Raw genomic sequence first — 57,671 nt, forward strand, 5'->3', positions numbered from 1 at the left:
ATGTGAGAGTAGGTCATCGTCAAGATTAAATTCCGAAACCCCTGATTGCTAACGCAATCAGGGGTTTTGTTTATGTAGAAGTCCATGAATTTCACCGGCACGTTGCTAGCGCAACGGACTGGTACACAGAATTTCTTGACGACCATAGAGCATTGGAACCACCTGATCCCATCCCGAACTCAGCAGTGAAACGATGCATCGCCGATGGTAGTGTGGGGTTTCCCCATGTGAGAGTAGGTCATCGTCAAGATTAAATTCCGAAACCCCTGATTGCTAACGCAATCAGGGGTTTTGTTTTAGGCGGTCGAAAAGAATCGCGCACACCATCATGCGAAAACTTTATCGCGCAGTAAGCATGGCTCATGCTCGGTCGTGTGTGTTGTTAGTTACTTGCCCAGGTTTTGATTCATCAAATTATCCAGAACAGATAATTTATTGGCAGCCTGCCATTCTTGTAAATGCTTGCACCCTGTTTGATTAACTTCTGCGAGGTTGCTGCGTAAGTCGCATGTTATGAACCATTTTTGTCGAAGCAACGGATACTTTGCAAAGTCCTCCCGGGTGAGAGGTTCTAGAGTGGGTAGGTAGAACACTGACAGCACTACCAGAGCGGCCGCGCCAGCACCAATAAAGTGGTTTTTATAACTCATACTAACTTTCCGCACGTGAGAGTGTTCGACGTTCAAGCAGAATTAACAATCACTGTTAAATGCTTAGGGCTTGGCTGACTGTAGATGAAAAATGGATCGGTAAAAGATCCAGTTTTGACGTATTTCATAGTGCCATTCAGTGCGGTTATCCTCGCGGACGTGCCAACCGTGCTTTCAGGATGAACTAGACCGCGGTGCAGGACCCCTAGCAACAGGTGCTTCGTCTTAGTCTTCGCGGGGACTTACTGCGCGCTGGCAGCGGGGAGTCATGGTAGCCACGGCGCCTTGCGTTGAACACGCCGGACAGGAGGCAGTTAAGTGAACACTTCGAAGACGATCGCAGGTGGCTCGCACAGCTCGATGCTGTCGATGATCTTGGTATTCAATGGCCGGGACATCAACCATCGGGTTATCGGCCTGCAGCGGCTGTCTGCGTCTGTTTGGCTGGACTCCGCCGAAGATGCCTTTGCAGGCCATAGCCGCCACACCGCACCGACCTGCGCTTTTGGATGTAGTGGATGAGGCGGCACCACAGCCTTGAATCTGGCTGCGGCAGGTCGATGTACCGGGTACCCATGGCCTTGCCATCCTTGATCAACTGCGCCGCAAGTCTGGCATGTCGAGTCATTATTGATGGATCACCAGGCTCTGGATGCCTACAAGGCACTGTGGAATCAGGAAAGCCGGCAGGTGGTTCACGATTTACCTTGTCTGACGCCAGAGGAGCGTAGGTTGTTCGATGAGCTGCGCGACAACCGACTGGGCATTGGGTCAGGTTGGAGCAGGAGCATGTGGGGTTGGGTCGGTTGGCGAACGCGCTGTCATTGATAAGTCGTTTATCGAGTACGCGCTTTTGTTGAAGATCATGTGCGGCGAGCGATAAACCAGCTGGCTATTCACTTTTCTACAGACGAAAAAAAGACCTTGAAATTCAAGGTCTTTCTTTAAGATGGTGCCCGAAGGAGACATAGTTTATGTCATATATTCCGTGCCCTGCAGCCCTTTTTTGCAGCAAGGGATACAGACAGGGGTACAAGTTTTGGATGGGTACCTGGTACCTATATCCGCGAAGGAATGATGTCCATACAGCATGATTGGCCGGCTTTCTTCAGTGAGTCGATCACGGCAGCGTAAATTCTTACTAATTCTGCACACATTCGGGCGCTATCACTGTGATCAAGCTTGTAGGAGGGCAGTCCAGAAGGCAGCGTGATATGGAAGTCTTCGCCTTTGAGCTCATGGTCGATCGGTGCTTTGCTCACGCCCATGTTATGCACGGTATTACGCAAAGCTGCATAGCTCCTGATGAACTGTCGATCGCGTTCCATCGACGGCCGCGTGTAAGATTTTATCTTCGAGAAAACAAAATCTATTTCCCCTGCACCTGATTGCCCCCCGCCGACCTTCCCCATTTTTTCTAGAAGCTGCTCTCGCAGCGCTTCATCCATGGCGCCGTTGTACTCTTTGATAAACTCCTTGAGCTTGGCCTTCCTCTTGCTTGGGTGTTCGGTTTCATTCTCGCGTAGAGCGACGTAAATTTTCGACATCCAGAACTCAAAGGTCGAATAGGTACTGATGGTGAAATCGAGATAACAGCGGCCCACATATCGATCTCGATAGCTGTAAGTCGCGCTTTGGTAGTCATCGTTGGCCCTCCAAAGGGTAGGAAAGTCTTCGCGTTTACGATTGCGTTCGAGGATTACGTCAAAAATTCTCTCCGTTGGCCCCCGTTCGACAAAACATGACGTGGCTTCGTCATTGACGAAGTTGTAGATCAAGGCATCAGCTTCATCTGATATGCCGAGAAAGAACGATGTGTATTGCATGTCGTTTTCGAGCGAGTAGTTTTTTTGCAGCTGTGTTTGTTGTTCCAGGCAGAAGCCTTTCAAGAGCAAAAGATGAGCAATGCGATCCAATTGATGTTCGTCGAACTCGAAGTGTTGTCGGTGTGCCAAGCTTTTCATCCCAGTCAGCGCACAATGCGCTGTCTCCTTCAGTGTGTGATGTATTCACAGGTCAGCTTCGGAAGACTCTCCGATAGAGTCGACCATGGGTTGTGTCGACCACTTTACGGGGTGAGATGCTCGAACGCTCTACCTTGGCTTTTATTCTGCGCACGATGGTGCAAGCCCGCTCCCACAGGGGGCAGTGATGAACCGTGAACAGCGTGCTATTCACTTTTCTACAGACGAAAAAAAAGACCTTGAAATTCAAGGTCTTTCTTTAAGATGGTGCCCCGAGGGAGACTCGAACTCCCACTCCTTTCGAAAACGGATTTTGAATCCGCCGCGTCTACCAATTCCGCCATCAGGGCTCAATGGCGGCGAAGTATAGAGATGAGATTACCGTTGGTCAATCACGTTTCATGGTCTATTTTCACTATTTCCGCTAGACTCCCCGGCCCTGCTAGACGAACCCTATCATGCGCGTTGCTGACTTTACTTTTGAGCTCCCTGATTCGCTGATCGCTCGCCACCCTTTGGCCGAGCGTCGCGCCAGTCGACTGCTAACCCTGGACGGGGTGAGCGGTGCCCTCGCACACCGTCAATTCACTGATTTGCTTGAGCATTTGCGCCCAGGCGATTTGATGGTGTTTAACAATACCCGGGTGATTCCGGCACGGCTGTTTGGCCAGAAAGCGTCCGGCGGCAAGCTGGAAATTCTGGTGGAGCGGGTGCTGGACAGCCATCGCGTGCTGGCCCATGTGCGCTCCAGCAAGTCGCCGAAACCGGGTTCGAGCATCCTCATCGATGGCGGTGGCGAAGCCGAGATGGTTGCGCGCCATGATGCGTTGTTCGAGCTCAAGTTTGCCGAAGAAGTGTTGCCGCTCTTGGAGCGTGTCGGCCATATGCCGCTGCCTCCCTATATCGACCGCCCCGACGAAGACTCGGACCGCGAGCGCTACCAGACGGTTTACTCCCAGCGCCTGGGTGCTGTGGCCGCGCCAACGGCCGGCCTGCACTTCGACCAGCCGCTGCTGGATGCGATTGCCGCCAAGGGCGTCGAAAGCGCTTATGTGACCCTGCACGTGGGGGCCGGCACGTTTCAGCCGGTGCGTGTGGATAACATCGAAGACCACCATATGCACAGCGAATGGCTGGAAGTCAGCCAGGAAGTCGTGGATGCGGTGGCAGCGTGCAAGGCGCGCGGCGGTCGCGTGGTGGCGGTGGGTACCACCAGCGTGCGCTCGCTGGAGAGTGCGGCGCGTGATGGTGTGCTCAAGCCGTTCAGTGGCGACACCGATATCTTTATTTTTCCGGGCCGACCATTCCATGTGGTCGATTGCCTGGTTACCAATTTCCATTTGCCGGAATCCACGCTGTTGATGCTGGTGTCGGCCTTCGCGGGTTATCCCGAAACAATGGCGGCGTATAAAGCCGCCATCGATAATGGATACCGTTTTTTCAGCTACGGTGATGCGATGTTTATCACCCGTAACCCTGCGCCGACTGCTCCTAAAGAAGCGGGCCTTGAGGAACAACTATGAGTCGTATGTCGTTTGAACTGTTGGCCACGGATGGCAAGGCTCGTCGTGGTCGCCTCACGTTTCCGCGTGGCACCGTAGAAACCCCGGCCTTCATGCCGGTTGGCACCTACGGCACCGTCAAAGGCATGCTGCCGCGTGACATCGTCGCCACTGGCGCCGAGATCATCCTGGGCAACACCTTCCACCTGTGGCTGCGCCCGGGCACGGAAGTGATCAAGAAGCATGGCGACCTGCATGACTTCATGAAGTGGCAAGGCCCGATCCTCACCGACTCCGGTGGTTTCCAGGTGTTCAGCCTGGGCGCTATGCGCAAGATCAAGGAAGAGGGCGTGACTTTCGCCTCACCGGTGGACGGTTCCAAAGTGTTCATGGGCCCTGAAGAGTCGATGCAGGTGCAGCGCGACCTGGGCTCCGACATCGTGATGATTTTTGACGAGTGCACGCCATACCCTGCCGATGAAGACGTGGCACGTATTTCCATGGAGCTGTCGTTGCGTTGGGCTCAGCGCTCGAAAAACGCCCATGGCGACAACACCGCTGCGCTGTTCGGTATCGTCCAGGGTGGCATGCACGAAAGCCTGCGCAAGCGCTCGCTGGAAGGTCTCGACAAAATCGGCTTTGACGGCCTGGCCATCGGCGGTCTGTCGGTGGGTGAGCCCAAGCACGAGATGATCAAGGTGCTGGATTACCTGCCGGGCCTGATGCCCGCTGACAAACCTCGTTACCTTATGGGCGTTGGCAAACCGGAAGATCTCGTAGAGGGTGTGCGCCGCGGTGTGGACATGTTCGATTGCGTGATGCCAACCCGTAATGCCCGCAATGGGCATCTGTTCATCGATACAGGCGTGCTGAAGATCCGTAACGCGTTCCATCGCCATGATGATTCGCCGCTGGATCCCACCTGTGACTGCTACACCTGCCAGAACTTCTCGCGGGCTTATCTGCACCATCTGGACAAGTGCGGGGAAATGCTGGGTAGCATGTTGAATACCATCCACAATTTGCGTCACTACCAAGTCCTGATGGCTGGTTTGCGCGAGGCTATTCAACAGGGTACATTGGCCGCCTTCGTCGATGCCTTCTATGCCAAGCGCGGGCTTCCTGTGCCGCCCTTGGACTGAGTTTTCCGACCCTAAGATTCACTATTTGCAACTGGAGTGCTAAATGAGCTTTTTTATCTCTAATGCCATGGCTGACGCCGCTGCGCCTGCCGCTGCCGGCCCAATGGGCGGTGGTTTCGAGTGGATTTTCCTGGTCGGCTTCCTGGTCATCTTCTACCTGATGATCTGGCGTCCACAGGCCAAGCGTGCCAAAGAGCAGAAAAACCTGCTGGGCAGCCTGCAGAAAGGCGACGAAGTTGTGACCACTGGCGGTATCGCCGGCAAGATCACCAAGGTTTCCGATGCTTTCGTGGTTCTGGAAGTTTCCGACACTGTAGAAATGAAGTTCCAGAAGGGCGCCATCGCTGCCACGCTGCCAAAAGGCACGCTCAAAGCGATCTGAGTAACAACTTTTACCAATCGACGGGGCGCGCAAGGCGCCCCGCGTTATAAGCGGGCGGCGTGATGCTGAACAAATACCCTCTGTGGAAATACGTACTGATCCTGGCGGTGCTGGCGATCGGTTTTATTTATTCCGCTCCCAATCTTTATCCTGATGACCCTGCGATCCAGATCACTGGCGCCAGCACTACGCTGCAGGTCAATCAGGCTGACCTCGACCGTGCGAGCAAAGCGCTCACCGACGCCGGTATCCAGGTAAAAGCGGCAACCTTGGCGTCCGATGCGAAAGGCGGTTTGTTGCGCCTGACCAAGGCAGAAGACCAGTTGCCGGCCAAAGACGTCGTGCGCAAGGCCATGGGTGATGACTACGTTGTCGCGCTCAACCTGGCACAGACCACGCCAAAATGGCTGCGCAACATTGGCGCGCACCCGATGAAGCTGGGTCTGGACTTGTCCGGTGGTGTGCACTTCCTGCTGGAAGTCGACATGGACAAAGCCCTCGACGCACGCCTGAAAGTCTATGAAGGCGACGTGAAGAGCCTGCTGCGCAAAGAGAAGGTGCGTTATCGCAGCCTGCCGCAGCTCAACGGTGCCATCCAGCTGGGCTTCTCTGATGAAGCGACCCGCGAACAGGCCCGTGCCCTGGTGCGCAAGAATTTCAATGATTTCGACATCGTACCGGCTGACCTGAATGGTCAGGCTGTACTGCGTCTGGCGATGACCCCGGCCAAGATCGCGGAAATCCGCGAATACTCCATCAAGCAGAACTTGACCACGGTACGTAACCGCGTCAACGAGCTGGGTGTGGCTGAGCCGATCGTGCAGCGTCAAGGCGCCAACCGCATTGTGGTTGAGCTGCCGGGCGTACAAGATACTGCTGAAGCCAAGCGTATCCTGGGTAAAACCGCCAACCTGGAATTCCGTCTGGCGGCTGAGCCGGGTGCGACTCGCGCGACTGCTGAAGAATTCGAATTCCGTGAGGGCAACCGTCCTCCAGCGCTGATCGAACGTGGTTTGATCATCACCGGTGATCAGGTAACTGACGCCAAGGCCGGTTTCGATTCGCAGCACGGTACGCCGGAAGTGAACATCCGTCTGGATGGCCATGGCGGTGACCTGATGAGCCGCGCCACGCGCAGCAACGTCGGTCGCAGCATGGCGGTGATCTTCATCGAGCAACGCCCGGTCACCACCTACACCAAGCAAATGGTCGACGGTGTCGAGAAAGACGTGCCGGTGCAGACCTTCAAGGAAGAGAAGAAGATCATCAGCCTGGCGACGATCCAGTCGCCGCTGGGTGCTCAATTCCGCATTACCGGCCTGAACGGCCAGGGCGAATCGTCCGAGCTGGCACTGCTGCTGCGTGCTGGTGGCCTGGCGGCGCCGATGTACTTTGCTGAAGAACGCACCATTGGCCCGAGCCTGGGTGCCGACAACATCACCAAGGGTGTCGACGCGGCCTTGTGGGGCATGCTGTTCGTATCCTTGTTCATCATCGCCATCTACCGCTTCTTCGGCGTCATCGCTACCGTGGCCCTGGCGGGCAACATGGTGATGCTGCTGGCACTGATGTCGCTGCTGGGCGCAACGCTGACCCTGCCAGGTATCGCCGGTATCGTACTCACCATGGGTATGGCGGTAGACGCCAACGTACTGATCTTCTCGCGTATTCGTGAAGAGATTGCCGCGGGCATGACCGTACAGCGTGCAATCAACGAAGGCTTCGGCCGGGCATTTACCGCGATTCTCGACTCCAACCTGACCACTCTGCTGGTCGGCGGGATTCTCTTTGCCATGGGCACCGGCCCCGTCAAAGGTTTTGCGGTGACCATGTCCCTCGGTATCTTTACCTCGATGTTCACGGCCATCATGGTGACCCGCGCAATGGTCAACCTGATCTTTGGCGGGCGTGACTTCAAGAAGTTGTGGATTTAAGGGGCTGCCATGTTACGTACAATCAACTTCATGGGCGTTCGCAACATTGCGTTCGGCGCCACAGTGCTCCTTACCGTTCTGGCGTTGTTCAGCTGGTTCCATAAGGGCCTGAACTACGGTCTGGACTTCACCGGCGGTACGCTCATCGAGCTGACCTACGAGAAGCCGGCCGACGTTACCCTGGTGCGCAGCGAGCTGGTCAAGGCCGGCTATCACGAAGCCATCGTGCAGAGCTTTGGTGCTACCACTGACCTGCTGGTGCGTATGCCGGGTGAAGACCCGCAGTTGGGTCATCAGGTAGCCGAAGCCTTGCAGAAGGTCGGCGGTGACAACCCGGCGTCGGTCAAGCGCGTCGAGTTCGTAGGCCCGCAGGTGGGTGAAGAGCTGCGCGACCAGGGCGGCCTCGGCATGCTGATGGCGTTGGCCGGCATCATGGTCTACCTGGCGTTCCGCTTTCAGTGGAAGTTCGGCGTCGGCGCCATTGTGTCGCTGATCCACGACGTTATCGTTACCGTGGGTATCCTGGCGTACTTCCAGATTACCTTCGACCTGACGGTGTTGGCGGCGGTGCTGGCGATCATTGGTTACTCGCTCAACGACACCATCGTGGTATTCGACCGGGTTCGTGAGAACTTCCGTGTACTGCGCAAAGCCACGTTGATCGAGAACATCAACATCTCCACCACCCAGACCCTGCTGCGGACCATGGCGACGTCGATCTCCACCTTGCTGGCGATTGCTGCGCTGATGATCTTCGGTGGCGACAACCTGTGGGGCTTCTCCCTGGCGCTGTTCATCGGCGTTCTGGCGGGTACCTACTCGTCGATCTACATCGCCAACGTGGTGCTGATCTGGCTGAACCTCAACAGCGAAGACTTGATCCCGCCTGCCGCTACCGGCAAGGAGGTCGACGACCGTCCTTGATGGGTGTTCGTTGATACGCTGTTACAAAGAAGGCGCGAGTATTGAACTCGTGCCTTTTTTTTTGCTCCAAGGCTGGGTATAGCGCGGACGTTTCGGTCCGCTTGTGATGGTCAGGAGGTTCACGTGAACAAGTCGTTACTGGTTGGTGCGGTATTGGGTGCTGTCGGTGTGACTGCCGGGGGTGCTGTTGCCACCTACAGCCTGGTAAAAAGCGGCCCTGAGTATGCGCAAGTGCTGGCAGTGCAGCCGGTGAAAACCCAGATCAAAACCCCTCGTGAGGTCTGCAAGGACGTCACAGTGACTCGGCAGAAGCCGGTGCAGGATCAGCATCAAATCGTCGGCACCGTGGTCGGTGCGCTGGCCGGTGGCCTGTTGGGCAACCAGGTCGGTGGCGGTAATGGCAAGAAGCTGGCAACCGTAGCCGGTGCGGTCGGTGGTGGTTACGCCGGTAACAAGGTGCAGGAAGGTATGCAGAACCGCGATACCTATACCACCACGCAGCAGCGTTGCAGCACCGTCAACGACATCAGTGACAAGGTGGTTGGTTATGACGTGCGCTACAACCTGGACGGTAAGGAAGGCTCCGTGCGTATGGATCGTGATCCGGGCGGCCAGATTCCAGTGGATAAGGAAGGACGTCTGATCCTGGGTCAGAACCAGCAATAAGGCTGATATCATCCAAGTGTGGGAGCTGGCTTGCCTGCGATAGCGGTGGGTCAGCAACCCATTAGTTAGCTGGCAGACCGCTATCGCAGGCAAGCCAGCGCCCACATTGGATTGTGTTGGCTGCTGGGATACCAAATCCCAGGCACAAAAAAAGCACCCCTGGGGGTGCTTTTTTGTGCTCGCTCGCTTAACGCTTCAGCGAAGCCGGCAGGTGCGGCTGGATCGCCGTCAGTACCGCCTTGAAGCATTTGGTGTTGCCCGCCACTACGTGGCCTTTCTCCAGGAAGTCGTGACCACCGGTGAAGTCGCTCACCAAGCCGCCAGCTTCCTGGATCAGCAGGGCGCCTGCAGCCATGTCCCACTCGGACAGGCCCGACTCCCAGAACGCATCAAAACGACCGGCGGCAACATACGCCAGGTCCAGGCTGGCAGCGCCGGCGCGGCGGATGCCGGCGGTCTGGCCAACCAGGGCGCGGAACATGCCCAGGTAGTTTTCCAGGTTGTCCATCTGGTCGTCACGGAACGGGAAGCCCGTGCCCAGCAGGGCACCGTCCAGGCTGGTACGGCCACTGACACGCAGGCGACGACCGTTCAACTGGGCGCCACGGCCACGGCTGGCGGTGAATTCTTCCTGGCGAACCGGGTCGAGTACGACGGCGTGTTCCAGGCGGCCACGGTATTTGCAGGCAATGCTCACTGCAAAATGTGGGATGCCGCGCAGGAAGTTAGTGGTGCCATCCAGTGGGTCGATGATCCACAGGTAGTCTTCGCCTTCGCCGCTGCCTTTGTGCAAGCCGGTTTCTTCACCGAGGATGCCGTGGGTAGGATAGGCCTTGCGCAGCGCGTCGATGATTTTTTGCTCGGCGGCGCGGTCCACCTCGGATACATAATCCTTGGCGTCTTTTTCGTCGACCTTGATGGTATCCAGGCGCTCGATGGAGCGGAAGATCAATTCACTGGCGCTGCGGGCGGCGCGCAGCGCGATATTCAGCATGGGCTGCATGGATGTGTCACCTAAGGTTGTTAAAGAAAGCCGGGCATTCTAGCAGAAACTTTCTTCAGGTGAAGGACGACGTTAGCTTTCATGGCATAACCTTAGGCTGTTCTGTAAGATTTGCTCCCCTTTCCCGTGTCCGAGAGCGCCTCCCTTGCTGCATAACATCCGTGTCGTCCTCGTCAATACCAGTCATCCCGGCAACATCGGCGGGGTGGCGCGAGCCATGAAAAACATGGGGCTGACGCGCCTGGTGCTGGTCGAGCCGCGCGTGTTCCCGCACCACGAAGCCGATGCCCGTGCGTCCGGCGCCAATGACATCCTTGAAAAAGCCCAGGTCGTCGCAACCTTGGAAGACGCCTTGGTTGGCTGCAACCTGGTGCTGGGCACCAGTGCGCGCGACCGGCGAATTCCCTGGCCGCTGCTGGATCCGCGTGAGTGCGGCACCAAAGTAGTGGAAGAGGCCGCTGGTGGTGCCGAAATCGCATTGGTATTTGGTCGTGAAGACTCCGGCCTGACCAATGAAGAACTGCAGCGATGTCATTACCACGTGCACATTCCATCAGATCCTGAGTTCAGCTCGCTGAACCTCGGGGCAGCGGTGCAGGTGTTGAGTTACGAGGTGCGCATGGCCTGGCTGGCAGCAGAAGGCCAGCCGAGCAAGGTCGAGAAGGATGAAGTCGCATCGACCAAGAGTGGCGAGTTAGCCACCATGGACGAGTTGGAGCGATTCTATGAGCACCTGGAGCAAACCCTGGTGGCCATCGAGTTCCTCGACCCGGAAAAACCGCGGCACTTGATGGCACGCCTGCGTCGCTTGTACGGCCGTAGCTCGGTCAGCCGGGCAGAAATGAACATATTGCGTGGCATCCTCACGGAAACCCAGAAAGCGGCCCGTGGTGAGCTTCTTAAGCGGAAGGATTAAAAATGTTCGAGCGTTTGCGAGAAGATATCCAGAGTGTTTTCCACCGCGACCCGGCGGCGCGCAATGCCTTCGAAGTGCTGACCTGCTACCCGGGCATGCACGCAATCTGGATTCACCGCCTGTCCGGGATGTTGTGGGGCATGGGCTGGAAATGGCTGGCACGGCTGGTGTCGAACTTCGGGCGTTGGTTGACCGGAATCGAGATTCATCCGGGCGCCAAGGTGGGTCGTCGGTTCTTTATTGACCACGGCATGGGCATCGTGATCGGCGAAACCGCTGAAATCGGTGATGACGTGACGCTGTATCAGGGCGTGACCCTGGGTGGCACAACGTGGAATAAAGGCAAGCGTCACCCTACGTTGGGCGATGGCGTAGTAGTGGGGGCGGGCGCCAAGGTGCTTGGCCCGTTCACTGTCGGTGCGGGTGCCAAGGTGGGCTCCAATGCCGTGGTGACCAAAGCCGTACCGCCTGGCGCGACGGTGGTGGGTATTCCCGGCCGGATCATCATCAAGCCGGAGGTCGGCGACGAGCAGGAAGCCAAGCGCAAAGCCATGGCCGAGAAGATCGGTTTTGATGCCTACGGCGTCAGCGAAGACATGCCCGACCCGGTGGCGCGCGCCATTGGCCAGTTGCTAGATCACTTGCAAGCCGTGGATGGCAAGCTGGACGGTATGTGCGGCGCGCTCAAAGAGCTGGGCAGCAACTACTGTGCAAAAGATCTGCCTGAGCTGCGCGAAGAAGACTTCGCCGAGATCAAGAGCGAAGCCGCCACCACCAAGGCTGGCTGAAAACTCCCAGTCACTGCAAATCCCCTGTTGGAGCGGGCTTGCTCGCGAAAGCGGTACATCAGTCAGCATTTTCGGCGACTGATACGCCGCTTTCGCGAACAAGCCCGCTCCCACATTTGATCCTCATTGTGGCTGAGAGTGCAGGTTGTCCGTTCCCGCTGTTCGTCCTAACCCCACCCTGCTATGATTCGCGCGCCCTTTTTACGGGTAATCCTGACTAAAGTACTAGGTCTTATAGTTGACTTAAATACTCGGGAATCGCATACTTGCTCCCATTCTGAAACACCTTGGTACTTGTCCATGAGACTGACTACAAAAGGCCGATACGCGGTGACCGCCATGCTTGACCTGGCCTTGCACGCGCAAACTGGGCCGGTGTCCCTGGCCGATATCTCCGAGCGCCAAGGCATTTCCCTGTCCTACCTCGAACAACTGTTCGCCAAATTGCGCCGTAGCAACTTGGTCTCCAGCGTGCGTGGGCCGGGTGGTGGGTATCAATTGTCCCGCGATATGCAGGGCATTCAGGTAGCCCAGGTGATCGACGCGGTGAACGAATCCGTCGATGCCACCAAATGCCAGGGTTTGGGTGACTGCCACGCCGGCGACACCTGCCTGACTCACCACTTGTGGTGTGACTTGAGCCTGCAGATCCATGAGTTTTTGAGTGGTATCAGCTTGGCTGATCTTGTGACTCGCCGTGAGGTACAAGAAGTAGCCCAGCGTCAGGACCAGCGCCGTTGCAACACCAAGGCGCCGCGTCTGGACAAGATTGAAGCGTCCGCCGTCGAGTGACAGCCGAAGAGCTAACGGCACGCCAGCCAGCCTGATTTAGGAGAAAGTCCATGAAATTGCCGATTTACCTTGATTACTCAGCGACCACCCCGGTTGATCCGCGTGTCGCGCAAAAAATGAGCGAATGCCTGCTGGTTGACGGAAACTTCGGCAACCCAGCCTCCCGTTCCCACGTATTCGGCTGGAAAGCCGAGGAAGCGGTCGAGAACGCTCGTCGCCAGGTCGCGGACCTGGTGGGCGCCGACCCACGGGAAATCGTCTGGACCTCCGGTGCTACCGAATCCGACAACCTGGCAATCAAGGGCGCGGCGCATTTCTACGCGACCAAAGGCAAGCACCTGATCACCACCAAGATTGAGCACAAGGCTGTCCTCGACACCATGCGCCAACTGGAGCGTGAGGGTTTCGAGGTCACCTACCTTGAGCCAACCACCGACGGTATCGTCACCCCGGCCATGATCGAAGCGGCCCTGCGTGAAGACACCATCCTGGTTTCCGTGATCCACGTGAACAACGAAATCGGCACCATCAACGACATCGCAGCCATTGGCGAGCTGACTCGCTCCAAAGGCATCCTGCTGCACGTCGACGCTGCTCAGTCCACCGGCAAGGTCGACATCGACCTGTCCAAGCTGAAAGTCGACCTGATGTCGTTCTCTGCCCACAAGACCTACGGCCCTAAAGGCATCGGCGCGCTGTACGTGAGCCGCAAACCTCGCGTGCGCATCGAAGCCACCATGCACGGCGGCGGTCACGAGCGCGGCATGCGTTCCGGCACCCTGGCCACTCACCAGATCGTCGGCATGGGCGAAGCCTTTCGTGTCGCCAAAGAAGACATGGCTGCTGAAAACATCCGTATCAAGGCCTTGAGCGATCGCTTCTACAAGCAGGTCGAGAACCTTGAAGAGCTGTACATCAATGGCAGCATGACCGCCCGTGTACCGCACAACCTGAATTTGAGCTTCAACTACGTCGAAGGCGAGTCGCTGATCATGGCGCTCAAGGACCTGGCGGTTTCGTCCGGTTCGGCCTGCACCTCGGCGTCCCTTGAGCCTTCGTACGTTCTGCGCGCCCTGGGCCGCAACGACGAACTGGCACACAGCTCGATCCGCTTTACCTTCGGCCGCTTCACCACTGAAGAGCAAGTCGACTACGCCGCGCAGAAAGTCTGCGAAGCCGTCAACAAGCTGCGCGTTCTGTCGCCGCTGTGGGACATGTACAAAGACGGTGTCGATATCTCCAAGATCGAGTGGGCGGCACACTAAATATAGAAGCCGCCACCCAAGCTCTGTAAGAACGTGGCGGAAAACGCAGGCGTTTTTACAGGGTTCCAGAGCGGCCCTGATGAGTGAGGATTCAGTACCATGGCTTACAGCGAAAAGGTCATCGACCACTACGAAAACCCGCGCAACGTCGGCAAGATGAACGCGGAAGACCCTGATGTCGGCACCGGCATGGTCGGCGCTCCGGCGTGCGGCGATGTGATGCGCCTGCAGATCAAGGTCAACGACGCTGGCGTTATCGAAGACGCCAAGTTCAAGACCTACGGCTGCGGTTCCGCCATTGCCTCCAGCTCCCTCGCGACCGAGTGGATGAAAGGCAAGACCCTGGATGAGGCTGTCACCATCAGCAACACCCAGCTGGCCGAAGAACTGGCACTGCCGCCAGTGAAAATTCACTGCTCCGTGCTCGCAGAAGACGCCATCAAGGCGGCCGTTCGCGACTACAAGCAGAAGAAAGGCTTGATCTAAGCATTTGGCGACGAGTAAGGAGTCAACGATGGCTATCAGCATGACAGAAGCGGCTGCGCAGCACATTCGCCGCTCCCTGAATGGGCGCGGTAAAGGTGAGGGGATTCGTCTGGGTGTTCGCACCACGGGCTGTTCCGGCCTTGCCTACGTGCTGGAGTTTGTCGACGAGGTGGTCGAGGAAGACCAGGTGTTCGAAAGTCACGGCGAGAAAGTGATCATCGACCCTAAAAGCCTGACCTACCTGGACGGCACCGAACTCGATTTCGTCAAGGAAGGGTTGAACGAAGGCTTCAAGTTCAACAACCCCAACGTGCGCGGTGAATGTGGCTGCGGCGAAAGCTTCAACATCTGAGGCTATTCGTGGGTACTCCTTGTCATTTCGCTTTATTCGAGCTGCAGCCGAGCTTTCGGCTGGACCTTGAGCAGCTTGCCACGCGCTATCGAGAGTTGGCGCGTGGGGTGCATCCGGACCGCTTTGCTGACGCATCCGAGCGTGAGCAACGCCTGGCGCTGGAGCAATCGGCCAGCCTCAACGAAGCCTATCAGACGCTGAAAAACCCGCCCAAACGCGCGCGCTACCTGCTCGCGTTGAACGGTGGCGAGTTGCCGATCGAAGTCACGGTGCACGACCCGGACTTCCTGATGCAGCAGATGCAGTGGCGCGAAGAACTCGAAGACTTGCAGGACGAGGCTGATATAGCCGGTGTCGCGGTCTTCAAGCGTCGTCTGAAAGTGGCCCAGGATGAGCTCAATGAAAGCTTCGCAGCCTGCTGGGATGATGCAGCGCAACGTGAACAGGCCGAACGCCTGATGCGGCGCATGCAGTTCCTCGACAAGCTCACCTACGAAGTGCGCCAGCTAGAAGAGCGCCTCGACGATTAACCCAGTGCTGCCCGTGATGCACGCCTGATAGACAGATAAGACCTGATTACCATGGCCCTACTGCAAATCGCCGAACCCGGCCAAAGCCCTCAACCGCACCAGCGTCGCCTGGCGGTCGGGATTGACCTGGGCACCACCAATTCCCTGGTTGCTGCCTTGCGCAGCGGCCTGTCCGAGCCGTTGCCCGACGCTAATGGGCAGGTGATCCTGCCCTCCGCTGTGCGTTATCACGCGGATCGCACCGAAGTCGGTGAGTCCGCCAAGTTGGCAGCGTCCAGTGACCCGTTGAATACCGTGCTGTCGGTTAAACGCTTGATGGGTCGCGGTCTGTCCGACGTCAAACAATTGGGCGACCAGCTGCCGTACCGCTTTGTTGGCGGCGAATCCCATATGCCGTTCATCGACACCGTCCAAGGCCCGAAAAGCCCGGTGGAAGTGTCGGCCGATATCCTCAAGGTGCTGCGCCAGCGCGCAGAAAATACCTTGGGCGGCGAACTGGTCGGCGCAGTGATCACCGTTCCTGCCTATTTCGACGACGCACAGCGTCAAGCCACCAAGGACGCCGCGAAGCTTGCGGGCCTGAACGTGTTGCGCTTGCTCAACGAGCCGACCGCAGCGGCGGTGGCCTATGGTCTGGACCAGCACGCTGAAGGCCTGGTGGCTATTTATGACCTGGGCGGCGGCACCTTTGATATTTCGATCCTGCGCCTGACCGGCGGCGTGTTTGAAGTGCTGGCCACCGGTGGCGACAGCGCCCTGGGCGGCGATGACTTTGACCATGCCATCGCAGGCTGGATCATCACCAGTGCCGGTTTGTCGGCTGACCTGGACCCGGGCGCGCAGCGTAATCTGCTGCAAACCGCCTGCGCGGCCAAGGAAGCACTGACCGATGCCGCTGCTGTTGAAGTTTCCTACGGCAACTGGTCGGCTCAACTGACTCGCGAAGCCTTTGATGCGCTGATCGAGCCGATGGTCGCCCGCAGCCTTAAAGCCTGCCGTCGTGCGGTGCGTGATTCCGGTATCGAGTTGGAAGACGTGGCTGCAGTGGTCATGGTCGGTGGTTCGACTCGCGTTCCACGCGTTCGTGACGCTGTGGCTGAAGCCTTTGGTCGCCAGCCGTTGACTGAAATCGACCCGGACCAAGTAGTCGCCATCGGCGCCGCTATCCAGGCCGATACCCTGGCCGGCAACAAGCGCGAGGGTGGCGAACTGCTGCTGCTTGACGTGATCCCGCTGTCCTTGGGCCTGGAAACCATGGGCGGCCTGATGGAGAAGGTGATTCCACGCAACACCACCATCCCCGTCGCGCGCGCCCAAGACTTCACGACTTACAAAGATGGCCAGACGGCCATGATGATTCATGTGCTGCAAGGCGAGCGCGAGCTGATCAGCGACTGCCGCTCCCTGGCGCGCTTTGAATTGCGCGGCATTCCGGCGATGGTAGCCGGTGCGGCGAAAATTCGCGTGACCTTCCAGGTCGACGCCGATGGTCTGCTCAGCGTTGCTGCGCGTGAACTGGCCTCGGGCGTTGAAGCCAGCATCCAGGTCAAGCCGTCCTACGGCCTCACTGACGGTGAAATCGCCAAGATGCTCAAGGATTCGTTCCAGTATGCCGGTGACGACAAGGTCGCCCGCGTGCTGCGCGAGCAGCAAGTCGATGCCCAGCGCCTGCTCGAAGCCGTGCAGGGCGCGCTGGAAGTCGACGGCGAGCGTTTGCTGGATGCTGAAGAGCGCATGGTTATCGACCTGCAAATGCAGGAACTGGCCGAACTGATGAAAGGCAACGATGGCTACGCCATCGAGCAACAGACCAAGCGCCTGTCGCAAGTGACTGATGCCTTTGCCGCCCGCCGCATGGATCAGACGGTGAAAGCCGCACTGGCCGGGCGCAACCTGAATGAAATCGAGGAATAATTAATGCCGCAGGTCATTTTTCTGCCACACGCCGAGCATTGCCCGGACGGTATGGTCGTGGAGGCTGAGACCGGCAAGTCCATCCTCGAAGTTGCCCATGACAACCACATAGAGATCGAAAGTGCCTGCGGCGGTGTCTGCGCCTGCACAACCTGTCACTGCGTGATTCGTGAGGGTTTCAACTCTCTCGAAGAAGCGGACGAGCTGGAAGAGGACTTTCTGGATCGCGCCTGGGGCCTTGAAGCGACTTCTCGCCTAAGCTGTCAGGCAAAGGTCGGCACGGAAGACATTACCGTCGAAATTCCGAAATATTCCCTCAACCATGCAGCCGAAGCGCCGCATTGATTCAAGGAAATGTCATGAGCCTGAAATGGGTTGATGTACAAGAAATCGCTATACAACTTGCGGAAGCTCATCCTGAGGTCAATCCTCTTACCGTGAACTTCGTCAAGTTGCGCGACCTCGTAATGGCACTGCCAGAATTTGACGACATTCCTGACCGGGGTGGCGAAAAGGTCCTGGAGGCGATTCAGGGTCTGTGGATCGAAGAAGCAGACTGAGCCGCCTTTTTACGCAGTTAGGCAATACCCAATAACCCGCGTATAATTCGCGGGTTTAATTTTTCGTAAATTACCGTTTCTGGAGTTACACCATGGCTGTTCAACGTACTTTCTCCATCATCAAGCCTGACGCTGTTGCAAAAAACGTCATCGGCGAGATCACCACTCGTTTCGAAAAAGCCGGCCTGAAGGTTGTAGCTTCGAAACTCAAGCAATTGTCCAAAGCTGAAGCTGAAGGCTTCTACGCTGAGCACAGCGCGCGTGGCTTCTTCGGCGACCTGGTTGCCTTCATGATCTCCGGTCCTGTTGTTGTTCAGGTTCTGGAAGGCGAAAACGCTATCGCTCTGAACCGTGAGCTGATGGGCGCTACCAACCCTAAAGAAGCGGCTGCCGGCACCATCCGTGCTGACTTCGCTGAATCCATCGACGCCAACGCTGTACACGGTTCGGATTCCGAAGCCGCTGCTGCTCGCGAAATCTCGTACTTTTTCGCTGCTACTGAAGTAACCGCTCGCTAAGCATCGGCTTAAAGAGTGAGGGTGAATCCATGACTACATCGACTGTTAAAACCAACCTGCTGGGTCTGACTCAGCCGGAAATGGAGAAATTCTTCGACTCAATCGGGGAGAAGCGTTTCCGTGCCGGTCAGGTAATGAAGTGGATTCACCACTTTGGTGTCGACGATTTCGACGCCATGACGAACGTCAGCAAGGCCCTGCGCGACAAGCTCAAGGCCATTGCTGAGGTCCGTGGTCCCGAGGTTGTCAGCGAGGACATCTCCACCGACGGCACCCGTAAGTGGGTGGTGCGCGTGGCGTCCGGCAGCTGCGTCGAGACCGTCTACATTCCCCAGGGCAAGCGCGGCACTTTGTGCGTTTCGTCCCAGGCAGGCTGTGCCCTGGACTGCAGTTTCTGCTCCACCGGCAAGCAAGGCTTCAATAGCAACCTCACCGCCGCCGAAGTCATCGGCCAGGTGTGGATTGCCAACAAATCCTTTGGCAGCGTCCCGGCGACCGTCGACCGTGCCATCACCAACGTGGTGATGATGGGCATGGGTGAGCCGCTGCTGAACTTCGACAACGTCATCGCTGCCATGCATTTGATGATGGACGACCTGGGCTACGGCATCTCCAAGCGCCGTGTAACCCTGTCGACCTCCGGCGTGGTGCCGATGATTGATGAACTGGCCAAGCACATCGACGTCTCCCTGGCGTTGTCGTTGCACGCACCTAATGACGCATTGCGTAACCAATTGGTGCCAATCAACAAGAAGTATCCGCTTAAGATGCTGCTCGAATCTTGCCAGCGTTACATGGCGACTTTGGGCGAAAAGCGTGTGTTGACCATTGAGTACACCATGCTCAAGGACATCAACGACAAAGTTGAACACGCGGTCGAGATGATCGAACTGCTCAAGAACACCCCGTGCAAGATCAACCTGATTCCGTTTAACCCGTTTCCCCATTCTGGCTACGAGCGGCCGAGCAACAACGCCATCCGTCGTTTCCAGGATCAACTGCACCAGGCCGGCTACAACGTTACTGTGCGCACCACCCGTGGTGAAGACATCGACGCCGCCTGTGGCCAACTGGTCGGGCAAGTGATGGATCGCACCCGCCGCAGTGAGCGTTATATCGCCGTGCGCGAACTTAACGCCGCCGAAGATTTGCCGCAAATTGCTGTGAATCGAATCTGAGAGAGGATCTCTATGCCCTTGCGCCTTGCGCTGCTGCTGCTTTTTACCGGTCTTGCGGCCGGTTGTGTTTCATCGGGCCATGACAGCCCCATGCAAACCGGCAAAGGCCGTGACGAGGCGCGAATTGCCTATGTGCAATTGGGCTTGGGTTACTTGCGCCAAGGCATGAGCGAACAGGCCAAGGTGCCGTTGAAAAAAGCCCTTGAACTGGACGGCGACGATGCCGACGCCAATGCCGCACTGGCCCTGGTGTTCCAGGCCCAGGCCGAGCCTGAACTGGCCGACGCGTATTTTCACAAGGCCCTGGCCGCACGTCCTGCCGACCCAAGGCTGCTGAACAACTACGGCAGTTTTCTGTTTTCGCAGCAACGTTATGACCAGGCGTCCCGCTATTTCCAGCAAGCCAGTACCGATACCCTTTATCCTGAGCGTTCGCGAGTGTTCGAGAACCTTGGGGTGACCTCGATACGCCTTGGCCTACGCGACAGCGGCCGTCAGCAACTGGAAAAAGCCCTGCACCTGAACAGTCGCCAGCCTCGGGCGTTGCTCGAAATGGCTGAGTTGTCTTACGAAGACAGGCATTATGTGCCGGCACGTGACTTTTACGAGCGTTTTAGCCTGCTCAGCGGGCAAAATGCACGTAGTCTATTGCTCGGTGTGCGCCTGGCGACGGTTCATGAAGAACGCGACACGGCCGCACAGTTTGGCCAGCAACTCGAACGACTCTATCCCGGTACGCCGGAATATCAGCAATACCTGTCGGAGCAATGATGAAAGCGGCGCACCCCGAAGTTGTAGCAGCTAATCGCGTAAACCCAGGCGAGACCTTGCGTCAGGCCCGCGAAAGCAATGGTTGGTCGCTGGCAGAAGTGGCCCTCAAGCTCAATTTGACCGCCACGTCCCTGGGCAACCTGGAAGCCGGCGCGTTCGACAAGCTGCCTGGGCATACCTTCGCCCGCGGCTATATCCGCGCCTACGCCAAATTGCTGGGCATTGACCAGACTGTATTGGTCCAGGAATTCGACCAGTTCACCGGCACCGATTCCCAAGGCAGCAATGTGCATGGCCTGGGCCGCATCGAAGAGCCGGTACGGGTTTCCCACACGATTTTGCGGATTGTCAGCCTGTTGCTGCTGATTGCCGTGGTGGGTGGCGGTTTCGTCTGGTGGCAAGACCAGGCTTCCCAACGCACCAAGGACCTGACCAGCAACGCGATGGAGCACGTCGAAGTCGAAAGCGCCGACGGCACCACCCAGATCCATCCGCTGGATGAGCCGGAAGACCAGGCCGTTGCCCAAGGCCAAGCTACCTCGGAGGCGCCGGCCGCCACCGAGCAACCGGCACCGGAAGCGGGCAATGCACCTGCCGCCACCGCTGCTGTACCAGCCCCAGCCGTACCGGCTGCCCCGGTTGCCCAGGCGCATACACCGGCTGCTCCGGCTGCTCCGGCGCAGGCCCCAGCGACTAACGCACCAGTGGCCCCGGCCCCGGCTGCGATTTCGCCTCCCACCACCCCGGCATTGATCGCCGGCGACGGGCATCTCCAGATTACCTTCATCGCTGACTGCTGGACGCAAGTCACCGATGGCAATGGCAAAGTGCTGTTTAGCGGTCTGAAGCGTAAGGGAGATACACTTGACCAAGGCGGCAAGCCTCCTTTGACGCTGCGTCTGGGCTTTGCCCGTGGCGCGCAAGTGGCCTACAACGGCCAGCCTGTGGACGTGGCGCCGTTCACCAGTGGCGAGACCGCTCGCCTCAAGTTGGGACAATAGTCATGCACGGCGAATCTCCAATCAAACGTCGCGTATCGCGCAAGATCTGGGTCGGCTCGGTGCCGGTAGGCGGCGATGCCCCTATCGCGGTGCAGAGCATGACCAACAGCGACACCAATGATGTGGCCGCCACGGTCGCTCAGATCAACCGTCTGGAAGCGGCTGGCGTAGACATCGTGCGGGTTTCCGTGCCGGACATGGACGCTGCCGAAGCCTTTGGCCGCATCAAGCAACTGGTCAAGGTACCGCTGGTCGCCGACATTCACTTCGACTACAAAATCGCTCTGCGTGTGGCCGAGCTGGGTGTGGACTGCCTGCGCATCAACCCGGGCAACATCGGTCGTGAAGACCGTGTGCGTGCTGTGGTCGACGCTGCCCGTGACCGTGGCATTCCCATCCGAATCGGCGTCAACGCCGGTTCGCTGGAAAAAGACCTGCAGAAAAAGTACGGCGAACCGACCCCAGCCGCGCTGGTTGAGTCGGCATTGCGCCACGTTGAGCACCTTGAACGCCTGAATTTCCAGGACTTCAAGGTCAGCGTAAAGGCCTCCGACGTGTTCATGGCGGTAGAAGCCTACCGCCTGCTGGCCAAGGAAATCGTGCAGCCGCTGCACCTGGGCATCACTGAAGCGGGCGGTTTACGCTCAGGCACAGTGAAATCTGCGGTGGGTCTCGGTATGCTGCTCGCCGAAGGGATTGGCGATACTATCCGCATCTCCCTGGCGGCAGACCCCGTAGAGGAAGTGAAAGTCGGCTACGACATTCTCAAATCCCTGCGTTTGCGTTCCCGTGGCATCAACTTCATTGCCTGCCCGAGCTGCTCGCGGCAGAACTTCGATGTGGTGAAAACCATGAACGACTTGGAGTTGCGCCTCGAAGACCTGCTGGTGCCGCTGGATGTGGCGGTGATCGGCTGTGTGGTCAATGGGCCGGGTGAAGCCAAGGAAGCCCATGTGGGCCTGACTGGCGGTACACCAAACCTGATTTACATCGACGGCAAGCCGTCGCAGAAACTGACGAATGAGAATCTCGTGGATCATCTGGAAAAGCTGATCCGCGAGAAAGCAGCTGAAAAGGTTGCGGCTGACGCAGCGCTGATCGCGCGCGGCTAAGAACGAATTTAAGGATTAGATGTGAGCAAGTCTCTGCAAGCCATTCGTGGCATGAACGACATCCTGCCGGAGCAGACGCCACTGTGGCGCTACTTCGAGAGCACGGTCGCGCGCCTGTTGGATAACTACGGTTACAAACAGATCCGCATGCCGATCGTCGAGTTCACCGAGCTGTTCAAGCGCTCCATTGGTGAAGTGACCGACATCGTCGAAAAAGAGATGTACACCTTTGAAGACCGCAACGGCGACTCCCTGACCTTGCGTCCGGAAGGCACTGCTGCGTGCGTGCGCGCTGTACTGGAGCATGGCATCACCGGTGGTGGCCAAACCCAGAAGCTCTGGTACATCGGCCCGATGTTCCGCCACGAGCGCCCACAGAAAGGCCGCTATCGTCAGTTCCACCAGATCGGTTGCGAAGTCTTCAACCTGGATGGTCCGGACATCGACGCCGAGCTGATCGTGCTCACCTGGCGCCTGTGGGGCCAACTGGGTATCCGCGACGCCGTCAAACTCGAACTCAACAGCCTGGGCACCAGCGAATCGCGGGGCCGCTATCGCGAAGCCCTGGTCGAGTACCTGTCCGCCCACTTGGACAAGCTGGACGAAGACAGCCAGCGCCGTCTGAAAACCAACCCGCTGCGTGTTCTGGATACCAAGAACGCCGACACTCAGGCCGTACTGGTCGATGCGCCGAAGATGGCCGACTACCTGGACGACGAGTCGCGCACGCACTTTGAGGGCCTCAAGGCTCGCCTGGATGCGGCCGGTATCCCATACGTGCTCAACCCCAAGCTGGTGCGTGGTCTCGACTACTACAGCAAGACCGTGTTCGAGTGGGTCACCGACAAACTCGGCGCCCAGGGCACCGTGTGTGCCGGTGGTCGCTATGACGGCCTGGTTGAGCAAATGGGCGGCAAGCCGACCACGGGCGTAGGTTTCGCCATGGGCATCGAGCGGCTGATCCTGCTGCTGGAAACCCTGGAGCAAATCCCGGAAGAAATCTCCCGTCAGGTGGACGTGTACCTTTGCGCCTTTGGCGAGGCTGCTGAACTGGCAGCTTTGGCCCTGAGCGAAAAAGTACGCGACCAACTGCCGAACCTGCGCCTGCAGATCAATGCCGGTGCCGGCAGCTTCAAGAGCCAGTTCAAGAAGGCCGACAAGAGCGGCGCGCTGTATGCGCTGATCCTCGGCGATGACGAGCTGGCCCAGCAAGTGATAGGTTTCAAACCCCTGCGTGGCCAGGGCGAGCAACAGAACATTGCCTTTGATGCGCTCGCCGCGCACTTGGCCACCTGCGCCGTGCAGGGTTGAAGCTGTCGAACAGCCGAATTTAGCGATTAAGGAGTATTGGGGTGTCGAGTACTGATGATGAGCAACTGGCCGAGTTCAAGGACTGGTGGCAGCGTAACGGCAAGCCCTTGGTTACTGGCGGTCTGCTGGCTTTAGTGGTGGTGTTCGGCTGGCAAGCCTGGCACAAGTATCAGGCCAACCAGTCCCAAGGCGCCTCGATCCTCTATCAGCAATTGCTGGAAACCACACTGACGCCGGACGGCAAGCCTGATCCAGCCCAAGTGGCGGACCTGGCCGGCAAGTTGAAAAACGAATTTGGCGGTAGCACCTACGCCCAGTACGGTAGCCTGTTCGTCGCGAAAGTTGCGGTCGACACCGGCAAGCTGGATGACGCAGCCACCGAGCTGAAGGCCATCGCCGACAAGCCGACCAACCCGACCCTGGGTGAAATCGCACGTCAGCGCCTGGCTCAGGTGTTGGCGGCACAGAACAAGGCTGACGAAGCACTCAAACTGCTCGACGGCGATGCTGACAAGGCATTTGTGGCCACTCGTGAAGAGCTCAAGGGCGACCTGTTGGTCCAATTGGGTCGTACCGACGAAGCCCATGCTGCGTACCAAAAAGCCAAGGCGGCGCTGTCTGATGAAGCGGCGGTCGGTGGCTTACAAATCAAGCTGGACGACTTGGCCAAAGGGGATGCGTGACGTGATCCGTTGGAAACATGCAGCATTGCTGGCTCTGGCCGTTCTGGCCGCGGGTTGCAGCAGCAACAGTAAAAAAGAACTGCCTCCTGCCGAGCTGACCAGCTTCAAGGAAGAAGTGGTCCTGCAAAAGCAGTGGAGCCGCTCCGTCGGTGATGGCCAGGGCGACCTGTACAACCTGCTGCAGCCGGCGATCGACGGCGACAACATTGTGGCGACTGATTCCACCGGCGTTGTCATGGCCATGGATCGCATGAATGGCGACGTGAAGTGGAAAAAAGACCTCGAGCTGCCGGTTTCCGGTGGTGTAGGCGTCGGCTACGGTATGGTGCTGGTCGGTACGCTCAAAGGCGACGTGGTGGCTCTGGACTCGGCAACGGGTGAAGAGAAATGGCGCGCTCGCGTGACCAGCGAAGTGCTCGCAGCGCCGGCTACCAACGGCGATGTGGTCGTGGTGCAGACCCAGGATGACCGTGTAATCGGTCTGGATGCCGCCACCGGCAACCAGCGCTGGTTGTACGACAGCACCCCGGCGGTGTTGACCCTGCGCGGTACCAGTGGTCCGATTGTGACCAACAACCTGGCCGTTGCTGGCCTGTCGACCGGTAAAGTGGTCGCCCTGGATACCCAGAACGGCGTGCCGGCCTGGGAAACCCGTGTGGCCATCCCGCAAGGTCGCTCCGAACTGGACCGCGTAGTGGACATCGACGGCGGCCTGCTGCTGTCGGGTGAAACCATTTACGTGGCCACCTACCAGGGCCGTGTTGCGGCACTGGACCTGCAAAGCGGCCGCATCAACTGGCAGCGTGATGCTTCCAGCTATGCCGGTGTCGCCCAAGGGTTTGGCAGCGTCTACGTAAGCCTCGCTTCCGGCACCGTTGAAAGTGTCGACGAGCGTTCCACCACTGCACTGTGGAGCAACGACTCCCTGGCTCGCCGTCAATTGTCGGCACCGGAAGTGTTCTCCAGCTACGTAGCGGTAGGTGACTTCGAAGGTTACCTGCACCTGCTGAGCCAGGTAGACGGTCGTTTTGTCGGCCGCGAGCGTATCGACAGCGACGGTCTGCGTGCGCGTCCGCTGGTTGTGGGTAACATGCTTTACGTGTTTGGCAACAGCGGCAAGCTGGACGCCCTGACCATCAAGTAAGCAACTATGCTTGGGGTAAAACCCAGGCGGCCCCGCTTCGGCGGGGCATGCGGCATTTGACTATGCTGCCCCGAGCACCAGCCGCTGCCTTGCAGCGGCTTTTGTATTTTCTGAAATAACGAAGTGGAGAGCCGCATGGTTCCCGTAATCGCCCTGGTGGGCCGACCTAACGTCGGCAAGTCCACCTTGTTCAACCGCCTGACCAGGACTCGTGACGCCATCGTTGGCGACTTGTCCGGTCTGACCCGTGATCGCCAATACGGTGAGGCAAAGTGGCAAGGGCGCTCCTACATTATTGTCGACACCGGTGGTATCTCCGGTGACGAGCATGGCATGGACGAAAAGATGGCCGAGCAATCGCTGCTCGCTATCGAAGAAGCCGATGTCGTGTTGTTCCTGGTGGATGCCCGCGCGGGCTACACCGCTGCCGACCAGATGATTGGCGAGCACTTGCGCAAGCGCAACAAGCGTTCCTATCTGGTCGCCAACAAGATCGACAACATCGATCCTGAAGCGGCCCGTGCCGAATTCAGCCCGATGGGCCTGGGCGATGCGATCCCGGTCGCCGGTGCCCACGGTCGCGGCATCACCCAGATGCTGGAAATCGCCCTGCGCGACTTCCCCAAGGATGATGAAGAGGAAGAAGAGGGCGAGGAAGAGATCGTTGCCGAAGGTGAGGAAGCCAAGCGCATTCCTGGCCCGAGCGAAAAAGACGGTATCAAGATCGCCATCATCGGCCGCCCCAACGTCGGCAAGTCGACGCTGGTTAACCGCATGCTCGGTGAAGACCGCGTCATCGTGTATGACCAGCCGGGTACTACCCGCGACAGTATCTACATCCCGTTCGAGCGTAACGACGAGAAGTACACGCTGATCGACACCGCCGGTGTGCGCAAGCGCGGCAAGATCCACGAGGAAGTTGAAAAGTTCTCGGTGGTCAAAACCCTGCAAGCGATCAAAGACGCCAACGTAGTGATCTTCGTGATGGACGCCCGCGAAGGTGTGGTGGACCACGACCTCAACTTGCTGGGCTTTGCCTTGGAAGCCGGTCGTGCCCTGGTCATCGCGATCAACAAGTGGGACGGCATGACGCCGAGCGAGCGCGATTTCGTCAAGATCGAGCTGCAGCGTCGCCTGTTCTTCGTCGAGTTCGCCGATATTCACTTTATCTCGGCACTGCACGGCACCGGCGTGGGCAACCTCTACGCGTCCGTGCAGAACTCGTTCAAGTCTGCGGTTACTCGCTGGCCGACCAACCGCCTGACCCAGATCCTCGAAGATGCAGTCGGTGAGCATGCGCCGCCGATGGTCAACAACCGTCGGATCAAACTGCGTTACGCCCACTTGGGTGGTGCCAACCCGCCGATTATCGTGATCCACGGTAACCAGATCGAGAAGGTGCCCAAGTCCTATGTGCGTTACCTGGAAAACACCTACCGCCGTGTCTTGAAACTGGTCGGTACGCCGATCCGTATCGAGTTCAAGGGGGGCGAGAACCCATACGAAGGCAACAAGAACACACTGACTGACCGTCAGGTGAACAAGAAGCGTCGTTTGATGACTCACCACAAGAAAGCCGACAAGAAGCGCCGCGACAAGAAATAATGCCGCTTTGAGTTGTAAGCGACACGCTGCAAGAGAGGGCTCCTTTGGAGCCCTTTTTTGTGCGTGGCGGTTTGTGCCTTGACCCGATGCTTTCGGCAGCTTAAAACTTGGGGCTCACCTGCAGGGGCCTCCGATGATCACCAGCAAGCTGCCGAATGTCGGCACCACTATTTTCACCACCATGTCGCAACTCGCTGCCGAAACCGGGGCGCTCAACCTGTCCCAGGGCTTTCCCGATTTCAACGGCCCCCAAGGCTTGCTGGATGCGGTGGGCAAGCACATCGCCCTCGGCCATAACCAATACGCACCGATGACCGGCCTGCCCGTGTTGCGCCAACAAGTGGCGGCCAAGATCGCCCGCAGTTATGGCGCCACGGTGGATGTCGACAGCGAAGTGACCATCACTCCAGGTGCAACCGAGGCGATCTTCTGCGCGATTCAAGCCGTGGTTCGCAACGGCGATGAAGTCATCGTGTTCGATCCCAGCTACGACAGCTACGAGCCGTCGGTCGAGCTGGCCGGTGGCCGCTGCGTGCATGTGCAACTAAGCCTGCAAGGCTTCGCGCTCGACTTCGACAAGATCAAGGCCGCGCTCTCACCGCGTACGCGCATGATCATCCTCAACTCGCCGCACAACCCCACCGGCGCGTTGATCAGCCGTGCCGAGCTAAACCAGTTGGCTGAACTGATCCGCGACCGTGATATCTACCTGGTCAGCGATGAGGTCTACGAACACTTGGTGTTCGATGGCGTGCGCCATGTCAGCGTGCTGGCCCATGAAGAGTTGTATCAGCGTGCATTCGTGGTCAGTTCCTTCGGCAAGACCTACCACGTCACCGGCTGGAAAACCGGCTACGTGGTCGCACCACCGGCCCTGACCTTAGAGCTGCGCAAGGTGCATCAATATGTCAACTTTTGCGGCGTGACCCCTTTGCAGTACGCTTTGGCTGACTTCATGGCCGAACACCCGGAACACGTCGAGGAGCTGCCGGCTTTTTATCAGGCCAAGCGCGACCTGTTCTGCGACCTGCTGGCGCCGTCGCGTTTCAGCTTTACCCGGGTGGCCGGCACCTACTTTCAACTGGTGGATTACTCACAGATTCGCCCGGACCTGGATGACGTCGCCATGTCACTGTGGATGACCCGCGAACACGGCGTGGCGACGATTCCGGTCTCGGTGTTCTATCAGAGCCCGCCGCAAGGCCAGCGCCTGGTGCGCCTGTGCTTTGCCAAACGCGAGGAGACGCTGCAACAAGCGGCGAAGAAACTATGCGTGATTTGACTGCATTACCCGACTTGAATATCGCCTTGGTCCAGACCAGCCTGGCGTGGCATGACCGTCAGGCCAATCTCGAGCATTTCGAACTGTTGCTGGAGCAGGCCAAAGGCGCTGACCTGATTGTGCTGCCGGAGATGTTCACCACCGGTTTCTCCATGGACTCGCACACCCTCGCTGAGCCCGAACACGGCCCGACTCATCTCTGGTTGCAAGCCCAGGCAGCCAAGTACAACGCGGTGATCACCGGCAGCGTGATCATCCAGGCCGCCGACGGCAGCCACCGTAACCGCCTGCTGTGGGCGCGCCCGGACGGTGAAGTGCTGCACTACGACAAGCGTCACCTGTTCCGTATGGCAGGCGAACACGATCACTACACGCCCGGCGAGCGCCAGGTGCAGTTCGAGTTGAAGGGCTGGCGCATTCGCCCGTTGATTTGCTACGACCTGCGCTTCCCGGTGTGGAGCCGTGATGCTCAGGACACTGACCTGCTGCTGTACACCGCGAACTGGCCGGGAGCACGGCGTCAGCACTGGAACCGCTTGCTGCCGGCGCGGGCTATCGAGAACCTGTGTTACGTGGCGGCAGTGAATCGCGTCGGTACCGATGGCAAGGGCTTTGCCTACACCGGGGACAGCCAGGTGCTGGATTTCCAGGGTGAGACGTTGCTGAGTGCAGGGGAGGCGGACGGGGTGTTTCAGGTGTGCCTGAATGCGGCAGAGCTGGCGGCGTATCGCACCAAGTTTCCGGCAAATCTGGATGCCGATAGGTTCGAATTCACCTGACCAGATCATTCCCACGCTCCGCGTGGGAATGCAGCCCCGGACGCTCTGCGTCCGCTTTCAGAATTGTGACGCAGAGCGTCACCGGAGGCATTCCCACGCAGAGCGTGGGAACGATCAGGCCCCTGGATTCTCACCCAGGGGCCTTTTGCATTACCGGACCAGCGCTTACGCCGCCTTCGCTTCCAGCTGGCTCAACGAGCGGTTCAGCGCACTGAACACCGCCTTAAAGCTCGCCGTGGTGATGTTTTCATCAATCCCCACACCGTGCACCGGGCGTTCGCCGTTCACACGCAGCTCGATGTAGGCCGCAGCCTTGGCATTGGTGCCGGCGCCGATCGCGTGTTCGTTGTAGTCCATGATCTCAACCTTGATCGGCAGCGCGGCAACCAGCGCTTCCAACGTGCCGTAGCCCTTGCCGTTCCAGCGTAGGTTGGTTTCGCCCTGGCCTTTGCCGGAGACTTCCACTTCCACGGTGCTATTGCCGTTTTCTTCCTGCAGGCGATGGCTGACCAGCGCGTACGGAGTGTTGGCTTGCAGGTATTCACGCTGCAACAAGGCGTAGATCTGCGGCGCAGTCATCTCCAGGCCCACGCGGTCGGTTTCGGCCTGTACCACTTGGCTGAACTCGATCTGCATGCGGCGTGGCAAGCTGATGTCGTATTCCTGCTCCAGCAGGTAGGCGATGCCGCCTTTGCCCGACTGGCTGTTCACGCGGATCACCGCCTCGTAGCTGCGGCCGATATCCGCCGGGTCGATCGGCAGGTACGGCACTTCCCACAGCGCGTCAGCTTTCTGCTGGGTAAAGCCCTTGCGGATTGCGTCCTGGTGGGAGCCGGAGAACGCGGTGTGTACCAGGTCGCCGACGTAGGGGTGACGTGGGTGCACCTGGATCTGGTTGCACTCCTCGACGACTTTGCGCACGCCGTCGATATCGGAAAAGTCCAGCTGCGGGTCGAGGCCTTGGGTGTACATGTTCAAGGCTACGGTCACGAGATCGACGTTACCGGTACGCTCGCCGTTGCCGAACAGGCAGCCTTCGACACGGTCGGCGCCGGCCATCAGGCCCAGCTCGGTGGCGGCCACGCCGGTGCCACGGTCGTTGTGGGTGTGCAGGCTGATGATCACGCTGTCACGACGGTTGATATGGCGGCCGAACCACTCGATCTGGTCGGCATAGATGTTGGGTGTCGCGCATTCAACCGTGGCCGGCAGGTTGAGGATCATCTTGTGCTCAGGCGTCGGGTTCCACACCTCGATCACCGCGTCACAGACTTCCTTGGCGAACTCAAGCTCGGTGGCGCTGAAAGTCTCCGGCGAGTACTCGAAGGTCCACTGGGTGTCCGGCTGCTGGGCGGCGTATTTGACGAACAGCTTGGCCGCGTTGACCGCGATGGCCTTGATGCCGTCTTTGTCCTGGTTGAACACGATGCGGCGGAACGACGGCGACGTGGCGTTGTACAAGTGCACGATGGCCTTTTTGGCGCCGCGCAGGGATTCGAAAGTACGTGCTATCAGGTCTTCACGGCCCTGGGTCAGCACCTGGATGGTGGTGTCCGCGGGGATGTGGTTGTCTTCGATCAAGGTGCGCACGAAGTCGAAGTCGGTTTGCGACGCGGCCGGGAACGAAGCTTCGATTTCCTTCACACCTACAGACACCAGGGTCTTCCAGAAACGCAGCTTCTTCGCGGCGTCCATCGGCTCGATCAGCGACTGGTTGCCATCACGCAGGTCGGAGCTGCACCAGATCGGCGCTTCGGTGATGGTCTTCGACGGCCAGGTGCGGTCCGGGATATCGATGGTCGGGAACGCGCGGTACTTCGAAGACGGGTCTTTGAGCATGCTCATCGGGAAATCCTTTGTAGTAGGGGCCGAGAAAAGGCGGCCTGCCGTAAAACTGTTATTGGGGACGAAGCTTGGGACGAGGCAGATCGATTCAGCCTGGCAGTCGTGCGCTGACGAGGCACAGGCTGCGGTGCTGGCGGAGCTGAATGAGGGTGTGAGAGGTTTTCATAAGCTCAACCCTAACCGCCGGGGTGAAAGATGGCAAGCAGTCGGAAAAAATTGAGATAAGTTCTGCTATTTGGCTGTGATTCGATATTTTATGGCGGTTATTGAGTTGGGGGTTTGTTTTTATTGCGCAGAAGTTATTGGGCGCGCAATTGTGTTGGCAGACCTGGCGCCATCGCGGGCAAGCCCGGCTCCCACAGGTATTAGCGTTCACCTGTGGGAGCCGGGCTTGCCCGCGATGAGGCCGGTGTGTTCACTCTTTATATCAGGGCTGGAACGCGCCGATAAAGATCGCCGGATCGACCCGCGCATCGTTAAGGCTGATATTCCAATGCATGTGCGGCCCGGTCGCACGGCCTGTGGAACCGACCTTGCCCACCACCGCGCCGCGTGCCAGTTGGTCGCCGACTTTGACGTCGATCTTCGACATATGGCAGAACATGCTGATAAAGCCCTGGCCATGGTCGACGAATACAGTGTTGCCGTTGAAGAAGTAGTTGCCGGTCAGGATCACTTTGCCCGCCGCCGGTGTCTTGATCGGCGTGCCTGCACCCACCGCGAAGTCCAGCCCCGAATGCGGGTTGCGCTCCTCGCCATTAAAGAACCGGCGCACGCCGAACTTGCTCGACAGTGGCCCATTGACCGGTTTGTCCAGCAACAGGTTGCTCGGCGTATTCGGGCTGAAGCTGCGGTAGGCCTTGAGCTGTACGACCAGTTCACCTTCGATGCGCTTGAGTTGCGCCGGGGCCGGGTTCACCTGGCTTTTGTTCTTCAAGGTGATGTGTTGTTCGGGGTATTTCTTGAAGCCCACCACAAACGGTAAATTCTGCCCGCCGCTGGTGATGCGCTCGGTGCCGGGCTTGACGGTCAGCGGGATCCCGACAATCGCCAGCCAGTTGTTCTGTTCCTTGACCACCAGCACCGGCCGATTCAGGTAGCTGGCTTTGGGCGCGCTGGCCGAAGTGCCGAGGTCGACCACTGCCACGCCACCCGGCACTGGCTTGTTCAGCAGCCGCGTGATGTAGCTGTCGGCGTGGGCGTTGAGGGTGAGGCACAACAACATCAGCAGGCTAAATAAACGTGGCATCGATCAATCCAGTAACGACAGGGTGACGGGCGTCAGGTGGTTATCTTCCACCCGCACCTGCAATTGGCCTTCGCCCAAGCGTGCGGTCAGGCGCTGGCCAGTGTGGGTTTGCGCGGCGTTGCGGATCGCCTGGCCGCGCTCGTCCAGTAGGATGCTGTAGCCACGGCCCAGGGTCGCCAGCGGGCTGACCACCTGCAGGGTCTGCACCTGGCTTTGCAGCTGTAGGCGGCGCGCCTTGAGGCCTTCGCGCATGGCGCGGGGCAAGCGTTCGGCGAGGCTGTCCAGGCGCTGGCGCAGCAGGGCCAACTGGCGGCCAGGGTGTTGGCCTGCGAGGCGGGTTTCCAGGCGGATCAGGCGTTCGCGACGGGTGTTAAGGCTGCGCTCGAAAGCGCGACGCATGCGCATGTCCAGGTCATCCAGGCGCTGGGCCTGTTGGCGCAGACGTTCGCCAGGGTGGCGCAGGCGGCGGGCCATGCCCTCAAGGCGCAGGCGGTCGTGGCTGAGGCGGTTGCGCATCAGCATCACCAGGCGGCGGTGCAGGTTTTCGACCTGGCGCACCAGGTGGCTGGCGTCGGGCGCGAGCAATTCAGCGGCAGCGGAGGGCGTGGGGGCGCGCACGTCGGCCACAAAGTCGCAGATCGACACATCGGTTTCATGGCCGACGGCGCTGACGATGGGCGTTACGCAGGCATCTACCGCGCGGGCCACGGCTTCTTCGTTGAAGCACCAGAGGTCTTCCAGCGAACCGCCACCACGGGCCAGGATCAACGCGTCAAAGCCGCGTGCGTCAGCCAGCTTCAGCGCACGCACGATCTGTGCAATGGCTTCGCGGCCTTGCACGGCGGTGGGAATCAGTGTCAGTTCAACGTTCGGTGCACGACGGCGGAACACGCTGATGATGTCGCGGATCACCGCGCCGGTGGGCGAGCTGATAATCCCGATGCGCCTAGGGTGCGCCGGCAGCGGCACCTTGCGCTCGGCACTGAACAGGCCTTCGGCGCTGAGCTTTTCCTTCAGCGCATCAAACGCCAGGCGCAGCGCGCCGTCGCCGGCAGGTTCCACGGTATCGAGGATCAACTGGTAGTCGCCACGGCCTTCGAACAGCGAGACCTTGCCGCGCACCTTCACCGCCAAGCCGTCCTTCAAGGCCTGGCGGACTCGCGCGGCATTGTTGCGAAACAGCGCGCAACGCACTTGGGCGCCGCTGTCCTTGAGGGTGAAATACACATGGCCGGAAGCCGGGCGGGCGAGGTTGGATATCTCGCCTTCGACCCAGATATTGGTGAACACGTCTTCCAGCAACACCCGCGCGCGGCCGTTGAGCTGGCTGACAGTCAGGACTTCGCGGTCCAGGCCCAAACGGGCAAAAGGATCTTTAATCATGGGCGGCAGTTTATAGGCATTCGCGTAAGGTTTGGCAGAATTGCTCGACCAGTGCGCTTGGCGTTTGAGAGTAGGCGAGGGCCACGGTGCTGAGGCAGTCCGGGTCGGCCAGGGGCAGAAACTGAAGGTTGGAGGGGGCAATGTCTTGCATGGATTTTGGTAACAAGGCAATTCCGAAGCCGGCCTGAATCAGCTGCAATTGCGTGGTCTTGCGCGACATCACCCGCGCCGCCTTGGGGAAAAAACCGGCGCGCATGCACAGTTCAGCTGACAGATAACTCAGGCCACCCCGCTGGGGATGAGGGATTGAAATAAACGCCTCGTCCTTGAGCTGGGCCAGTTCCACAGGCGTATCGCTGCCTGCCAGAGGGTGATTGGGCGGCACAGCCAACACCAGTTGTTCGCTATATAAAGGCGCCACGCGCACGCCTTCACGCTGGCGCAGCACCGGTAAACGTAAGAGGCCGACGTCCAGGCGCCCGTCGGCAATTTCTTCAAGCTGCGCTTCGGAAGACAGCTTGACGATATCCATCGTCACGCCGGGGCAACGCTGCAACCAGGTACTGATGCCTTGCAGCAACGGCCCGCTCATCGGCACGGTGCTCGAATGGCTCAGGCGCAGGGTGCCAAGCTGACCATTGCCAACCTGCGTGGCCATCTCACTGGCCTTGAGCAGATCGTTCAGCAGGTTGCGCGCCCTTGGGTAAAAGGCTTCGCCCGCCGCCGTCAGCCGGGGTTGGCGCGCGGTGCGCTCGAACAATGGGGTTTGCAGCTGGGTTTCCAGCTCCTTGATCTGTCGGCTCAGGGCCGATTGCGCCACGAACAAACGCTCGGCGGCGGCGCTGAAGCTGCCGCTGTCGGCGATTTCGACGAAGTAACGCAGTTGGCGAGTGGAAATCACGCGGCATGCCTTTTCGAGATGAGTAGAGGGCTTTGAAGATATTAGTCGCAACACTCGGCGATGGCTAAAGTGATGCCTGTCTCTTTTAAGGAATACGTCATGAACCCGGTTGAGCTGATGAGCCAGTGGTCGTTCAGTGGTGTCGATTGGCTGGTCATCGGCCTGGGTGTGGCGGTGGCTTACATCGTGTTCGGCATTGCCGGTTTTGGCACGGCGCTGGTGGCAGGGCCGATCCTGATTGTGTTTATGCCGCTGTCGAAGATCATCCCGCTGCTGGTGCTGCTGGATTTTGTCGCGGCTTTTGGCAATCTGCTGCAATCGCGGCGAGACGTGAACAAGCCCGAACTGCTGCGGTTGCTGCCGTGCATGGCCATGGGTTGCACGCTGGGTGTGATCTTTCTGCTCAACCTGCATTCGGATCTGTTGTTGCTGCTGATGGGGCTATTTATCAGCGCCTATGCGATCTACAGCTTGTCGGTGAAAGCGCGGCCCACGCAACTTTCCAAAGGCTGGTCGATTCCCATGGGCACCGTCGGCGGGCTGTTTGGCGCGTTGTTCGGCAGTGGCGGCTTTTTATATGCGATCTACCTCAACAGCCGTTTGCCCAAGGACGCGGCGCGGGCCACGCAAAGTGCGTTGATCAGTTGCAGCACGGTGGTGCGCCTGAGCCTGTTTCTGATCGCCGGGGTGTATGCGGATCTGCCGTTGCTGTTGTTGGCGCTATGCCTCTTGCCGGCGATGGCCCTGGGGCTGTGGTGTGGGCGCAGGTTGACGATGCGCATGTCCCGCGAAGCCTTTGTGCGCTTGGTGACGTGGTTGGTGTTGGCCAGCGGCATTGCGTTGATTGGGCGCTACTTGAGTACTTGACCTGTGTGGGGCAGGGATTAAGCTGCCAGGCTTCAGGGCCTTATCGCAGGCAAGCCAGCTCCCACAGGTGAATGCATTCCAAATGTGGGAGCCGGGCTTGCCCGCGATGACGGCAGTCGCCACACCGCAGGGCTCCCAAGCACCATGAATTCCCAAAGCATCCTTGTCCCCAAAATATCCACCTTGCCCGTCCACGAACCCCGCGCCCGGGCGATCGTGCGCTGGCTGGTGCGCAAGAACATCATCAAGGAAGAGCTGACCACCTGCGGGCGCACCGGCAACCGCATGGCCTACGCCCTGGCCGATGGCGCCCGCGCCGTAGTGTTGCACCCCGAGGCGCTGCCGTTCAACGAGCCGGTCAATGGCCTGGAGATCATCTACAAGCGCTGCATCTACACACCCGCCAAGGGCTTTCTAGAAGAAGCCGGTTGCCCGGAATGCCTTAAAGAAGTCGGCGAAGCACTGTTCGAAAGCCTGGAAGAGTGGATGCCTGGCCACACCGACAACTTCACCTGCCCGTTGTGTGGGCATGAAGATGACATCAATGGGTTTCTGTTCCTGCAGGAATGCGGGTTTTCCAACCTGGGTTTCATCTTCAACAACTGGGCGGAGGCGGGGTTCAAGCAGAGCTTTATCGACGAATTTGCCGACTGGCTGGACCAGAAGATGAGTTGGGTCAAAGTCGAGCTTTAATCCGATCGTTCCCACGCTCCTGCGTGGGAATGCATCCCGTGACGCTCCGCGTCACCATAGCGCAGGGCTTCAACCTTGCGCAGACCCCGGACGCGGAGCGTCCCTGGCGGCATTCCCACGCGGAGCGTGGGAACGATCTAGCGCTGCAGGTTTTATCCATCTATCAGTATTACCAAGTTTGTCAGAGTTTTACATTGAGCCCGACAGGGTGCATGTATATAATGGCGCGCTTCCATTTTCCCGCTCGGGAGCCCCCGCGATGCTGCGTATCAGCCAAGAAGCTCTGACATTCGACGACATTCTCCTAGTGCCCGGTTATTCCGAGGTGCTTCCTAACGAAGTCAGTCTCAAGACCCGCCTAACCCGTGGCATCGAGCTGAATATTCCTCTGGTTTCCGCTGCCATGGACACCGTCACTGAAGCCCGTTTGGCAATCGCCATGGCTCAGGAAGGCGGCATTGGCATCATCCACAAGAACATGACCATCGAGCAGCAAGCTGCCGAAGTGCGCAAGGTCAAGCGTTACGAAGCCGGTGTGGTGAAAGATCCCATCACCATCGAAGCCGACGCCACCGTGCGTGATCTGTTCGACCTGACCCGCCTGCACAACATCTCCGGCGTTCCGGTACTGCACGATGGCGACCTGGTCGGCATCGTCACTTCCCGTGACGTGCGTTTCGAGAACCGTCTTGAAGTCACCGTCCGTGAAGTGATGACGCCTAAAGAGCGCCTCGTTACTGTCAAGGAAGGCGCCGACAAGAACGATGTGCGCGAATTGCTGCACAAGCACCGCATCGAGCGCGTGCTGATCGTCGACGACAAATTCGCCCTCAAAGGCATGATGACCGTCAACGACATCGAAAAAGCCAAGGCTTACCCGTTGGCCAGCAAGGACGATCAAGGTCGTCTGCGTGTTGGCGCTGCGGTCGGCACCGGTAAAGACACCGGTGACCGCGTTTCGGCCCTGGTAGCTGCCGGTGTTGACGTGGTAGTGGTCGACACGGCCCACGGTCACTCCAAAGGCGTGATCGACCGCGTTCGCTGGGTCAAACAGAATTTCCCTGACGTACAGGTGATCGGCGGCAACATCGCCACCGGCGCAGCTGCCAAGGCCCTGGCCGAAGCGGGCGCCGATGCAGTCAAGGTCGGTATCGGCCCTGGTTCCATCTGCACCACGCGTATCGTCGCCGGTGTAGGCGTGCCGCAAATCAGCGCCATCGCCAACGTCGCCGCTGCCCTTGAAGGCACCGGCGTTCCGTTGATCGCCGACGGCGGCATCCGTTTCTCCGGTGACCTGTCCAAGGCCATCGTAGCCGGTGCGTCCTGCGTGATGATGGGCTCGATGTTTGCCGGTACCGAAGAAGCGCCGGGCGAGATCGAACTGTTCCAGGGCCGTTCGTACAAGGCTTACCGTGGCATGGGTTCGCTGGGCGCCATGTCCCAGGCGCAAGGCTCCTCCGATCGTTACTTCCAGGATTCCTCGGCAGGCGCCGAGAAGCTCGTACCGGAAGGCATCGAAGGCCGTGTGCCGTACAAAGGCACCCTGAGCGCGATCATCCATCAGCTGATGGGCGGCCTGCGTTCCTCGATGGGCTACACCGGCAGCGCCGACATCGAAGAAATGCGCACCAAGCCAGAGTTCGTACGGATCACCGGCGCCGGCATGGCTGAATCCCATGTCCACGACGTGCAGATCACCAAGGAAGCGCCGAACTACCGCGTAGGTTGAGGCTTCCAGCAAAACGTTAAGTAACCGGGGCTGTTCTTTCAGCCCCGAGTTGTTTCTGATTCATTAGACGAGACTGACTTCATGGCCCTCGACATTCACGCCCACCGCATCCTGATCCTCGACTTCGGTTCCCAGTACACCCAACTGATCGCCCGCCGCGTGCGTGAAATCGGCGTGTACTGCGAACTGCATCCGTTCGACATGGACGACGAAGCGATCCGCGAATTCGCACCTAAAGGCGTCATCCTTGCCGGTGGCCCCGAGTCCGTGCACGAAGCCAACAGCCCGCGTTGCCCGCAAGCCGTGTTCGACCTGGGCGTGCCCGTCTTCGGTATCTGCTACGGCATGCAGACCATGGCCGAGCAACTGGGCGGCAAGGTGGAAGGTTCCGAACTGCGTGAATTCGGTTATGCCCGTGTCGACGTGGTCGGCAAGAGCCGCCTGCTGGACGGCATCGAAGATCACATCGACGCCGACGGCCTGTTCGGCCTCGACGTATGGATGAGCCACGGTGACAAGGTCACCAAGATGCCGGAAGACTTCCACATCCTGGCCAGCACCCCAAGCTGCCCGATCGCCGGCATGTTCAACGACGAGCGCGGCTACTACGGCGTGCAGTTCCACCCGGAAGTGACCCACACCAAGCAAGGCGGGCGCATCCTGTCGCGCTTCATCCTCGACATCTGCCAGTGCGAAGCCCTGTGGACCCCGTCGAAAATCGCTGAAGACGCCATCGCCAACGTGCGTGCCCAGGTGGGTACCGACAACGTCCTGCTGGGCCTGTCCGGCGGTGTTGACTCCTCCGTGGTAGCCGCCTTGCTGCACAAAGCTATCGGTGACCAGCTGACCTGCGTGTTCGTCGACAACGGCCTGCTGCGCCTGCACGAAGGCGAGCAAGTGATGGCCATGTTCGCCGAGAACATGGGCGTCAAGGTGATCCGCGCCAACGCCGAGGACCAGTTCCTCAACAACCTGGCGGGCGAAAGCGACCCAGAGAAGAAGCGCAAGATCATCGGTCGTACCTTCATCGACGTATTCGATGCACAGGCCAAACACCTGGACAACATCAAGTACCTCGCCCAGGGCACCATCTACCCTGACGTGATCGAGTCGGCCGGCGCCAAGAGCGGCAAGGCCCACGTGATCAAGTCCCACCACAACGTGGGTGGCCTGCCGGAGGAGATGAACCTCAAGCTGGTAGAACCACTGCGCGAACTGTTCAAGGACGAAGTCCGCCGCCTGGGCCTGGAACTCGGCCTGCCGTACGACATGGTCTACCGTCACCCATTCCCAGGCCCGGGCCTGGGCGTGCGCATCCTGGGTGAAGTGAAGAAGGAATACGCCGACCTGCTGCGTCGCGCCGACCACATCTTCATCGAAGAACTGCGCAAAGCCGACTGGTACCACAAAGTCAGCCAGGCTTTCGTGGTGTTCCAGCCGGTCAAGTCGGTGGGCGTTGTCGGTGATGGCCGTCGTTACGCGTGGGTTGTTGCGCTGCGTGCCGTCGAGACTATCGACTTCATGACCGCGCGTTGGGCACACCTGCCGTATGAACTGCTGGAGACTGTCAGCGGCCGGATCATCAACGAGATCGAAGGCATTTCGCGCGTTACTTATGACGTGTCGAGCAAGCCGCCGGCGACGATTGAGTGGGAGTGATTCCTGGCACCTGCCTTGAGTCGTAAATAAACAAAGCCCCGGCACTGCCGGGGCTTTGTTGTTTCAGGGCGGTGATCGGTGACTAGCGGGTAAGCGTTTCCCACTGCCCTTGTGCATTGAGCCGAACCGCAATCGAGTCGGCTGCGTTGGGGGTATGGGGGTTGATGACGGCCCAGCCGCTGGTGCCATCCCGATAGGTTTCATAGCGCACGTAGTAGGGCTTGCCATCGTGCATGATCGCGTCGGCAGGGTCGGATTTAAGACGGTAAATCCCCTGATATCTTCCAGGGGCGCTGTCCGGCGTTTGGCCCTCCAGTATCTCATTGGCTTCCCACGATGCAGGGATTTCAGGAGCACTGGTCGGCGGTATTATTGTCTCGGGATTGCCCGTTGCAACGATGCCAGTTCCTGAGGCCGGAAGTTTGGTGGCCGCCGGTAAGGCGGTGCCGTCGAGCTCTGCCGCCGGAACCCGCAGCTTGATCAGCGGCAACCCCTTGAGCCTCATACCCTGGTTGTCCAGGGCCTGGAGCAGTTCGGTCAACGAGCTGTAGACGGTGCCCTTGAGTCGCGGAAACTGCACCGCATCAATAAAGTAGCCATTACTGGCGGTGCTCTGGATGGTGCTGCGCACCAATGCGCTCAGCCGATTGCAGTGGATCAGGGTCAAGGTTTTCTGGGTTTGTTCCAGAAGATAATCGCCGGGGAGTTTAAGTGCATCCTCGATCTGCCGTTCTGTGAATACATAGGGGTTTGGCAGATCCAGTTCCGTCACTGGCACGTCGAGGGAAAGGTCCGTGTCCAAACTACCCAGGCGTGGGCGGCTCTGGTTGGTGGTTCTGGCGTCGTTCACCACTTTGGGGCCAAAGCGCACGTTAACTTTGGGGTTGGCAGCATTGAGTTTCTCACCGACGCGCAGGCTGGTGCCGCCGTTTATTTCACTGATACCGGCCACGCCCCTGTACGTGTTGGTATTTTGCGCCTCGGTCAACGCCACCCATTTGCCGACGCCGTTCTTGAGCTGGTCCAGGCGGATGATTTCGCTGGTCAAAAAGTTCTTCACCATTTGCTCATCCACCGCTACCGGGAATGATCGATAGTTGGCCAGGCAACCGGTGGCCTGTACGCGTATCCCGTAGGCCCGGGCGGTGGTGAGCAGTGCCTGAGTGTTAAAACGCACAGGTAGCAAGGCATCCATTTCCTCAAGATAAGTTCTCAGGCCGTCGGACAGTTCCCCGGTGTTGGCGAACGTATCGAGGTCCAGTTGATGCAGGTCGTTGAGCAGCCTGTTCAGATAAAGTGTCTTGATCCCCTGTCGCGCCAGGGTGGGCATGTCTTTGATCAGAGTGTACAAGCTGGCGACGCGGCTGGGGCTTTCAGCGACCACCAGGCCGGGCGCGTTTTTGATGATCTCTTCTAGCAGTTCGCTGGAAGACATTTCTGGCGTAAGCGAGGGGAGGGCAGGGCGTTCGGGCAGGGTATGGATGAAAAAAGGCCGGGAAAAAAAGTTACGCGCAGCCGTAAGGATTTTGCTGCGCATCGGATTGATAAAATAATCGGACGTAAAGAAGTCAGTAAGGCCGCCTCCAGGCTTTGGGATGCGCTTGAAGTGATCGGGCCTGCCGCCCATTGCCAGTTCAATCTGGTACTGGCCGAGGTTGTTGAGGTCATAAGGAGAGCTCAGGCTGGAGGGCGGGTTATTGCAGTTGGGCGGCCCGTAGGTCGAAGGCATGGCTTCTTCGGGCACGGTTGCCCCCAGATTAGCCTCGCTTGCCGCGATCGTGTCGACAGGTGCGCCGCCCCTGACCGCGTCGGATGGGCGCAAGGCAAGTTCCCATTCTCCAGCAGCATTGAGTTGTACCGGGCGTGAGCCGTAAAACGCGTGAGGGTTTTGCGGGTCAATGATCGCCCAGCTCCCATCACCATTGACGTCGGCTTCGTAGCGCACGTAATAGACGGCATCCTTGAACGTGATGACGGTCGAAGGGTTGGCGTTGACGGTGTAGATATTGCTGTAGCGTCCTCCTTCTGTCATTGGCGTTGCCCCCGTCAGTCCTTGCTGGCGTGCCCAGGACGCCGGTATCGAGGGTTCCGGGTCAAGCGGCGCGGCGGTTGGCAGCGCTGGAGCTTCTTCGTTCGGCGTTGTCACGGCAGGCTCGTCGACCGGATCAGGTTGCAGTGCTTCTTTATACTCAGCCATTTCGGCGGCTTCTGCGGCATCGACCTCAGCACCCACCTCGGTGATGGGGCCCGGCCCGGACAGCGCCACCACGTTGAACAGCAATTGGATACCGCTGATCACGGCATCGGTCACGCCAGCCTTGCGCTCTGCTCGGGTTCGGGCATTGACTGCCTGATTAATGTTCAGCGCCAGGAGGACGATGCTGGCGCCCAATACGGGCAAGGCCACTTCCCAGCCGATGGCGGCCATCGGACCAAACACTTTCAAAAATGCAGCCAGATAACCTTTCAAGAGTTTCTCTAGCAGCTCCGTCTGAGTGGTCAGCAGCTGCTGCGCCTCGTCATACATTGACCAGCGGGTACGATCCCTCAGCCAGGTGAAGGCATCGCTGGTAATCGCCTGGTTTTTGCGATTGATCAGATGATGGTCGGACTTGCCCCAGGTGCCGACCAAGCGGTTCATCAGGTCAGTGATGTTGTCTTGCATGGCCTGGCGGTCAGACAGCGGGAAGTGATAGAGGAAGGCACTGCGGCTTTGCTCATTGTTCATTTTGCCCAAGACCCACCAGTGCATGTCTGCCGGGGTTTCGAGTACTTGGAACGCTGGGGTGTCACCGGGGGTGTAGAGAATCTGTCGTCCTTTCGGGTCGACGATGCGCAGCAGGTTGAAAGCCACATGGCCGTCCACGTCCAGGGCATAGACCTGCGGGCTTTGGGCGGGCGTCACTTCGGTCTGCAGCATCTGGCGGGTAATAGGCCACGTCACATTGGAGGCGACAGCGTTGATGCAGGTTTGTAAGTCCTCTCGTGTCAATTGCTTGAGGTCAACGGCCTGCACGGCTTTGCTGAGAAAATTGCATTTGGCCAGCGTCCGAAAGTCATCTGCATGGGCGTGCCAGAAATCATCCAGTTGATGGGTGTAGAGGCGGTCGAATTTTATGTCCCAGAAGTCATTCAGTACTTCGTTGCCATGCAGGCGCACTTCGTTGGTTTCGTTAAAATCGCCATACACCGGGCCTTGGGTGTAGAAGCCTCCATAGAGGTCGAGCAAGTCGGCATTGTCGAAGTCGGTGGCGCGAAAGCGCCGAATCACCAACTGTGTCAGGGTGGTCGACTCGTAGGGTTTTTCCAGAACGTGCTCCCAGCCGGTAAAGGTCTTGGTGCTGCTCTGGGCGGACTTGAATCGATGGTAGTAAACATCGTCCGGATCCAGGTCTGTCACGCCGTGCTTTTTCAGGATGCTGCAGGCGGTTTCATGGGCGCTGTCCTGGAGGCTGGGACATGCTTGCACCACCTCGGTGGCCAAGGTCTTGAGGGCCGCCTTGTCGGCGGCGTTGGGCAGGGGATTAGCGGTACTCATGGGACTCATCCGTCGATAAAGAACGGCGAGAGTCCCAAAGGCGCAAGGGGTTCGGGCGCTACATAGTTAGCCCAGAGGTCAGCGCCGCGCTATATCCGAAAAATAAAACTTATCCAACGTATGCCGCGACTCGGTGTACTCGAACTGCCTTCCATCCTGCAAAAACGTCTGGTTGCTCACCACAATCACATGGCTTTGCCCATCCAGATCCAGATGCGCCTGGTCGTCCTTGCTGCGCGGCAGCGCTTCGATGGTGCGCTGCGCGTAGCTGATCTGCAGCTCCAGCGTTTGCTCGATAAACGCATAGATCGACTGCTCGGCGATGTCCCGATCCAGGCCCGGGATCAGGTCAGCCACAAAGTGGTTGATGTCCAGGATCACCCGTTTGCCGCCGATGCGCCGTACCCGCTTGATGCGGGTAATCAGAGCGCCGGGCGCCGCTTCGATGTGTTGCAGCAGCGAGCCTTCCAGCGCGAACTGGCTGAATTCGACCACCTCGGTGCGTACGTCATCGCCTAAGTCAGCGTGTGTTTCGTGGAAGCTGACAATGCCGCCCAGTTGGAACTCGATGGGGTTGGGCGACAACACAAAGGTGCCCTTGCCGTGGATTTTTTGCGCAAACCCACGCTCCTGCAACTGCTCGATGGCGCGGCGCACCGTGCCACGGCTGGCCTGGTAGGCGTCCATCAGTTCGGTTTCAGAGGGAAGGCGCGTACCGCGTTGCAGGCGTTCAGTGGTGATGCTGGCAAGCAGATCCGTATAGATCTGGTTGTATTTGCTCATGGGGATGGCTCTGTGCCCGGCTTGATGAAGGTGAACGGCGCGTTCAAGGCAGGAACCTTAGTGGCAGAGGTGGGCTTTGTCCATTGGACCTGCGTGGAATTAGGGAAATGTCTGACTTCAAATTCAGAAATTTAAACTTAATGTAACTCGTACAGACGAGTTGTTGATTTAACTCGTACATACGAGTACTTTTGGCCACGGCGTGCTGCCAATGACTGCCCTCAAATAAAAAAACCAAAGTGGAAACCAAGCATGAGCCACGACTATTCGAATATTGCCCGCGAGATTCTCGAGAACCTCGGGGGCAGCGACAACCTTGAGCAAGCTGCCCACTGTGTGACCCGCCTGCGTCTGGCGCTCAAGGACCCGAGTCTGGTCAACAACAGCGCGTTGAACCAGGTCGATCTGGTCAAGGGCTCGTTTTTCACCGGCGGCCTTTTCCAAGTGGTGATCGGCCCCGGCGAAGTGGAAAAGGTCTATGCCGCCCTGCGTGAGCAGACGGGGCTTGCGGCTTCGACCATTGCCGACGTCAAGCAGAAGGGCGCCGACAAGACCAACGCCATGCAGCGTCTGGTACGGGTATTTTCCGACGTGTTCATGCCGATCCTGCCCGCGCTGATCATCGCCGGCCTGCTGATGGGCGTGAACAACCTGATGGGCGCCAAGGGCATGTTCATCGAGGGCAAGACGCTGCTGGAGGCGTATTCGAACCTGGATGGCCTGTGGAGCCTGATCAACCTGATGGCCAATACCTCATTCGTGTTCCTGCCGGCGCTGGTGGGCTGGTCGGCGGCCAAGCGTTTTGGCGGCAGTGAAATCCTCGGCATCGTGCTTGGCCTGATGCTGGTACACCCGGATCTGCTCAACGCCTGGAACTACGGCAAAGCGGTGGCCGGGCTTGATGGCCAGAGCCTGCCGTACTTCGATATTTTCGGTTGGTTCAAGATTGAGAAGGTGGGTTACCAGGGGCAGATCCTGCCGATCCTGATGGCGGCCTATGTGATGAGCGTGATCGAGAAATGGCTGCGGGCACGCGTACCTAATGCCATTCAACTGCTCGTGGTGCCGATCACCACCATCGTTGTCACCGGCGTGCTGGCGCTTGCCATTATCGGCCCGGTGACCCGTCACCTCGGCATCCTGATTACCGAAGGCGTGGTCACCCTGTTTGACCTGGCGCCGATGCTTGGCGGGGCGATTTTCGGCCTGTTGTACGCGCCGCTGGTGATCACCGGCATGCACCACATGTTCCTCGCCGTCGACCTGCAGTTGATCAGCACCCAGGGCGGCACCTTTATCTGGCCGATGATCGTGATGTCCAACCTGGCCCAGGGCAGCGCGGCACTTGGCGTGTTCTACATGACCCGCAACGCGCGGGACAAAAGCATGGCCTCAACCTCGGCGATTTCCGCTTACTTCGGCATTACGGAACCGGCGATGTTTGGTGTGAACCTGCGCTTCAAGTTTCCGTTCTATGCCGCGCTGCTGGGCTCGGCGCTGGGCAGCATTTTCCTCTCACTTAACAAGGTGACGGCCTCGGCCATCGGTGTCGGTGGCTTGCCTGGGTTTATTTCGATCATTCCGCAGTTCATCCCAAGTTTTGTGATCGGGATGGTCATCGCCATGGTCGTGCCGTTTGTTCTGACCTGTGCGTTGAGCATGAAGATCGTTCGGCCTGGATATCGGGTCGCTTGATCGACCGCTTTCGCGAGCAAGTCTAATCGTCGCACCGCCGCTCCCACATGGGAATGCATTCCGACCTGTGGGAGCTGGCTTGCCTGCGATGAGGCCCTCAAAGCCAGCACACAACTCAATTGAAGGAACCCACCATGCAAGACTGGCAACACTCGGTGATCTACCAGATCTACCCCAAAAGCTTCCACAGCCACGCGGGTAACGCCACCGGTGACCTGCTGGGCATCGTGGACAAACTCGATTACCTCAAGTGGCTGGGCGTGGATTGCCTGTGGATCACCCCGTTCCTGCGCTCGCCGCAACGCGACAACGGCTACGACATCAGCGACTACTACGCCATCGACCCCAGTTACGGGACCATGGCCGACTGCGACCTGCTGATCAGCGAAGCGGCCAAGCGCGGCATCAAGCTGATGCTCGACATTGTGGTCAACCACACCTCCATCGAGCATGAGTGGTTCCAGCAGGCGCGCAGCAGCCTCGACAACCCGTACCGTGACTTTTACATCTGGCGCGACCAGCCGAACAACTGGGAATCCAAGTTCGGCGGCTCGGCCTGGGAATACGAGGCGCAAACCGGCCAGTACTTCCTGCACCTGTTCGACCACACCCAGGCTGACCTCAATTGGGACAACCCCAAGGTGCGCGCCGAAGTGTTCAAGCTGATGCGCTTCTGGCGTGACAAAGGCGTGGGTGGTTTCCGCCTGGACGTGATCAACCTGATCTCCAAACCCGCCGATTTCCCCGAAGACAACAGCGACGGCCGGCGTTTCTATACCGACGGCCCGAACGTGCATGAATACCTGCAGCAAATGCACCGTGAAGTGTTCGAAGGGCACGACCTGATCAACGTCGGCGAGATGTCGTCCACCAGCCTTGAGCACTGCATTCGTTACTCGAATCCGGCGTCCAAAGAGCTGTCGATGACCTTCAACTTTCATCACCTGAAAGTCGATTACCCGAACCTGCAAAAGTGGGTGAAGGCCGACTTCGACTTCCTGCAACTCAAGCAGATTTTCTCCGACTGGCAATTGGGCATGCAGGCCGGTGGCGGCTGGAACGCGCTGTTCTGGTGTAACCATGACCAGCCGCGCGTGGTCTCGCGTTTTGGTAACGACGGCGAGTACCGCGTGGTCTCGGCCAAGATGCTCGCCACTGCGCTTCATTTTCTCCAGGGCACGCCGTATGTGTACCAGGGCGAAGAGCTGGGCATGACCAACCCGGGCTTCAACAAGATTGAGCAGTACCGCGATGTCGAGACCCTGAACATCTTCCGCCTCAAGCGTGATGCCGGTGAGTCCGAGGCGTCGAGCATGGCGGCGATCATGCAGAAGTCCCGCGACAACAGCCGCACGCCGATGCAGTGGAGCACCCAAGCCAATGCCGGTTTCAGCAGCGGTGAACCGTGGATCGGCATCCCGGCCAACGCCGCGCAGATCAACGTCGAGAGCCAGCTGGATGACCCTGATTCGGTGCTGCATCACTACCGCGCCCTGATCGCCATGCGCCGCAGCGAACCGCTGATCCAGAGCGGCGTTTATCGCCAACTGCTGCAAGACCACCTGCAAGTCTGGGCGTACCTGCGCGAAGGCCAGGGCGAGCGCTTGCTGGTGCTGAACAACTTCTATGGCAAGCCCTGCGAAATCCAACTGCCCGAAGGCGTGATCAGCGCGGCGAGCGAGCAACGCCTGCTGATCAGCAACTACCCCGACTGCCCTGTGCGTGCGGGCACGGTGCTGTTGCGCCCGTATGAGTCGTTTGTGCTGCACCTCAAGGACTGAGACCCGCTGCAACCCCCGTAAGGGAGTGCGGGGGCGCTTCACCCAAAAACATAATAAAAATATCGGAGTGCTTCATGAAAACAACAATAAAGCTGGGCCTCATTGCGTCATGTTTCACCGCGCCTTTTGCCGCTCAGGCTCTGGAGTTTGCCGGCTACTTGCGCAGCGGCGCGGGCACTTCAACAGGCAGTGGCAAGCAACAGTGTTTCCAACTGCCGGGGGCGCAATCCAAGTACCGTTTGGGTAACGAATGCGAGCAGTACGCCGAATTTGAATTGCGCCAGGACCTGCTGACCCTCGACGACGGCTCGGTGCTGAGCGTCGATGCCATGGCATCGCTGTACAACAAATACGACCGAGCCCTGAAGTTCCAGGGTGAAGACAACGGCTCGGCGCGCATGCCGCAGATGTATGCGCAGTGGTCCAACCTGCCCAGCCTCAATGGCGGCTCGGTGTGGGCGGGGCGCCGTTACTACAAGCGTAACGACATCCATATCTCCGACTTCTACTACTGGAACCAGAGCGCCACGGGCGGCGGTGTCGAAGACGTCAAGATCGGCGACCTCAAATACAGCTACGCCCTGTCGCGCAAGGACAACCTGTACCAGAAGGAATACGCCACCCGTCACGACTTCAACGTGGCGGGCTTCAAGACCAACGCCGGCGGTGAGCTGGAATTTGGCTTGAGCTACATCGAAAAAGCCGGCGGGCGTGAGGCCAACAGCGGTTGGGCGATCACCGCGCAGCATGTGCAAAAACCGTTTCTTGGCGGCAAGAACAAATTCGCCTTGCAGTACGGCGAAGGCCCCGGCACGGGCTTGGGCTATACCGGCAATACCGCCTTGGACAAGAGCAGCAAAAGCTACCGCGCCGTGGAGTTTTTCGACTGGCAGGTCACGCCGCGTTTCGGCGGGCAGGTCGAGGCGGTGTATCAAAAGGATATTCGCCCGGGCAGCCAGGACCAGACCTGGATGTCCATCGGTGTGCGCCCGGCGTATGCCATCAGCGAACAGTTCAAACTGGTCACCGAGCTTGGGCATGATCAAGTCGAGGCTGCCGGCGGCACGCGCAAGCTGAGCAAATTCACCTTCGCCCCGACCTGGTCGCCAAACGGCCCGGATTTCTGGGCGCGGCCGGAAGTGCGGTTGTACTACACCTATGCAACCTGGAACGAGGCGGCCAAGCGCGCGGCGAATGAACTGGCGGCGGGCTCGGCGTTGTCCGACACCGGCGCCTACGGCACGGCGCGGCATGGCTCGAATGTGGGTGTGCAAGTCGAATACTGGTGGAAATAGCTCGGTTTTAAGTGAACGCATTTTAGGTGGGAGCTGGCTTGCCTGCGATGCAGGCGACTCGGTTTCTCAGTAGACCGAGGTGTTGCTATCGCAGGCAAGCCAGCTCCCACACTGGACCGTCGTTCGCCCTATGATTTTTACAGAACAAAACAGCAGGTGAAGTCATGACCACAACTCAACCCCTGGAACTGCTGGCGCCCTTGTCCGGGGTGCTGCTGGCGCTGGACCAAGTGCCTGATCCGGTGTTTGCCAGCCGCATGATCGGCGACGGTCTGTGCATCGATCCCACTTCGCAGACCCTGTGCGCGCCGCTGGCCGGGGTGATCAGCAATATCCAGGACACCGGGCATGCGGTCAGCGTCACCGGCGACAACGGCGTGCAGGTGCTGATGCATATCGGCCTGGACACGGTGCACCTGGCAGGCAAGGGCTTCACCCGCTTGGTCGAGGAAGGCCAGCGGGTGGAGGTCGGCCAGCCGTTGATCGAGTTCGATGCCGACTACGTGGCGCTCAATGCGCGCAGCTTGCTGACCTTGATGCTGGTGGTCAGCGGCGAGCCGTTTGTGTTGCTGACGCCGGGCAGCGGCGCAGTGGAAGTGGGCGAGCCTCTTGTGCGAGTCTCACCCGGCGAGGCCACTGACACCCTGGGCGAGGAAGAGGGCGATGCACTGTTCTCCAAGCCGCTGACGTTGCCCAATGCCAACGGTTTGCACGCACGCCCGGCCGCCGTGCTGGCCCAGACGGCCAAAGGTTTCAACGCCAGCATTTACCTGCACAAACAAACCCAGAGCGCCAACGCCAAGTCATTGGTGGCGATCATGGCGCTGCAAACCGTGCAGGGCGATACCTTGCAAGTGAGTGCGGCGGGAGATGATGCCGATGCGGCCATCAAGGCATTGGTAACCCTGCTGGCGCAAGGTTGCGGTGAGACCGTTACCGCGTCTGCGGCGCCGGTTGAAACACCGGCACCCGAGTCATCGGCGACCTTGTTGCGCGGCGTGTGTGCCTCGCCCGGCTCCGCGTTTGGCCAGGTGTTCCAAGTGGCGGAACCCGAGTTGCACATCGAGGAACAGGGCGCGGGTGAATCCGTTGAACACGCCGCACTGACCCGCGCCTTGCTGGCAGCCACCGAAGCGCTGCAAGTGTTGCAGGACAAAGCGGTTGGCAGCGCCCAGGCGGAGATCTTCCGTGCCCATCAGGAACTGCTTGAAGACCCGACCCTGTTAGAGCAAGCCCACCGCCTGCTCACTGAAGGCAAGAGCGCTGCCTTTGCCTGGAACAGCGCCACGGCCGCGACTGCCAAGCTGTTTCTCGGCCTGGGCAGTGCGTTGCTGGCTGAGCGCGCAGCGGATTTGGCCGATGTTGGCCAGCGTGTGCTGAAGTTGATCCTTGGTATTGAGGACAGCGCCTGGGAATTGCCGGATCGTGCGATTGTGATTGCCGAGCAACTGACGCCCTCGCAAACCGCTGGCCTCGATACACGCAAAGTGCTGGGGTTCGTCACCGTCGGCGGCGGCGCCACCAGCCATGTGGCGATCCTGGCGCGCGCCCTTGGTTTGCCGTCGCTGTGTGGCGTCCCGGCACAGGCATTGGCGCTGGCCAACGGCAAGCAGGTGCTGCTCGATGCCGACAAAGGCGAACTGCACCTTGAGCCCGACCTGGCCGCTGTCGAGCAACTGGCGGCTACGCGCAAGCAACACATACTGCGACGTGAGCGTGAAGTGGAGCAGGCCGCCTTGCCCGGCATCACTCGCGATGGTCATCACGTCGAGGTCACGGCCAACGTCGCCTCGTTGCAGGAGGTTGAACAAGCCCTGGCCCTGGGCGGTGAAGGCGTTGGCCTGTTGCGTTCGGAGTTCCTCTACCTGGACCGCAATCGCGCGCCCAGCCCAGAGGAGCAAGCTGGCACCTACAGCGCCATCGCCCGAGCCTTGGGCCGCGAACGCAATCTGGTGGTGCGCACCTTGGATGTGGGCGGCGACAAACCTTTGGCCTATGTGCCGATGGAGCGCGAGACCAACCCATTCCTCGGCCTGCGCGGTATTCGCCTGTGCCTGGAACGCCCTGAATTGCTGCGCGAGCAGTTCCGCGCGATTCTGGCGAGTGCCGGCTTTGCACGGTTGCACATCATGCTGCCGATGGTCAGCCTGCTGTCCGAGCTGCACCTGGCGCGCAAGATCCTTGAAGAGGAAGCCACGGCGTTGGGCCTGACCGAGTTGCCAAAGCTGGGCATCATGATCGAGGTGCCGTCTGCGGCCTTGATGGCGGATGTGTTTGCGCCGCACGTGGATTTCTTTTCCATCGGCACCAATGACCTCACCCAATACACCCTGGCCATGGACCGCGACCACCCGCGTCTGGCCAGCCAGGCCGACAGCTTTCACCCGTCGGTGCTGCGCCTGATTGCCACCACGGTCAAGGCCGCCCATGCCCATGGCAAGTGGGTCGGCGTGTGCGGCGCGCTGGCGTCTGAAGCACTGGCGGTGCCGGTGTTGATCGGGCTGGGGGTGGATGAACTGTCGGTCAGCGTACCGCTGATCCCGACCATCAAGGCCACCGTGCGCGAGCTGGACCTGGCCGACTGCCAGATCATCGCCCGCCAGGTGCTCGGCCTGGAAGAAGCCGCCCAAGTCCGCGAGGCCCTGCGCCTGTACCACGCGGCCACTGTTGAAACCTCACCTGTCGTGGAGCACTGAGCATGTTCGAGAAATTACAGCGCGCATTCTGGAAAGCCCTGACCCCGGATTTGATTGCCGAAGCCGTGGTGGCGCCTGCGCAGGGCCTGTTGTCGACCGAGGTGCTCAGCGCATTGGGCGGTGTGGACAACCTCAAGTCGCAACAGCGCGTGGCACTGACGCGGGTGCGGGTGCAGTTGCAGGATGCGGGGCGGTTGGATGCGCAGGCGCTGAAGGCGGCGGGTGTTGCGGGTGTGATGGTGTTAACGGGCGGGGTCGTGCATCTGCTCACTGGCCTCTAAGCCAGGCGCAGATCAAAAATGTGGGAGCCGGGCTTGCCCGCGATAGCGGTGTGTCAGGTAACGAATATGTTGACTGACCGGCCGCCATCGCGGGCAAGCCCGGCTCCCACAGGGTTATGGGTCATTTGGGCGATTGGGTTTACAACTGCGGGTTATCTTCCGCCGGCTTGGTCTTGTCGATACCCGGCACGTGCAAGTTGCCTTCCACCACCTGGTTGCCTTCCAACTGCGGCTGGGTCACCCAAGTGAGAATGTCGTAATACCGCCGGATGTTCGCCACAAAGTGCACCGGCTCACCACCGCGCGCATAACCGTAGCGGGTCTTGCTGTACCACTGCTTCTGCGACAGGCGTGGCAGCATCTTCTTCACGTCCAGCCACTTGTTCGGGTTAAGGCCGTCTTTCTTGGCCAGCGTGCGCGCATCTTCCAGATGGCCGGTGCCGACGTTATAGGCGGCGAGGGCGAACCAGGTGCGGTCCGGCTCGGCAATGCTGTCGTCCAGCTCATCCTTGATCTTGGCCAGGTACTTGGCGCCGCCCATGATGCTTTGCTTGGCGTCCAGGCGGTTGGACACGCCCATCGCCTGGGCGGTGTTCTGGGTCAGCATCATCAGGCCGCGCACGCCGGTCTTGGAGGTGACGGTCGGTTGCCACAGCGATTCCTGATAGCCAATGGCCGCCAGTAGCCGCCAGTCGACCTTTTCTTCCTTGGCGTAGGTGCGAAAGTGTTTCTCGTACTTGGGCAGGCGTTGCTGCAAATGCTGGGCGAAGGTGTAGGCGCCCACATAGCCGAGTACATCGACATGCCCGTAGTAACGGTCTTTAAGCCGCTGCAACGTGCCGTTTTTCTCGACCTTGTCCAGGTAGCTGTTGATCTCGTTGAGCAGGCTGTTGTCTTCCCCCGGCGCCACGGCCCAGCTCTGGTTGCTGGCATTGCCGAGGTCGAAGGCCACCCGCACGTTGGGGAAGTACACCTGGTTCATCGCCACTTCGTTGGAGTCCACCAGGGTCAGGTCGATCTGGCCCTCGTCCACCATGCGCAGCAGGTCCACGACCTCAACGGCGTCGGACTCTTCGTATTCAATCGCAGGGTTCTGCTTTTTAAGCGCCGCCAATTGCTCGGCGTGGGTGCTGCCCTTGAGCACCATGATCTTCTTGCCCACCAGGTCTGCCGGGCCGGTCGGGCGCGACTGGCCGTTGCGGTAGATTATCTGCGGCGTGACTTCCAGGTACGGATGGGAGAAACGCACCTGCTGGGCGCGCTGCTCGCTGCTGACTAAACCTGCGGCCGCCAGAACCGGACCGTTGGGTTTGCCCAGTTGGCCGAACAGATCATCGAGGTTGTCGGCGGTCTCGATTTCCAGCTTCACGCCAAGGTCATCGGCAAAGCGCTTGACCAGTTCGTACTCGAAACCGGTTTCACCGTTGCGGTCCTGGAAATACGTGGCCGGGCTGTTCCGGGTAATCACCCGCAATACGCCATCCTCCTTGATTCGCTCGAGCGTGCTGGGCTTATCAACACAGGCGCTGAGCATCAGGAAGAGTCCGGTTGCGATGAGCCATTTGGCGCATCGCGGGCGTAAAGCAGTAGGGGAGAACATCTGCGCAGTATACGCAAACGACCCTCGGCGCCATATCTCGACAGCAGCGGACTTGTCTGCTAGCACCCGCAAAACCGGGCTGCAGCCCGCAGAAACGTGGGTTGGCGAGGGTTTGTGACGGTTAAAATAACTGCGCGCCAACCCCAGGATTTCGCCCCGAAAGCGTGCAATCCCTGCCAACTGACGTTCGGCAACGGCCAGCCGTGCCGTTTCGGGTGCCGTTGGCGCAGGTTTACGCTAGAATGCACGGCCTCAAAGCACACCCCCTTCCCGAGGCTGTCCCGAAGATGTTGATCCTGCGCGGCGCTCCTGCCCTTTCTGCCTTTCGCCACAGCAAACTCCTTGAGCAACTGAGCCAAAAGGTTCCAGCTGTTACAGGCTTGTATGCTGAATTTGCTCACTTCGCCGACGTAACCGGCGTCTTGACCGCCGACGAACAGCAAGTGCTCGCACGCCTTCTGAAGTACGGCCCCAGCGTTCCCGTTCAAGAGCCGACTGGCCGCTTGTTCCTGGTTCTGCCGCGGTTCGGCACCATCTCGCCCTGGTCGAGCAAGGCCAGCGACATCGCCCGTAACTGCGGCCTGTCGAGCATCCAGCGCCTTGAGCGTGGCATCGCCTTCTACGTGGCTGGCCAGTTCAGCGACGCTGAAGCCGAGCTGATTGCCAGCAGCCTGCACGACCGCATGACCCAGATCATCGTCAGCCAGCTGGAACAGGCTGCCGGCCTGTTCAGCCACGCCGAGCCCAAGCCGCTCACCGCGATTGACGTGCTCGGCGGTGGCCGCGCCGCCCTCGAGAAGGCCAACACCGAATTGGGCCTGGCGCTCGCCGAAGACGAGATCGACTACCTGGTCGACGCCTTCAATGGCTTGCAGCGCAACCCGCACGACATCGAACTGATGATGTTCGCCCAGGCCAACTCCGAGCATTGCCGTCACAAGATCTTCAACGCCAGTTGGGATATCGACGGCCAAAGCCAGGAAAAAAGCCTGTTCGGCATGATCAAGAACACCTACGTGATGCACAGCGAAGGCGTTCTGTCGGCTTATAAGGACAACGCCTCGGTGATCGTCGGCTCCGTTGCCGGCCGTTTCTTCCCGGACCCTGAAACCCGCCAATACGGCGCGGTGCAGGAGCCGGTGCACATCCTCATGAAGGTTGAGACCCACAACCACCCGACCGCGATTGCCCCGTTCCCGGGCGCAGCCACAGGTTCGGGCGGCGAAATCCGTGACGAAGGCGCCACCGGCCGTGGCGCCAAGCCAAAGGCTGGCCTCACCGGTTTCACCGTGTCCAACCTGCAGATCCCAGGTTTCGAACAGCCGTGGGAAGTGCCGTACGGCAAGCCTGAGCGCATCGTTACCGCACTCGACATCATGATCGAAGGCCCGCTCGGCGGCGCCGCGTTCAACAATGAATTCGGGCGCCCGGCACTTACCGGCTACTTCCGTACGTTTGAACAGTCCATCACCACCCCGCGTGGCGATGAAGTGCGCGGTTACCACAAGCCAATCATGTTGGCTGGCGGCATGGGCAACATCCGCGAAGAACACGTCAAGAAAGGCGAGATTCTGGTCGGCTCCAAGCTGATCGTGCTCGGCGGCCCGGCGATGCTGATCGGCCTGGGCGGCGGTGCAGCTTCCTCCATGGCCACCGGCACCAGCTCGGCAGACCTGGATTTTGCTTCGGTACAGCGCGAAAACCCGGAAATGGAACGCCGCTGCCAGGAAGTCATCGACCGTTGCTGGCAGTTGGGTGACAAGAACCCGATCAGCTTCATCCACGACGTCGGCGCCGGCGGTTTGTCCAACGCCTTCCCCGAGCTGGTCAACGATGGCGACCGTGGTGGCCGTTTCGAACTGCGCAACATTCCAAACGACGAGCCGGGCATGGCCCCGCACGAAATCTGGAGTAACGAATCCCAGGAACGCTACGTACTGGCCGTTGGCCCTGAAGACTTCGCGCGCTTCCAGGCCATCTGCGAACGTGAGCGTTGCCCATTTGCCGTGGTCGGTGAAGCCACTGCCGAGCCGCAACTGACGGTTACCGACAGCCACTTCGGCAACAGCCCGGTCGACATGCCGCTGGAAGTACTGCTGGGCAAAGCCCCGCGTATGCACCGTTCGGCCGTGCGTGAAGCCGAGCTGGGCGATGACTTCGACCCAAGCACGCTGGAGCTGGCCGACAGCATCGAGCGCGTGCTGCACCATCCGGCCGTGGCGAGCAAAAGCTTCCTGATCACCATCGGCGACCGCACCATCACTGGCCTGGTTGCCCGTGACCAAATGGTGGGTCCATGGCAGGTTCCGGTGGCCGACGTTGCCGTCACCGCCACCAGCTTCGACGTGTACACCGGTGAAGCCATGGCCATGGGCGAGCGTACGCCGCTGGCCCTGCTGGACGCCCCGGCGTCGGGCCGCATGGCCATTGGTGAAACCCTCACCAACATCGCCGCTTCGCGCATTGGCAAGCTGTCCGACATCAAACTGTCGGCCAACTGGATGTCTGCTGCCGGTCACCCAGGTGAAGATGCGCGCCTGTACGACACGGTTAAAGCGGTCGGCATGGAGCTGTGCCCGGAACTGGGTATCACCATTCCGGTGGGCAAGGACTCCATGTCCATGGCCACCCGTTGGAACGAAGACGGCACCGACAAGAGCGTCACCTCGCCGCTGTCGCTGATCGTCACCGGTTTTGCCCCGGTCACCGACATCCGCCAGACCCTGACCCCGCAACTGCGCATGGACAAGGGCACCACCGATCTGATCCTGATCGACCTGGGCCGTGGCCAGAACCGCATGGGCGCCTCGATCCTCGCGCAAACCCACGGCAAACTCGGCAAGCACGCGCCGGACGTAGATGACGCCGAAGACCTCAAAGCCTTCTTCGCCGTGATCCAGGGCCTGAACGCCGACGGCCATCTGCTGGCTTACCACGACCGTTCCGACGGTGGTTTGCTGACCAGCGTTGTCGAGATGGCGTTTGCCGGTCACTGCGGCCTGAACATCGTGCTCGACAGCGTTGCCGAGGATGCTGCCGAAATCAACGGCATCCTGTTCAACGAAGAGTTGGGCGCGGTGATCCAGGTTCGCCAGGACGCCACCCCGGACGTGCTCGCCCAATTCAGCGCCGCTGGCCTGGACGACTGCGTGGCGGTAATCGGCCAGCCGATCAACAACGGTGAAATCAATATCTCCTTCAATGGCGATACCGTGTTTGCCGGCCAGCGCCGTCTGCTGCAACGCCAGTGGGCTGAGACCAGCTACCAGATCCAACGCCTGCGTGATAACGCCGACTGCGCCGAGCAGGAATTCGACGTGATCCTGGAAGAAGACAACCCGGGCCTGAGCACCAAGCTCAGCTTCGACGTCAACCAGGACATCGCCGCGCCTTACATCAAGAAAGGCATTCGCCCACAAGTTGCCGTACTGCGTGAGCAGGGTGTCAACGGCCAGGTGGAAATGGCGGCCGCGTTCGACCGCGCCGGCTTTAATGCGATCGACGTACACATGAGCGACATCCTTGCCGGTCGCGTTGACCTCAACGAGTTCAAAGGCCTCGTCGCCTGCGGCGGTTTCTCCTACGGTGACGTGCTGGGTGCCGGTGAAGGCTGGGCCAAATCGGCGCTGTTCAACAGCCGTGCCCGTGATGCGTTCCAGGGCTTCTTCGAGCGCAACGACAGCTTCACCCTGGGGGTGTGCAACGGTTGCCAGATGATGTCCAACCTCAGCGAACTGATCCCGGGCAGCGAATTCTGGCCGCACTTTGTGCGCAACCGTTCCGAGCAGTTCGAAGCCCGTGTTGCCATGGTGCAAGTGCAGGAATCCAACTCGATCTTCCTGCAAGGCATGGCCGGCTCGCGCATGCCAATCGCCATCGCTCACGGTGAAGGCCATGCGGAATTCTCCAGCGAAGAAGCCTTGCTTGAAGCTGACCTGTCCGGTTGTGTGGCCATGCGCTTCGTCGACAACCACGGCAAAGTCACCGAAAGCTACCCGGCCAACCCGAACGGCTCGCCGCGCGGGATTACCGGCCTTACCAGCCGCGACGGCCGCGTGACCATCATGATGCCGCACCCGGAGCGTGTATTCCGCGCCGTGCAGAACTCGTGGCGCCCGGAAGAGTGGAACGAAGACGGCGCCTGGATGCGCATGTTCCGCAATGCCCGCGTGTGGGTGAACTAAGACGGTGTACAAGCTCGCCTTCTTCGTGCCCGCCAGCCATGTGGAGACGGTGAAAACCGCCGTCTTCGCCGCCGGTGGCGGGCGCATCGGCAACTACGACAGCTGCGCCTGGCAAGTGCTGGGCCAGGGCCAATTCCGCGCGTTGGACGGCAGCCAGCCGTTTCTCGGGCAGGTGGGCCAGGTTGAAGTGGTTGAAGAATGGAAGGTTGAGCTGGTGGTGGCCGATGAGTTGATTGTGGCTGTTGTGGCTGCTTTGAAACTCAGCCATCCGTATGAAACACCGGCTTATGAAGTGTGGCAGTTGGCGGATTTTTGATTCGTTGATTGCGTAAACAAGA

The 57,671-nt window shown here is 59.5% G+C and carries 50 protein-coding genes, 1 tRNA gene and 1 rRNA gene; 41 read left to right on the forward strand and 11 right to left on the reverse strand.

Going from position 1 to position 57,671, the window contains the following annotated elements:
- The first annotated feature begins 134 nt into the window (after positions 1–134).
- Positions 135–250, forward strand: a 5S ribosomal RNA gene (gene rrf, locus K0H48_RS10100).
- 136 nt (positions 251–386) lie between these two features.
- On the opposite strand, the gene K0H48_RS10105 is transcribed toward rrf, so the two are convergent.
- A complete protein-coding gene (locus K0H48_RS10105; RefSeq protein WP_219267367.1) occupies positions 387–650 on the reverse strand; it encodes a hypothetical protein in 264 nt (87 codons plus the stop codon).
- A 318-nt stretch (positions 651–968) separates the two neighbouring features.
- Between K0H48_RS10105 and K0H48_RS10110 the strand changes: the two genes are divergently transcribed.
- Together K0H48_RS10110 and K0H48_RS31045 are read left to right on the forward strand one after the other, a co-directional pair.
- Positions 969–1,172 carry a hypothetical protein gene (locus K0H48_RS10110; protein WP_219267368.1) on the forward strand — a complete coding sequence of 68 codons (204 nt, stop codon included), beginning with the start codon at positions 969–971 and terminating at the stop codon, positions 1,170–1,172.
- A 111-nt stretch (positions 1,173–1,283) separates the two neighbouring features.
- A complete protein-coding gene (locus K0H48_RS31045; protein WP_219267369.1) occupies positions 1,284–1,478 on the forward strand; it encodes a DUF2220 family protein in 195 nt (64 codons plus the stop codon).
- Positions 1,479–1,708: 230 nt separating this feature from the next.
- Here K0H48_RS31045 and K0H48_RS10120 read toward each other — a convergent pair whose 3' ends face one another.
- The gene (locus K0H48_RS10120; protein WP_219267370.1) at positions 1,709–2,605 is read right to left on the reverse strand and encodes a hypothetical protein; all 897 of its coding nucleotides are present in this window, start codon (positions 2,603–2,605) and stop codon (positions 1,709–1,711) included.
- Positions 2,606–2,879: 274 nt separating this feature from the next.
- A tRNA-Leu gene (locus K0H48_RS10125) sits at positions 2,880–2,964 on the reverse strand.
- Positions 2,965–3,072: 108 nt separating this feature from the next.
- Between K0H48_RS10125 and queA the strand changes: the two genes are divergently transcribed.
- The 6 genes from queA (at position 3,073) to K0H48_RS10155 (ending at position 9,164) form a co-directional block, all read left to right on the forward strand.
- Positions 3,073–4,137 (forward strand): tRNA preQ1(34) S-adenosylmethionine ribosyltransferase-isomerase QueA, encoded by a 1,065-nt coding sequence (gene queA / locus K0H48_RS10130; RefSeq protein ID WP_138453875.1) that lies wholly within the window; start codon positions 3,073–3,075, stop codon positions 4,135–4,137.
- 5 nt (positions 4,138–4,142) lie between these two features.
- Positions 4,143–5,258, forward strand: a complete 1,116-nt coding sequence (gene tgt, locus K0H48_RS10135) for a tRNA guanosine(34) transglycosylase Tgt (protein WP_003175976.1) — start codon at positions 4,143–4,145, stop codon at positions 5,256–5,258.
- A gap of 43 nt (positions 5,259–5,301) precedes the next feature.
- A complete protein-coding gene (yajC, locus tag K0H48_RS10140; RefSeq protein WP_003175975.1) occupies positions 5,302–5,640 on the forward strand; it encodes a preprotein translocase subunit YajC in 339 nt (112 codons plus the stop codon).
- Between the two features lie 62 nt (positions 5,641–5,702).
- Complete coding sequence (gene secD / locus K0H48_RS10145; protein WP_219267371.1) at positions 5,703–7,574, forward strand: protein translocase subunit SecD; 1,872 nt, start codon at positions 5,703–5,705, stop codon at positions 7,572–7,574.
- A 9-nt stretch (positions 7,575–7,583) separates the two neighbouring features.
- The gene (gene secF / locus K0H48_RS10150) at positions 7,584–8,498 is read left to right on the forward strand and encodes a protein translocase subunit SecF (RefSeq protein ID WP_056858739.1); all 915 of its coding nucleotides are present in this window, start codon (positions 7,584–7,586) and stop codon (positions 8,496–8,498) included.
- 123 nt (positions 8,499–8,621) lie between these two features.
- Positions 8,622–9,164, forward strand: a complete 543-nt coding sequence (locus tag K0H48_RS10155; RefSeq protein ID WP_017135941.1) for a glycine zipper 2TM domain-containing protein — start codon at positions 8,622–8,624, stop codon at positions 9,162–9,164.
- A gap of 187 nt (positions 9,165–9,351) precedes the next feature.
- On the opposite strand, the gene suhB is transcribed toward K0H48_RS10155, so the two are convergent.
- Positions 9,352–10,167 carry an inositol-phosphate phosphatase gene (gene suhB, locus K0H48_RS10160; RefSeq protein WP_003175971.1) on the reverse strand — a complete coding sequence of 272 codons (816 nt, stop codon included), beginning with the start codon at positions 10,165–10,167 and terminating at the stop codon, positions 9,352–9,354.
- 145 nt (positions 10,168–10,312) lie between these two features.
- Here suhB and trmJ point away from each other — a divergent pair, with 145 nt between their 5' ends.
- The 21 genes from trmJ to K0H48_RS10265 all read left to right on the forward strand — a co-directional run bounded on the left by trmJ (position 10,313) and on the right by K0H48_RS10265 (position 29,154).
- Entirely contained in the window at positions 10,313–11,083 is a 771-nt protein-coding gene (gene trmJ / locus K0H48_RS10165) for a tRNA (cytosine(32)/uridine(32)-2'-O)-methyltransferase TrmJ (protein ID WP_219267372.1), read from the forward strand.
- Positions 11,084–11,085: 2 nt separating this feature from the next.
- Entirely contained in the window at positions 11,086–11,871 is a 786-nt protein-coding gene (cysE, locus tag K0H48_RS10170; protein WP_219267373.1) for a serine O-acetyltransferase, read from the forward strand.
- Between the two features lie 300 nt (positions 11,872–12,171).
- Positions 12,172–12,663, forward strand: a complete 492-nt coding sequence (iscR, locus tag K0H48_RS10175; RefSeq protein ID WP_003194020.1) for a Fe-S cluster assembly transcriptional regulator IscR — start codon at positions 12,172–12,174, stop codon at positions 12,661–12,663.
- A 50-nt stretch (positions 12,664–12,713) separates the two neighbouring features.
- Positions 12,714–13,928 carry an IscS subfamily cysteine desulfurase gene (locus K0H48_RS10180; RefSeq protein ID WP_017135944.1) on the forward strand — a complete coding sequence of 405 codons (1,215 nt, stop codon included), beginning with the start codon at positions 12,714–12,716 and terminating at the stop codon, positions 13,926–13,928.
- 99 nt (positions 13,929–14,027) lie between these two features.
- On the forward strand, positions 14,028–14,414 hold the full coding sequence (gene iscU, locus K0H48_RS10185; RefSeq protein ID WP_003175965.1) for a Fe-S cluster assembly scaffold IscU: 387 nt from the start codon (positions 14,028–14,030) through the stop codon (positions 14,412–14,414).
- Between the two features lie 28 nt (positions 14,415–14,442).
- Positions 14,443–14,766, forward strand: a complete 324-nt coding sequence (gene iscA, locus K0H48_RS10190; protein WP_003209680.1) for an iron-sulfur cluster assembly protein IscA — start codon at positions 14,443–14,445, stop codon at positions 14,764–14,766.
- Between the two features lie 8 nt (positions 14,767–14,774).
- Positions 14,775–15,296 carry a co-chaperone HscB gene (gene hscB, locus K0H48_RS10195; RefSeq protein WP_110621598.1) on the forward strand — a complete coding sequence of 174 codons (522 nt, stop codon included), beginning with the start codon at positions 14,775–14,777 and terminating at the stop codon, positions 15,294–15,296.
- Between the two features lie 51 nt (positions 15,297–15,347).
- Positions 15,348–17,210 carry a Fe-S protein assembly chaperone HscA gene (gene hscA / locus K0H48_RS10200; protein ID WP_219267374.1) on the forward strand — a complete coding sequence of 621 codons (1,863 nt, stop codon included), beginning with the start codon at positions 15,348–15,350 and terminating at the stop codon, positions 17,208–17,210.
- A 3-nt stretch (positions 17,211–17,213) separates the two neighbouring features.
- Positions 17,214–17,555 (forward strand): ISC system 2Fe-2S type ferredoxin, encoded by a 342-nt coding sequence (gene fdx, locus K0H48_RS10205; RefSeq protein WP_015885743.1) that lies wholly within the window; start codon positions 17,214–17,216, stop codon positions 17,553–17,555.
- 14 nt (positions 17,556–17,569) lie between these two features.
- Entirely contained in the window at positions 17,570–17,770 is a 201-nt protein-coding gene (gene iscX, locus K0H48_RS10210; protein WP_032890702.1) for a Fe-S cluster assembly protein IscX, read from the forward strand.
- Between the two features lie 92 nt (positions 17,771–17,862).
- Positions 17,863–18,288, forward strand: coding sequence for a nucleoside-diphosphate kinase (gene ndk, locus K0H48_RS10215; protein ID WP_003175956.1), 426 nt, complete (start codon positions 17,863–17,865; stop codon positions 18,286–18,288).
- A 29-nt stretch (positions 18,289–18,317) separates the two neighbouring features.
- On the forward strand, positions 18,318–19,466 hold the full coding sequence (gene rlmN, locus K0H48_RS10220) for a 23S rRNA (adenine(2503)-C(2))-methyltransferase RlmN (protein WP_110621596.1): 1,149 nt from the start codon (positions 18,318–18,320) through the stop codon (positions 19,464–19,466).
- Between the two features lie 12 nt (positions 19,467–19,478).
- Complete coding sequence (gene pilW / locus K0H48_RS10225) at positions 19,479–20,237, forward strand: type IV pilus biogenesis/stability protein PilW (RefSeq protein ID WP_138813943.1); 759 nt, start codon at positions 19,479–19,481, stop codon at positions 20,235–20,237.
- Positions 20,237–21,238: a RodZ family helix-turn-helix domain-containing protein gene (locus K0H48_RS10230; RefSeq protein WP_219267375.1), complete on the forward strand. Its 1,002-nt coding sequence runs from the start codon at positions 20,237–20,239 to the stop codon at positions 21,236–21,238. Before pilW ends, K0H48_RS10230 begins: the two co-directional genes overlap by 1 nt.
- A gap of 2 nt (positions 21,239–21,240) precedes the next feature.
- Positions 21,241–22,350 carry a flavodoxin-dependent (E)-4-hydroxy-3-methylbut-2-enyl-diphosphate synthase gene (gene ispG / locus K0H48_RS10235; protein WP_056858733.1) on the forward strand — a complete coding sequence of 370 codons (1,110 nt, stop codon included), beginning with the start codon at positions 21,241–21,243 and terminating at the stop codon, positions 22,348–22,350.
- Positions 22,351–22,371: 21 nt separating this feature from the next.
- Positions 22,372–23,661, forward strand: coding sequence for a histidine--tRNA ligase (gene hisS, locus K0H48_RS10240; RefSeq protein ID WP_219267376.1), 1,290 nt, complete (start codon positions 22,372–22,374; stop codon positions 23,659–23,661).
- Positions 23,662–23,702: 41 nt separating this feature from the next.
- The gene (locus K0H48_RS10245) at positions 23,703–24,344 is read left to right on the forward strand and encodes a tetratricopeptide repeat protein (protein ID WP_017135953.1); all 642 of its coding nucleotides are present in this window, start codon (positions 23,703–23,705) and stop codon (positions 24,342–24,344) included.
- Complete coding sequence (bamB, locus tag K0H48_RS10250; RefSeq protein ID WP_138813945.1) at positions 24,337–25,488, forward strand: outer membrane protein assembly factor BamB; 1,152 nt, start codon at positions 24,337–24,339, stop codon at positions 25,486–25,488. The genes K0H48_RS10245 and bamB overlap by 8 nt, the downstream gene beginning before the upstream one ends.
- A 135-nt stretch (positions 25,489–25,623) precedes the next feature.
- Complete coding sequence (gene der, locus K0H48_RS10255; RefSeq protein WP_200434211.1) at positions 25,624–27,093, forward strand: ribosome biogenesis GTPase Der; 1,470 nt, start codon at positions 25,624–25,626, stop codon at positions 27,091–27,093.
- A 133-nt stretch (positions 27,094–27,226) separates the two neighbouring features.
- Positions 27,227–28,375 (forward strand): pyridoxal phosphate-dependent aminotransferase, encoded by a 1,149-nt coding sequence (locus tag K0H48_RS10260; protein WP_219267377.1) that lies wholly within the window; start codon positions 27,227–27,229, stop codon positions 28,373–28,375.
- Positions 28,363–29,154: an amidohydrolase gene (locus K0H48_RS10265; protein ID WP_219267378.1), complete on the forward strand. Its 792-nt coding sequence runs from the start codon at positions 28,363–28,365 to the stop codon at positions 29,152–29,154. Before K0H48_RS10260 ends, K0H48_RS10265 begins: the two co-directional genes overlap by 13 nt.
- Positions 29,155–29,319: 165 nt before the next feature.
- On the opposite strand, the gene leuA is transcribed toward K0H48_RS10265, so the two are convergent.
- The 4 genes from leuA to K0H48_RS10285 form a co-directional block, all read right to left on the reverse strand.
- The gene (gene leuA, locus K0H48_RS10270) at positions 29,320–30,999 is read right to left on the reverse strand and encodes a 2-isopropylmalate synthase (RefSeq protein WP_138813950.1); all 1,680 of its coding nucleotides are present in this window, start codon (positions 30,997–30,999) and stop codon (positions 29,320–29,322) included.
- A gap of 427 nt (positions 31,000–31,426) precedes the next feature.
- The gene (locus K0H48_RS10275; RefSeq protein WP_219267379.1) at positions 31,427–32,248 is read right to left on the reverse strand and encodes a peptidoglycan DD-metalloendopeptidase family protein; all 822 of its coding nucleotides are present in this window, start codon (positions 32,246–32,248) and stop codon (positions 31,427–31,429) included.
- 3 nt (positions 32,249–32,251) lie between these two features.
- Positions 32,252–33,631, reverse strand: coding sequence for an exodeoxyribonuclease VII large subunit (gene xseA / locus K0H48_RS10280; protein WP_219267380.1), 1,380 nt, complete (start codon positions 33,629–33,631; stop codon positions 32,252–32,254).
- 10 nt (positions 33,632–33,641) lie between these two features.
- Positions 33,642–34,532, reverse strand: a complete 891-nt coding sequence (locus K0H48_RS10285; protein WP_219267381.1) for a LysR family transcriptional regulator — start codon at positions 34,530–34,532, stop codon at positions 33,642–33,644.
- A gap of 99 nt (positions 34,533–34,631) precedes the next feature.
- Here K0H48_RS10285 and K0H48_RS10290 point away from each other — a divergent pair, with 99 nt between their 5' ends.
- From K0H48_RS10290 to guaA, 4 genes are all read left to right on the forward strand, one after another.
- Positions 34,632–35,399, forward strand: coding sequence for a sulfite exporter TauE/SafE family protein (locus tag K0H48_RS10290; protein ID WP_219267382.1), 768 nt, complete (start codon positions 34,632–34,634; stop codon positions 35,397–35,399).
- A 144-nt stretch (positions 35,400–35,543) separates the two neighbouring features.
- Complete coding sequence (locus tag K0H48_RS10295; protein WP_138813954.1) at positions 35,544–36,092, forward strand: sugar ABC transporter ATPase; 549 nt, start codon at positions 35,544–35,546, stop codon at positions 36,090–36,092.
- Positions 36,093–36,351: 259 nt separating this feature from the next.
- Positions 36,352–37,821, forward strand: coding sequence for an IMP dehydrogenase (guaB, locus tag K0H48_RS10300; protein WP_016977684.1), 1,470 nt, complete (start codon positions 36,352–36,354; stop codon positions 37,819–37,821).
- Between the two features lie 81 nt (positions 37,822–37,902).
- Positions 37,903–39,480, forward strand: coding sequence for a glutamine-hydrolyzing GMP synthase (gene guaA / locus K0H48_RS10305; RefSeq protein WP_094949445.1), 1,578 nt, complete (start codon positions 37,903–37,905; stop codon positions 39,478–39,480).
- An 82-nt stretch (positions 39,481–39,562) separates the two neighbouring features.
- Here guaA and K0H48_RS10310 read toward each other — a convergent pair whose 3' ends face one another.
- Both K0H48_RS10310 and treR read right to left on the reverse strand, forming a co-directional pair.
- Complete coding sequence (locus K0H48_RS10310; RefSeq protein ID WP_219267383.1) at positions 39,563–42,964, reverse strand: membrane-targeted effector domain-containing toxin; 3,402 nt, start codon at positions 42,962–42,964, stop codon at positions 39,563–39,565.
- A 132-nt stretch (positions 42,965–43,096) separates the two neighbouring features.
- Positions 43,097–43,801 (reverse strand): trehalose operon repressor, encoded by a 705-nt coding sequence (treR, locus tag K0H48_RS10315; RefSeq protein ID WP_138813956.1) that lies wholly within the window; start codon positions 43,799–43,801, stop codon positions 43,097–43,099.
- Positions 43,802–44,053: 252 nt separating this feature from the next.
- Here treR and treP point away from each other — a divergent pair, with 252 nt between their 5' ends.
- From treP to K0H48_RS10340, 5 genes are all read left to right on the forward strand, one after another.
- Complete coding sequence (treP, locus tag K0H48_RS10320; RefSeq protein WP_219267384.1) at positions 44,054–45,496, forward strand: PTS system trehalose-specific EIIBC component; 1,443 nt, start codon at positions 44,054–44,056, stop codon at positions 45,494–45,496.
- 134 nt (positions 45,497–45,630) lie between these two features.
- A complete protein-coding gene (gene treC / locus K0H48_RS10325; RefSeq protein WP_219267385.1) occupies positions 45,631–47,277 on the forward strand; it encodes an alpha,alpha-phosphotrehalase in 1,647 nt (548 codons plus the stop codon).
- A gap of 74 nt (positions 47,278–47,351) precedes the next feature.
- Complete coding sequence (locus K0H48_RS10330) at positions 47,352–48,572, forward strand: carbohydrate porin (RefSeq protein WP_219267386.1); 1,221 nt, start codon at positions 47,352–47,354, stop codon at positions 48,570–48,572.
- Positions 48,573–48,736: 164 nt separating this feature from the next.
- The gene (ptsP, locus tag K0H48_RS10335; protein WP_219267387.1) at positions 48,737–51,268 is read left to right on the forward strand and encodes a phosphoenolpyruvate--protein phosphotransferase; all 2,532 of its coding nucleotides are present in this window, start codon (positions 48,737–48,739) and stop codon (positions 51,266–51,268) included.
- Positions 51,269–51,270: 2 nt separating this feature from the next.
- Positions 51,271–51,549, forward strand: coding sequence for a PTS transporter subunit EIIB (locus K0H48_RS10340; protein ID WP_219267388.1), 279 nt, complete (start codon positions 51,271–51,273; stop codon positions 51,547–51,549).
- Between the two features lie 139 nt (positions 51,550–51,688).
- Here the strand turns inward: K0H48_RS10340 and mltF are convergent, their stop codons facing one another.
- Positions 51,689–53,149 carry a membrane-bound lytic murein transglycosylase MltF gene (gene mltF, locus K0H48_RS10345; protein ID WP_219267389.1) on the reverse strand — a complete coding sequence of 487 codons (1,461 nt, stop codon included), beginning with the start codon at positions 53,147–53,149 and terminating at the stop codon, positions 51,689–51,691.
- A 287-nt stretch (positions 53,150–53,436) separates the two neighbouring features.
- On the opposite strand from mltF, the gene purL reads away from it, so the two are divergent.
- Positions 53,437–57,333, forward strand: coding sequence for a phosphoribosylformylglycinamidine synthase (purL, locus tag K0H48_RS10350; RefSeq protein ID WP_219267425.1), 3,897 nt, complete (start codon positions 53,437–53,439; stop codon positions 57,331–57,333).
- A 4-nt stretch (positions 57,334–57,337) separates the two neighbouring features.
- Positions 57,338–57,649, forward strand: coding sequence for an NGG1p interacting factor NIF3 (locus K0H48_RS10355; RefSeq protein ID WP_065930379.1), 312 nt, complete (start codon positions 57,338–57,340; stop codon positions 57,647–57,649).
- The last annotated feature ends 22 nt before the right edge of the window (positions 57,650–57,671 follow it).

Source organism: Pseudomonas sp. Xaverov 259 (assembly GCF_019352915.1).
In the GTDB taxonomy this organism is placed as follows: domain Bacteria; phylum Pseudomonadota; class Gammaproteobacteria; order Pseudomonadales; family Pseudomonadaceae; genus Aquipseudomonas.

What these genes read in the sequence shown, in the direction of transcription:
- iscU (WP_003175965.1), top strand. Translation starts at nt 14,028, where the DNA reads ATGGCTTACAGCGAAAAGGTCATCGACCACTACGAAAACCCGCGCAAC.
- treP (WP_219267384.1), top strand. Translation starts at nt 44,054, where the DNA reads ATGAGCCACGACTATTCGAATATTGCCCGCGAGATTCTCGAGAACCTC.
- K0H48_RS10260 (WP_219267377.1), top strand. Translation starts at nt 27,227, where the DNA reads ATGATCACCAGCAAGCTGCCGAATGTCGGCACCACTATTTTCACCACC.
- secF (WP_056858739.1), top strand. Translation starts at nt 7,584, where the DNA reads ATGTTACGTACAATCAACTTCATGGGCGTTCGCAACATTGCGTTCGGC.
- iscX (WP_032890702.1), top strand. Translation starts at nt 17,570, where the DNA reads ATGAGCCTGAAATGGGTTGATGTACAAGAAATCGCTATACAACTTGCG.
- K0H48_RS10180 (WP_017135944.1), top strand. Translation starts at nt 12,714, where the DNA reads ATGAAATTGCCGATTTACCTTGATTACTCAGCGACCACCCCGGTTGAT.
- K0H48_RS10295 (WP_138813954.1), top strand. Translation starts at nt 35,544, where the DNA reads ATGAATTCCCAAAGCATCCTTGTCCCCAAAATATCCACCTTGCCCGTC.
- bamB (WP_138813945.1), top strand. Translation starts at nt 24,337, where the DNA reads ATGCGTGACGTGATCCGTTGGAAACATGCAGCATTGCTGGCTCTGGCC.
- K0H48_RS10265 (WP_219267378.1), top strand. Translation starts at nt 28,363, where the DNA reads ATGCGTGATTTGACTGCATTACCCGACTTGAATATCGCCTTGGTCCAG.
- leuA (WP_138813950.1), bottom strand. Translation starts at nt 30,999, where the DNA reads ATGAGCATGCTCAAAGACCCGTCTTCGAAGTACCGCGCGTTCCCGACC.
- K0H48_RS10230 (WP_219267375.1), top strand. Translation starts at nt 20,237, where the DNA reads ATGAAAGCGGCGCACCCCGAAGTTGTAGCAGCTAATCGCGTAAACCCA.
- xseA (WP_219267380.1), bottom strand. Translation starts at nt 33,631, where the DNA reads ATGATTAAAGATCCTTTTGCCCGTTTGGGCCTGGACCGCGAAGTCCTG.
- der (WP_200434211.1), top strand. Translation starts at nt 25,624, where the DNA reads ATGGTTCCCGTAATCGCCCTGGTGGGCCGACCTAACGTCGGCAAGTCC.
- guaA (WP_094949445.1), top strand. Translation starts at nt 37,903, where the DNA reads ATGGCCCTCGACATTCACGCCCACCGCATCCTGATCCTCGACTTCGGT.
- K0H48_RS10105 (WP_219267367.1), bottom strand. Translation starts at nt 650, where the DNA reads ATGAGTTATAAAAACCACTTTATTGGTGCTGGCGCGGCCGCTCTGGTA.
- yajC (WP_003175975.1), top strand. Translation starts at nt 5,302, where the DNA reads ATGAGCTTTTTTATCTCTAATGCCATGGCTGACGCCGCTGCGCCTGCC.
- pilW (WP_138813943.1), top strand. Translation starts at nt 19,479, where the DNA reads ATGCCCTTGCGCCTTGCGCTGCTGCTGCTTTTTACCGGTCTTGCGGCC.
- ispG (WP_056858733.1), top strand. Translation starts at nt 21,241, where the DNA reads ATGCACGGCGAATCTCCAATCAAACGTCGCGTATCGCGCAAGATCTGG.
- cysE (WP_219267373.1), top strand. Translation starts at nt 11,086, where the DNA reads ATGTTCGAGCGTTTGCGAGAAGATATCCAGAGTGTTTTCCACCGCGAC.
- ndk (WP_003175956.1), top strand. Translation starts at nt 17,863, where the DNA reads ATGGCTGTTCAACGTACTTTCTCCATCATCAAGCCTGACGCTGTTGCA.
- iscA (WP_003209680.1), top strand. Translation starts at nt 14,443, where the DNA reads ATGGCTATCAGCATGACAGAAGCGGCTGCGCAGCACATTCGCCGCTCC.
- queA (WP_138453875.1), top strand. Translation starts at nt 3,073, where the DNA reads ATGCGCGTTGCTGACTTTACTTTTGAGCTCCCTGATTCGCTGATCGCT.
- suhB (WP_003175971.1), bottom strand. Translation starts at nt 10,167, where the DNA reads ATGCAGCCCATGCTGAATATCGCGCTGCGCGCCGCCCGCAGCGCCAGT.
- iscR (WP_003194020.1), top strand. Translation starts at nt 12,172, where the DNA reads ATGAGACTGACTACAAAAGGCCGATACGCGGTGACCGCCATGCTTGAC.
- purL (WP_219267425.1), top strand. Translation starts at nt 53,437, where the DNA reads ATGTTGATCCTGCGCGGCGCTCCTGCCCTTTCTGCCTTTCGCCACAGC.
- K0H48_RS10275 (WP_219267379.1), bottom strand. Translation starts at nt 32,248, where the DNA reads ATGCCACGTTTATTTAGCCTGCTGATGTTGTTGTGCCTCACCCTCAAC.
- ptsP (WP_219267387.1), top strand. Translation starts at nt 48,737, where the DNA reads ATGACCACAACTCAACCCCTGGAACTGCTGGCGCCCTTGTCCGGGGTG.
- K0H48_RS10340 (WP_219267388.1), top strand. Translation starts at nt 51,271, where the DNA reads ATGTTCGAGAAATTACAGCGCGCATTCTGGAAAGCCCTGACCCCGGAT.
- treR (WP_138813956.1), bottom strand. Translation starts at nt 43,801, where the DNA reads ATGAGCAAATACAACCAGATCTATACGGATCTGCTTGCCAGCATCACC.
- treC (WP_219267385.1), top strand. Translation starts at nt 45,631, where the DNA reads ATGCAAGACTGGCAACACTCGGTGATCTACCAGATCTACCCCAAAAGC.
- guaB (WP_016977684.1), top strand. Translation starts at nt 36,352, where the DNA reads ATGCTGCGTATCAGCCAAGAAGCTCTGACATTCGACGACATTCTCCTA.
- K0H48_RS10330 (WP_219267386.1), top strand. Translation starts at nt 47,352, where the DNA reads ATGAAAACAACAATAAAGCTGGGCCTCATTGCGTCATGTTTCACCGCG.
- secD (WP_219267371.1), top strand. Translation starts at nt 5,703, where the DNA reads ATGCTGAACAAATACCCTCTGTGGAAATACGTACTGATCCTGGCGGTG.
- mltF (WP_219267389.1), bottom strand. Translation starts at nt 53,149, where the DNA reads ATGTTCTCCCCTACTGCTTTACGCCCGCGATGCGCCAAATGGCTCATC.
- K0H48_RS31045 (WP_219267369.1), top strand. Translation starts at nt 1,284, where the DNA reads ATGGATCACCAGGCTCTGGATGCCTACAAGGCACTGTGGAATCAGGAA.
- hscA (WP_219267374.1), top strand. Translation starts at nt 15,348, where the DNA reads ATGGCCCTACTGCAAATCGCCGAACCCGGCCAAAGCCCTCAACCGCAC.
- rlmN (WP_110621596.1), top strand. Translation starts at nt 18,318, where the DNA reads ATGACTACATCGACTGTTAAAACCAACCTGCTGGGTCTGACTCAGCCG.
- K0H48_RS10290 (WP_219267382.1), top strand. Translation starts at nt 34,632, where the DNA reads ATGAACCCGGTTGAGCTGATGAGCCAGTGGTCGTTCAGTGGTGTCGAT.
- tgt (WP_003175976.1), top strand. Translation starts at nt 4,143, where the DNA reads ATGTCGTTTGAACTGTTGGCCACGGATGGCAAGGCTCGTCGTGGTCGC.
- fdx (WP_015885743.1), top strand. Translation starts at nt 17,214, where the DNA reads ATGCCGCAGGTCATTTTTCTGCCACACGCCGAGCATTGCCCGGACGGT.